The sequence below is a fragment of the Campylobacteraceae bacterium genome, assembly GCA_013215945.1.
In the GTDB taxonomy this organism is placed as follows: domain Bacteria; phylum Campylobacterota; class Campylobacteria; order Campylobacterales; family Arcobacteraceae; genus NORP36.
In genome coordinates this window covers 288,358-346,028 of the sequence record JABSOM010000001.1, presented here as the reverse complement: position 1 = coordinate 346,028, position 57,671 = coordinate 288,358, and the positions used below count along the sequence as shown (strand labels likewise).

Sequence of the window (57,671 nt, the reverse complement as noted above, 5' to 3'; positions counted from 1 at the left end):
AGAATTCCTGGTTTAGAAGAGGGAGGCGATTGGTTTTACTCTTTAGAGGGTGCAAAAAAGATTGCAAAGAAGTTCAAAGACATTAAAAAAGGACGAGTCCTAATTACAGTTAGTTTTCCCAAGAGTGACAATATTCCTCATCAGTGTGGAATTGCTCCTGTAGAGACTACCATTATGTTACATGATTACCTTACGGAGAGAGGAGTAAGAGATGATATTGAAATCATATACACTTACCCTAAAAATGCTCAAAGCATGGTAGATGGTCTTTTCCTTCAAGCTCCCACCTCAAAAGTATTGCCTAGTATTTTTGATGGTATTAATGTTAAGTATAAAAAAAGTTTTACACTTAACAAAGTAGATCCCAAGAAAAAAATTGCATATTCACAAGAAGGGGAAGAAATAGAATTTGATATTTTAATGGCTACTCCTCCTTTTATTGCAGCTAAGGTAATTAGAGATTCTGGTTTATCTATGGCAAAAGATGATGAAGGTTGGTTACCAACAGATAAACATACTTTAAAAGTAATAGGACAAGAGAATATTTATACACTGGGAGATACAGTTGATTTATCTGTTTCTAAAGCAGGAGGTACTATTCATAATCAAACAGATATTGTTGCTGATAATATTGCAGCTGAACTCAGATATGGTTATCCAACTGAATCCTATGATGGAAAAGTAATTGCCGTTGCTCAAATGGGTTTAACGTGTGGAATGCCTTTATGGTATGACTATGAGGAAGATGTACAACCAACTCCTTGTTCTAAATTGGGAAGTTTTGTAAGACTTGGCTTTAATAAAGGTTTATATTGGGCAGCAGCTCGTGGAATGATATAGGAGATAATTATGAATGAAATAAAAATAGAAAAAAGTGCAGAAATGCAAAAAATTGAAGATCAAATGACAATGTTGGTACAAACAGGCCGTTTTGAAAATTTAATTGATTTAATGGCTGTTGTTTCTGATCAGATTGAAATGACAACAACTCCTATGGTTGATAAAATGGTAAGCTCAATTGATAAAATGGCAAGTGCTTCTTTTATTACTGAAAATGCAGTAAGGTTTGCAAAAAGAGAAAATGAGAAAAATGAAGTACCTTCCTTATTTGGACTTTTAAAATTAATGAAAGATAAAGAAACACGAAAAGGTTTAGCTTTTATGTTAAATTTAACAAAAGGTATAGGGAAACAAATATAAAAAGACTCTTTTGGGTCTTTTTTACCTAAAATTTAACTCACACACTACTTGAGCATGGTCACTTTGTAAAATACTTCCATTTTGGTTTGTTTTCAAATGTGCATCATGTACTTCATAAGAAGATATACGTGCTAAATAATTTTTATTATTGGCATTAAAATGTTTTGAAACAAAAATATAATCCAATACATTTCCTTTTCCTTGATAATACGACGTAGAGCTTCTTTTAATTTCTTTTTTTTCAGGGTGTGGATTCTTAATTTGAGGTGTAAAATGATAATACGCGTCATATAAGACATAAGCATTGTGTTTTCTTTTAGAATGATAAGCTTTGTTACTTAAAGCATCGATGCTTAAAGAGTACTCTTTGTCGTTTAAATCACACATTAATACTACAGGCAAGTCCAAAGATTCTTTTACATCTTCAAAAAGGGCTGAGGCTTCTTTTAGTCTTAACTCAAAAGAAGGTGAAAATCCTTCTGCAAGAGATTTGTCTCTTTGCTCTTTTTTATATTCAAGACTTTCTTCTTTTGTATAAATATATTCAAATTCATTGTCACGATTGGATTTTAAATGGGCTACATAAACAAGAATATCTTGCGAAGGCGTGACTTGTATTTGTGCTTTAATTACTTTTCTAGAAAAAGAAAAACTTTTGTCTTTTTGTTTTATTTCATGTACTTTTTTTATTGGGTATTTTGAAGCTAAAGCAAGAGTAGTTGAGATAAATGTTTTAGAAGATGCATCTCTTGTTTTTGCTTTATCTACACAAACAAAATATTCAAAACCCAATTCTTTGCATAAATCTTTTAAAGCCTCTTGTGAGAATACTTCTTGAAAAGCAATAATATCACAGTCCATTTTTATAATTTGTTCTTTTATCCAAGTGGTTTTTTCTTCCCATTTAGCAGCAGTAAACCTATCTTTTTTTATATACCATGAATAAGGTGGTTCAACAAACTGAAATAAATTAAAAGTTGCTAGTCTTAGTTTCATTTAGGCCCTTTCTTTTAAAAAATCTTGTTTTGAATAAAACTTATAATGTGTATTTAAAAAAGTGAATTCTAAGTAAACAGCATGCAATAAAAGCCTAGGAGCTCCTGTTATTTCCAAGCGTTTTTCTTCTGACATTTTTCTGTTTAAAATATCATTACAATCATTTTCATTTATTCCATAAATAGGGTCTCCAATGATTCTGTGACCCATAGAGTCTAAATGTACTCTTATTTGATGTTGTCGTCCAGTTATTGGTATAGCTTGAACTAAAGTAGCATTGTTTTTATAGGCAAGAGGTTTAATTAAAGTAGTGGAATCTTTTCCCTCTTCTCCTGCTAACATTTTTAATTTTATAAAAGAAGAAGCATTTTTGATTTTTGCAGTGATTTCACACTCTTCTTTTATTTCTTTTTCCACCCAAGCATAATACTTTTTTTTGTATTTTTTATCTTCAAACATTTGTTTTAACATCATCTCAGAATAAGCATTTTTAGATACCAAAACCAAACCAGAAGTTTCAGCATCAATACGGTGTACTAAATTGGCTTGTGCACCAAAATGGTATTGTATTTCATCTAAGAGGGTATACTGCGAACTTATCGAAGAAGGGTGAACTTTTACTCCACTTGGTTTATCAAAAATGGCAAAATGAAAAGAATCAAAAAGTGGTTTAAGACCTTTTGTAATGGCTTTAAAAATATAGACTTTAATATAACCATCTTTTATCACTTGTTTTTTACGCAAACGATTATTATTTTGGTCGAGTATTTTACCTTTTGCTAATAAAGATGTAGCAAAAGAAGAAGAGAAATTAAGTTCTTTGATTAAATAGTCTTCAATTAAACATTTTTCTTTGATTTCATATTGTTCTTGTATATAAGGCAAAGTTACTCTTTTGTTTTTTGCAATTATACCCTATATAAATAAACGATTAACTTTTATTGAGTAAACTTAAGTACAAAAGGAATGTTATGAAAAAGATTGGAATGATAGGTGGAATGTCTTGGGAATCTACGGCTTTATATTATAAAGAAATCAATGAAGCTGTTAAAAAAGAATTGGGTTCTTTGCATTCAGCAAGGATTATTTTAAGCTCACTTGATTTTAAAGTTATTGAAGAACTGCAACATCAAAACAAATGGAGGGAAATGGCAGATATTTTAAGTGAAGAAGCCTTGTGTTTACAAAATGCAAAAGCAGATTTTATTATTATTTGTACCAATACTATGCATAAACTAGTTCCACAAATACAAAAAAACATAAATATTCCTATTTTACATATAGCAGATGCCACCGCACAAAACTTACAAAAAAACAATATAAAAAAAGTACTTCTTTTAGGCACTAAGTTTACTATGAGTGAAGACTTTTATAAAAACATACTTATTCATGATTATAATATAGAAGTAGTTGTACCAAAGGCAGAGGAACAAGATATTATTCACCGTATTATTTATGAAGAATTATGCCAAGGAATAATAAAAGAAGATTCAAGAAAACAATACTTAAGTATAATGAAGCAAATTAAAGATGAGCATGAAATAAATGATGTCATTTTAGGCTGTACAGAAATCACTATGTTAATTCAAGAAAATGACACTGAAATGGCATTATACGATACCACGAAAATTCATGCATTAAAAGCAGTGCAGGAGAGCTTAAAGTAAAATCTTTATGTTATAATTGCGCATATAAAGAAATGAAAGTTTAAAAAATAAAGACTTTCAAAAGGATAGACCATCATATTATTTAAACAATCAATACAAGAACAATTCAAAAACTTCTGTACAAGAAACAAAGCCAGTGATATGGAAAAAGCAATAGAGTATTTTGCTATTTTTGGAGGTTTGGATACAGATATTAATCTGGACAGACCTATTCTTGAATTGATACAAAAACACATCTTAAAAGAATATAGGTTTTTAAGAAATGATGTAAGTGTACTTACAAATGGGGATAATATATACCATACTATTCTAACGGGACTTGCTTTAGGGGACAGACGAACAAATTCAGCATTTAAGAGAGCTAAAATATCTTTTGATAATGGAATTGATGATATTGATGCTTTATGTGATTTAAATGTAGTAACCCTAGAGCGTTCACAAAAACATCTAACAAATCAATACAGAAGCGAAACAGTATCTGAAAAACTTCTTTTTAATGCACCTTTTTTACGTTTCTGGTTCGCATTTGTTTCTCCTATTTTTAAAGGAATTAAAGAAAGGAACTATGATGAGTTTTTCAAACGATATGAAAGCAGAAAAGATGAATATACCGCTTTAGTATTTGAACAACTTTCTCATGTGTTTTTACAAACCATGATTGAAGATGACCCTATTAAACAAATAGGGCGGTATTGGGATGATAACAATGATTTAGATATTATTGCCAAAACAAAATCAGGAAAAATCATTGCTGGTTCTTGTAAATTCTCATCTTCAAAAGTGAAAAAAACTCTGCTTACAAAACTAAAAGAAACATGTAAAAATATAGAAGTAGAAGCAGATATTTATGTATTGTTCTCAAACAAAGGATATACCACTGAGCTTAAAAATATGAAAGGCCCTGAGCTTAAGTTATATACATCAAAGAGTTTAAAAGCCCTTATTCTTTAATGGATTTAATCTCCACTTCATATGAAAATCTAAAAGATAAAGCTTTAGTGAAAAGTTTTATCGAAGATACAAATATCAAAAAATACATCTTAGGTATTAATAAACTGGGAAAATCAGTACAAAAGTTTGTAGAAGTAGATGGAATAATTGATGATTTTTCAAGAGTTCAAAAATCAAGAAAAAAAACCATCTTTCAAATTGAAGACATAGAAATAGGCTCATTAATATTATGTGCTGTTAATGGCTCACCCTTGGAAGTAATAAACAAACTAGATGAACTGGGACACACTCACTTTAATTATCTCTCTTTTGTAAAATACAGCGATTTTGACTTAGCAGAACCTCCTTTTATAATGGATTTTAAAGAAGATTATACAAACAATAAAAAAAAGTACGAAAACACTTATTCCCTTTTAGCAGATAAAAAATCAAAAGAAATATTTGAAAAAGTAATAAACTTTAAAATATCTTTTGATTATGATTTCATGAAAGGTTTTACTAACAATCATGAAGAACAATATTTTGACAAAGAACTTATTCCTAAAATTCCTAATATTAGCTTTGTAGATGGGGGTTCTTATGTAGGAGATACCCTTCCTCAAATTATAAAGAACTTTCCTACTTATAAAAAAATCTATTGTATTGAGCCTAATACTTTGCATATTAATATTGCTAAAAGAGATTTTGGAACTTTGAAGAATATAGAGTTCATCAATTGTGGTTTAGGAAAAGAAAAGAGTGAAAACCTTGATGATAATGCTGATCAGAATAACTGTGCTCATGATTATCAAGCTCTAAATATTAATTCTTTGGATAATTTATTAAGCGCTGAGGTAGATTTTATCAAACTTGATATTGAAGGTGCAGAACTTGATACTATAGAAGGTGCCAAAAATACTATAGTAAAAAATCATCCGATTTTAGCTATTTGTATTTATCATAAAGCCAGTGATTGGTATAAAATACCATCTTTAGTCTTGGAGATTGAACCTAAGTATGATGTGTATCTAAGACATTATATGGAAGGTATATACGAAACTGTCCTCTACTTCATCCCAAAAAAAGTCATCTTTTAGAAAATCTCTGCGTTAAAGATAAAAATTCAATCAATCACAGACTAGAGTCTGCTCAATCGTGAATTTGCATCTTCGCCTTGATCTTTCCTAAAATATGACTTTTTTAATCTCTGTGTTAAAGATAAAAAACATTTCTATCTTCCAATTATAAATTAATTGGTTCTTGTTGCGTGGCACAATGAATACTACCGCCACCAGAAGCAATTCCATCAATTCTAATTTGTTCAATTTTTTTATTGGGAAAAGCATTTTCTAGTGTTTTTTTTGCTTTTCTATCAGCATTTTCATCTCCAAAGCTTTGCATGATAACGGCACCATTACAAACATAATATCCAATATATCCAGCAGCAAAATCTTTATAGCCAAATTCTTCATTAATTTTAATGGGAGCTTCTAAAATATTTAATTTAAACGCTTTATCATTTAAATCTCTTGCTTCTTTTAAAATATTTATATTCTCTTTTGTAACTTGATGGTCATAAGATGTTTCATCTGGATCAAAAGCAACTACGATTTCACCAGGACTAGTAAATCTAGCATAAAAATCTACATGTCCATCTGTTATGTCTTTTCCTTTGATGCCTTTTAACCAGATAATTTTTTCTAAACCTAACAAATACTTCAACTCTTCTTCCACTTCTGTTTTAGTCCAATTTGGATTTCTATTATCGTTTAAAACAGAACTCTCTGTTAATATTGCGATTCCTTCTCCATCTATTTCAAAACTACCACCTTCTAATATCAGTGCTGTATTTAAAATAGGTATGTTATTTTTTTTACATATAAAAGAAGTCACTTTGGAATCAAGTTCATGTTCTTGATCTTCTCCCCAGCCATTGAAATTAAAATCAATACCAAATTTTTTATGATCTTGATTATATACGAAAGTAGGGGCTGTATCTCTAAGCCACAAATCATCAATCTCTGTTTCAAACAGTGTAATAGGATATTTAGGTGTAGGCAGTTCAGCTAATAATTCAATAGCTTCATTTTTATCATTTTTACTTACAAGAATGGATACGGGTTCATATTTTGCAATTGTTTGTGCAATTAACGCTAAATTTCTTTTTACTTCAGGAATTTGTTTTTCTTCCCATATGTAATCATTGGCAACAAAAGACATCCACGTTCTTTCATGTTTTTCTGCTTCTTCAGGCATGAAAAATGTCAAAAAATCTGTATTTTTAGTTTTTATAAAGTTGCTATTCGCATTTAATGCCACTGAAATTGATAAGATTGATGTTGCGTAAATAAACTTTCTTCTATTAATCATGCTTTACTCTTTTTTTCTTTGATTAACATGATTATATCTAATAACCAGTAAATACAAAAAGATAGGATACTTTGAATTTGAGTGAGTATTATTTGAGTTTTTCAAAATTATCAACAGAATGAATTTAGCCTGCCTCTCTTGTGTTTGAAATTAATCTGCCTTTAGTATATTGTATTCAAAAGAAGTGTTTAATAAAAGAGTATGAAAATATCACTGATATTAATCAAGGTACTTAATTGTTGCAGTCCGCAAAATTCCTTTTATTTAAAAAATTATAATAAACTCTACACCTTCATTTTCTGTACTCGTACATGAAATACTTCCATTTAATTTTGATGTAATAAGAGTATAAATGATATTTAAACCCAAACCCGAACCTCCATTCTCTCTGTTTGTTGTAAAAAATGGGTCAAATATTTTATGTTGATTTTCTTCTTTTATACCTTTACCATTGTCTTTATACAAGAGTTTAATTTTATTTTCTTCTTTTGAAATTCTAATAGAAATATTTCCTTGTTCATTTTTTTCAAAACCATGAATAAGTGAGTTGGTAATCAAATTGGTAATAATTTGTGAAAAAGCCCCAGGATAAGAATTTATTTTAATATTTTCATCACAAAAAATATTTATCTTTATCTTTGTTTTTTTTGTAATAGAATGAATACTTTCTAAAATTTCATGAAGATACTTATTTAAATTAAACGTTCTTTTTTCTTCACTGCTTTGATCAACGGCAACTTGTTTAAACGATCTGACTAAAGAAGCAGCTTTGTTTAAATTCTTACGAATTAATGAATTTAACTCTTTTGATGTAGATAAATATTCTTCAAACTCTGATTGTGTCATTTCTTCTTTTTGATATTTTTTAAAAATATCAAAATTTAAATCTTCTAGGTGTGTTATTCCAGTTAAAGCAATACCTACAGGAGTATTAATTTCATGTGCAACTCCAGCAACAAGGCCACCTAACGAAGCCATTTTTTCTGATTCAATTAATTTATCTTGTGTTTCTTTTAAGTAACTTATTGTTGTTTGTAACTCTTCATTTGAATCCTCTAATTCTTCATTACTTAGTTCTAAGGCTTTTGTTCTTTGATTTACTTTATTTTGCAAATTATGGTTTAAGTTTTCAATTTTTTCTTTTGCTTTATTGAGTTCTGTAATATCAACAATTGTTCCAATAAGACTAAGAATATTCTTATCTGAATTTATAAAAATATTTTTGTGAGAAATAATATCTCTTAGTTCTTTTTTCCCATTAAAGGCTTTTGTATAATAATTTTTTGAAATCTTTTTATCAAAAATTTCTTTATCGGTTTTTTCATAAACTTCGATAAAATCATTGTTTTGCAACTCTTTCATAGTTTTATTTAGAATGTCTTTTTTATCAATACCTATAAAATCTGCAAAAGACTGATTACACGTTAAAAACTTAAAATTATTGTCTTTTACGTAAATAGGAATATTGATTGAATCTATTAAAGATTGCTGAAAAGATACTTGTTCTTGTATTTCATCAATTTTATCTCTTAAATAATTCTTCATTATTTTTATTTTTTTAGCCAATTGTCCTATTTCATCACTTGTATTGATTTTTATTTCATAGTCTAAATTTCCAGAAATGATTTCATTGGCAGCAGTTTCAAGTTCTTTAATCTCTTTTGTAAACATATGAACAAAATATGAAAGTATTAAAATTAAAAGAAATATTAGTGCTAAAGAGAATTGTATTGTTTCTTTTTTGTATTCTTGAATTTGTTTATGAATTATTTCCTGAGTATAAAAAATATGAAGTTTTCCAATTTCTTCATTATTTATAACAAGGGCTATTTCACTTGTTATTGCATTAATATCTTTTGTATTTTTATTATCTAATGTGATATTAATTGTATTCGTGTGATCTTTAAAAATTATTTTCACTATATCTTTATCTGTATACAAAGAGTTTAGGGTTGATTCTATAATTTCTTTATTAAAATCATAAAGTAGTTGTGACATATTAACTTTATATATTTTGGAATTATAAGAAATTTTATTCTTTAAAGAATTGATTGAATTTTTTTCATTAGATTCTAGAATATGATTAAGAAAAAATGAAAATAATAATGAAAATGTTATTAAAATAGTTAAAAATAGTTTTACAAAAACACTCATTCTCTCTCCTAATATTGACCTATTTAAACTAAACATATAATTATATAATTATCATTAGTTTAACGTTATAAACTAAGTATAATTATATAAGTTATATACTTTTAATAAAGGTGATTCATGAGAATACTTATAATAGTTTGTATTTTACTTCAATATTACATTTTTGCCAATAATATTAATATAGAAGCTCCCAAATCAAAATATGATACCAATCATAAATACTATTATAATTTAATTCAGAAAATATTAAATATAACAGAAAAAGAGTACGGAAAATCATATCTACAATATAATCGTGTATATGAACAACGAAGAATGTTTATCAACTTAAAAAAAGATATAAATATAAATCTTGTTTGGGCAGGGGTTTCTTTAGAAAGAGACAGAGACTTTCTTAGTGTTAAAATACCACTTACTAAAGGTTTACTTGGTTATAGATTATTTATAATTAATAAAAAAAACAGTAAACTTTTTGATGCTATTGAAAACATAAAGGATTTGAAAAAATTAAAAGCCTGTCAAGCTGCTCATTGGCCGGATACTGATATTTTAGAATTTGCTGGTTTAAATGTCCTTAAAAATACTAATTATGAACGAATGTTTTTACAAGTACTTAAAGGAAGATGTGATTATTTCCCAAGAGGTGTAGGCGAAGCGTATAGAGAAGTAGAAGTGCGAAAACAAATTTATAATGATTTAATAGTATACAAAAAAATAATATTATATTATCCTTTCCCAATGTATTTCTTTTTTAATAAAAATAACCATGAGTTAAAAGATAGAATAGAAAAAGGTTTAAGAATAATGATAGAAAATGGTTCTTTTGACACATATCTTAAAACATCAAAAAATACAAAAAACCTTTTTCCTTTGGATAAGTGGATGAATGTAAAAATTTTCAAATTAAAAAATCCCTATTTACCCAAAGACAGTGATATTAATAATGAAAAGTTATGGATTCTTCCTAAGGACTAAAAAGACAGTTTTTATTTCTCTTTCTTTTTTAGAATAAAAGTAGAACCCTTGTTTTCTATACTTTTAACAGTAATTTCATAGTTAAATCTGTCACATATTTTTTTAACTATTGATAATCCTAAACCAAGACCATTCATTGATGAAGTCCTTACTTTCTCAACCCTGAAAAAGCGTTCAAAGATTTTGTTGATGTCATCTTTTTTTATTCCTTGACCACTGTCTTCAATCATAAAAACAATCTCATTATTCATTTTTTTTGCCAAGAGTTTGATATACCCACTTTGGGTATATTTTATTGCATTGCTTAATAAGTTTGAGAGTACTATAAAAAGATATTTTTCATCAAATTTAATTTCTAGGTTTTCTTCAATATCAAGTTTTAATTCCAGATTCTTTTTTTCTAAATGACTTAAATTTTGCTCAATGACATCAAAAACTACCTTATCTAAAAAGGCTTTTTTATTGTGAAATACTTCTTTATCTAATTTTGCTAATAATAAAAAGTTTTCAATTATGTCTTGTAAGTTTTTTTGTTCTTTATCAATTATTTGTAGTGTTTTTTCTAATTCTTTTTTTGAAATATCCTCTTTTTTTGCTAAGTCAATTTCACCTTGAATAATAGTAAGTGGTGTTTTTAATTCATGAGAAGCATCTGCTGTAAATTGTTTAATATTCTCTACACTGTGTTGTATATTTTCAAGTAATACATTAAATGACCTGCTTAAATCATCAAATTCATCTTTTCCTCCATGTAATTTTAAACGCAAAGTTAGGTCCGCTTTTTTTTGTAATACTTTTAATTCTTCTAAGATTAATTTTAGAGGAAAAAGTGTTTTAGAAATTAGAAAATAAGCAAAAAAACCAAGTATGAGATACAAAACAATATTTAATACAATAAGTAAAGTAAAAAAATCCTCAAAACTCTCTTCAATGTTATTTGAATTTAAAGCTAAAAATACAAGATACTCTTTATTATTTTTAGAAATCAATGACATAGTTAAAATATAATTATCTATTTCAATATGTGTATGATCTTGATATTCCTCATATAACTCAACTACACGTTCTTGTGATATTTTACTTAGAATTTCATCTTCATCTGCTTCATAATCGTCTTCTTCTTCTAATTCATAAAATATTCTTTGTGTTTTATACGCGGATGTATTCGTAAAAACAAGGCTATTATTTTCAAAGATAAGTAGAATGTTAGACTTTAAATCTATGTTTTTATCAATATTATCAAAATTTTGATTTTTTGATTTTTTTATATTTTCTATTACTTTTAAAGTATTAGTTTCTAAGTTTTGAAGACTTTTTCTTTCTTGATTTTCTTTAAATACACTGACTGTTAGAAAAGATAAAACACTTAATGCAATAAATAGAATTAATAAATACGAAAAAAAGAGTTTGTTTTTGATAGATTTCATTTTAAAATATATCCTATGTTTTTAATATTGTGAATATAGTTTTCATCATACATTTTATCAATTTTATTTCTAAGTCTATAAATATATACTTTTACTAAATTACTTGCATTGTTATAATTCATATCCCAAACATAATCAATAATCATACTTTCACTAAGCGTTTGATTTTGATTTTTCATTAAACACTCAAGTATGGCAAATTCTTTTGCCGTTAAATCAATGACTTTATCTTTTCTTTTTACTACTTTCTTTAAACTGTCTAAGCTTAGTTCCTTAAAAGTAAGAACAGAAGTATTTGATGTACCTCTTCTGCTTAAAGCACGAATTCTAGCTAAGAGTTCGTGTAGTGAGAAAGGTTTTTTTATATAATCATCCGCACCTGCATCAAGACCTGCAATAACATCTTCTTCTTCACTTTTAGCTGTTAAGATAATAATAGGGCTGTTGATTTTATGTTTTCTAACTTCTTTACATAATTCAATACCATTTATAAAAGGAATCATAATATCAAAAATCATTAAATCATAGGTATTATTGGTCGCTAAATAAAAGCCTTCTTTTCCATCACTTGCAATATCAACTGCATGGGCTTCTTCTTGTAAACCTTTTTTTAAAAAAGCGACAATGCTGGGATTATCTTCGACTAATAGTATTTTCATATTCTCTCATTTTTAGGCTATTTGTGATTTTAGTGTAGCTAAGTTTAGCAAACAAAGTAAAAATTAGAAAAATTTACTTTGTTCTTTTGTATATGTGTTCGCGCACATTATTAGGAGTTTTTTCTTTTAAAGGGATGTTTCTGCTTTATTTTTTAATCTTGTTCCAGTTGAATTACAAATATTTTTCCCTTGTCTCTTTTTGCTAAGACTTCTATTTCATCTCCTACTTTAAATTTATTATCTTGTATGATAAAAGTATCATCATTTACGATTACTTCTTTCCCATCTATAATCCATGTTCCATTTATTTTGCCAAGTGGTTTTTTTTCTAAGTTACCTTCAAAACTATAGTTAATACCTTTTTGCATAAAGACTCTGTTTTCATCTGAAAAATCTTCGAAATATGTTTTATGTTTTTCTCCTGCAAATAATGCAAAGGGTAATAATACCGCCAGTGTTCCTAGAGTGATTTTTGTTGTTTTCTTCATTTTCTATCCTTTTTTGTTTTGCTAAGAGTATTTTATAGGACAAGAGTAAATTCAAAGTGTATACAAAATGAATTTTTATTCATTTTAGAAAAGACCTTTAATATATAATAATATACTTTGTATTACAAAGTAAAATGTGATACAATATCTTTATTAGAAAATAAGGAGAGTAAAATGTTAATAAAAATGATTCTACTTCAAAGTCTTTTGTGTGTGAGTCTGTTTGCTACTACTGCTTTTGAAAAAGAGATTTATACTTTTGGGAACAGAGTATTAAAAACTGCTATTTGGTATCCTACTTTTGAGACAAAAAAAGAAGTATTTGCTTCCAATGCTGTTTTTAAAGGTTTTGAAGCAAGTAGTAACTCTGCAATAAAAGATGAAAAGTTTCCTCTTATTATTTTTGCACATGGTACAAGTGGCAATTGGAGAAACTTATCTTGGTTAGCCAATGATTTATCAAAAAACAATATCGTAATGGCTGCTAATCATCCAGGTTATACTTCAAGAGATTCAAATCCTAAAAGTGTTTTAAGAGTTTGGAAACAAGCAAAAGATGTGAGTTCTTTAATCACACAAGCACTAAATTCCAAATTTAAAAACAATATTGATAAAGATAAAATATATGTTTTAGGCTTTTCTTTAGGGGGATATACCTCCCTTGCTTTAAGTGGTGCAAAATTAGATATGAGTACTTACAAAGATTTTTGTGCAAAATTCAATGATAAAGCCTGTGAATATTTTAAAGAGGCGACTTCTATTATAAATAAAGAGTATCTAAAAGAATCAAGTCAAGATTTAAGGGATAAAAGAATCAAAAAAATAATTGCTTTTGCCCCTGGACTAATGCAATCCCTTACTAATGAATCTTTAAAAAATATCAGCATTCCTACTTTAATCATAGGCGCACAATATGATCATAATGTTCCTGTAGAAACAGTAATAAAAACAAAATTTACGTCCTTTTCTAAGACAATGATATACAAAGAACTAAAAGATGCCACGCACTTTTCTTTTATGCAAGAATGTACAGTAAATGCTCTTCCTATTTTGAAAGAGGAGAATGCGGAGTTTGTTTGTATTGATGGGAAAGATAGAAAGAGGGTGGATATTCATGAAGAAATAAAAATATTGGTTAAAGATTTTTTGAAGTAAAAAATCTTGATATAAAATAAGTTCTTTTTTAAGAGCTCTTGAAAGCTAGCGCATTCGTTCTTTTTCTTTCTTGATTGCAAGAAAGAAACAAAGAAGCAAAGCTGTGTTGTTGAAGGCTTACAGCTTCCCTCACTTATTATTTTGTATTTCTGCCCTGCAAAACTCGTTAAAATATGCTAAAGAGCATATTTCTTCACACTCAGACAGTTTCGGGCTGTTTCGAAACAAAAAATAAACGCTCGGCTTCAACAAAGGCAGAACCACGCTCCACGTTTTCCAAATAAATGATTTCTCTTTTTAAAGTAAGAATACAAGAAATAAATAAATCAAAGAAAAAAAATACATTCCCAACGGCTCTTTCCCTGACTTTGAGAAAGCTAAATCTTTTTATTTTTTAGCGAAAAAAGGTGAAAACTGATTGAACGTAAAGAAATGTGCTCTTTAGCACGTTTTAGTGCTAGCTAACAAATAAAAATATTTAGGAACCCGAAGGGCTTTATCAACTCGTCAGTTGCTTCTTTTTGTTTCTTTTTCTGACAATTAAGAAAAAGAAAAAAGCGCAAAGGTCACTTTGTATGAGCTCTTGAATAATATTTAGTATTCGATCCTGAAATGTAAAAGAGGAGATTGATTCTCAGGGTGTAAATTTTAAAAGAAGAGAATGCTCAGTTTGTTTGTATTGATGGGAAAGATAGAAATAGGGCGAATGATTTTTTGAGATAATAGAAATTTAGAGTAGGGACATGAAATCAGTGATTTTTACTGTCCGTAATGCGTCCACATTCTTGATATTCTAATAACTTTATCACTTTCTCTTACTTCATAAACAATTCTATGTTTAATATTAATTCTTCGAGAATATGAGCCACTAAGATTTCCTACTAGTTTTTCATAAGGAGGTGGATTTTGAAATGGATTTTTTTTAATAATTCCAATGAGTTTTTTGGCTTTATTTGCCAAATTAGCAGCTGACAATTTTTTAGCATCTTTTAGTGCAAACTTACTATATAGTATTTTGTATTCTACCATTCAATATCTTCACTAAACTCACTATCTTCTGCATTCATTGAATCTTGTATAGAAGATGCCATATTAGGTACAGCGTTTAAATATAAAGTTTCTTCTATTGCTTTCCAGTCTTCTTCACAAAGCATCACAACATTATTTCTTTTTCCAGTAATAAGTACGGGTTCATGTGTTTTTGCCGTTTCATCCATAACATTATAAATATCTGCTCTAACTTGACTTACTGACATAGTTTTTGTCATAAAAACCCTTTTGTTTGCTCTTTTCTATATTGTACTGAATATCGTACGTTATGTCAATAAGTACTGTCCAATGATTTTTTGTGTAAAAAATATTGTTAAAATAATCTTTTCTTTTAAGAGCTTGTGAAAGCTAGCACATTCGTTTTGTTTCTTCTTTTCTTGAAAAGAAGAAACAAAAGCGCAAAGGCCGCTTTGAAAGAGCTCTTAAATAATATTTATTATTCAATCTTAAAATATGAAAGTGGAGATTCCTTCTCATGGGTATAAACTAAATTATCTTTTTGTCGTTCTTTTAATTGCAACAAAAAAATGATATATAAACGCTGTCATTAAAAGCTTATGGACAATCCATGCCCAATAAAAAGCCCCATAATATATTGTTGATGTTTTGCTAAAAGGATTGGAGAACTTTAAAATATCATTCATCATTCAGGTAATTTGATTTACTCTAAAACCATCCATTGAGAGTAGTTCAAAATTAGCAAATCTATAAAATAATAAAGTAAACCCTATCATCCACAAAATAGGTAAAACCCAATTTTGACCAAAGTTTGAGAGTATTATAAAAAAATATTTTCATCAAATTGTATTTCTAGATTTTCTTCAATATTATTTGAATTTAAAGCTAAAAATACAAGATACTCTTTATTGTTTTTTGAAATCAATGAGATGCTTAGTGTAGGGATAAGCTACCTTCATTCTAAAACTTTAAATATTAGCATGAATTACTGTTATTTTAAACAGCTCTGAACTAAGTGCACCCAAAAATCCGCACCATCATTTAGAATTTTGTCATTAAAATCATATTTTGGATTATGTAAAGATATTCCTTCTGTTTCACCTTTCCCATTTCCAAGTAAGATATAAGCACCTTTTTTTTCTTTTAACATCCAGCCAAAATCTTCCGAGGTCATAACTTCTTTACTATTTGTAATTACTTTATGCTCACCTACAATTTCACCAGCTATTTTAGCCGCAATGTTAGCTTCTATTCTTGTATTTATTGTAGGGCAGAAGTTCTTGATGTAGGAAAATTCATAACTTACTTCATGTGATAAGCAAATTCCTTTTACAACACGATGCATCGATTCTTCAATTTGTTTTTGAACTTCTAAGCTTAGTGAGCGTGTATCTCCTTTTAGAATAACTTGACCAGGCACGACATTTACTGTTCCATTTGTAATAAATTCAGTAAAAGAAATAACAGCATTTTGCATAGGGTCTATATTTCTTGAAACAATATTTTGAATGGCACCTACTATTTGAGAGGCTATAACAATAGCATCTTTTCCAAGATGTGGCATAGCTGCATGATGACCTATGGCATTAATTGTTATTTCAAAATTATCTTCTGCTGCCATGACAGCACCTTCTTTTATTGCAAAATGTCCTGTTTGAAGGGAGGGAAAATTATGAATAGCATATATGCTATTTATATTAAACTTATCAAATAATCCATCATTTATCATAGCTTTGGCACCAAGTCCGTGTTCTTCTGCTGGTTGAAAAATGAAATAAACACTACCATTAAAAGTGCCATGTAAAGCTAGATATTTAGCAGCTCCTAACAACATAGCAGTATGTCCATCATGACCACAGGCATGCATTTTCCCTTTTTCTTTTGAACAGTGAGCAAAGGTATTTTCTTCTTGTATTTTTAAAGCATCCATATCTGCCCGAAGGCCAATACTATCTGTTCCTTTTCCTTTTTTTAAAATAGCAACAATTCCACTTTTCCCAATTCTCTCATGTACTTCTAATCCAAATTCTTTTAACAAACTAGCTACCATGGAAGAGGTATTATCAAGATTAAAATCTAATTCAGGTTTTTGATGTATTGCATGTCTCCACTCTTGCATTTGTTTTTGTAAATCTTTGGTAAAGTTTGTTTCAATTTTCATGGCTAGCCTTTATTTTATATTTTTTAACGTTACATCTAATAATACTTGTGCACCTTTTATCAAGTGCTCATCACTTGTATATTCTAGTGGATTATGGCTAATACCATCACGGCTTGGAACAAATATCATGGCAGAAGGTGCAATTCTTGAAACCATTTGTGCATCATGTCCTGCTCCTGAGGTTATTGTTTGATTAGAAAATCCAAGTTTATAAGCTGATTCTTCAATCTCTTGTGCTAATTGTTTATCAAATTGCACGGGTTCAAAACGAGCAAGAATAGAAGTTGATATTTTTACGTTTTCTTGTTTTTCTAGTTTTTTTAGATAATTTGTTAATTTCTCTTCTGCTTCTAAAAGTTCTTTTTCATTTGGATTTCTTAAATCAACGCTAATAACAGCTTTTCTAGGAATTACATTAATAACATTTGGTTGCATCTCTATTGAGCCAATGGTTGCTAATGTTGCTTTGTTTTCTAAAGCTAAGGTTCTTAAAAATACATTTATTAAAGAGGATACTAAACCTGCATCATGTCTTAAGTTCGTTGGTGTAGTTCCTGCATGATTTGCTTTTCCTTCAATTGTTATTTTCTGCCATGATATTCCTTGTAAGTTAATAACAACACCAATATCTTTTTTATGTGTATCTAAAATAGGACCTTGTTCTATGTGTACTTCAAGATATTTATAAGGTACTAGTTTTGAGGAATCAAAGTCTCCATAATAATTAATCTTTTTTAATTCATCTTTTAGTATTGTTCCATCTATTCCTTTTGTATTTAGAGCAACTTGTAAATCTAGTCCTTTTGCAAAAACTAAAGATCCCATCATATCTGGCTGGTATCTTACTCCTTCTTCATTTGTAAAAGCGGCAACTGTAATTGGACGCAAAGGAGTTATTTTAGCATTTCTAAAAGATCTTATAACTGCAAGACCTGCCAATACTCCATAACAACCATCTAATGCGCCTGCATTTTTAACAGTATCTATATGAGAACCAATCATTAAAGGTTTTTCATTTGTATTTGATGCAAGAGTAGCAAAAATATTTCCAATTTTATCAATTTTTATATCTAGCTCAAGTTCTTTCATCCACGTAACTACTTGGTCACGTCCTAGTTTTTCATCAGGGCTTAGAGCAATTCTTGTTCTTCCTTTGTTCTTTTCTTCTTTTCCTATATTTCCTAATACTTCAATTTGTTTAAGCAGTGTTTTTTCATCTATTGTTATTTCATTAGAACTTGGGTTTATTATTTCAGAAGCTTTTTTCCCAACTAACTTTTCATACATTTCTTCATCTGTATCTCCTTCTGTTCCAAAGAATAATATTTTAGAAGTTTCAGTAATGTTTAATTCTTTTCTTAGTTTTTCATCGCTTTGACTTATTAAAAATCCAGCTAAACCAGCAACAGCTGATTCTCCTGCAATTATTGGTCTAGAGTTATTAGCTAAAAGTTTCATGGTTTCAGGTATTGTTTCATCACTAATACTAATAAAAGAAGAAACAGTATTTTTTAATATTTCCCAAGCAACAGTTGAAATTTCGCCACAAGAAAGTCCTGCCATTATTGTTTCAAGCTCACCTTGAATTGTAATTGCTTTTCCATTTTTTGCACTTTCTAATAAACAAGCAGCATTTTTAGGCTCAACAATTACGAAAATTGGTGATTTTTTCCCATAGGTTTCATGAAAAAACGAAACAACAGCAGCAGCCATTCCTCCAACTCCTCCTTGTAAAAATACATGTGTAATTTCATTATTGATTTGTTTTATTGCTTCATCAACCATAATGGTATAACCTTGCATAACATCTTTTGGAACTTCTGTATAGCCCACATAAGAAGTATCTGATATTGTAAAATATCCTTTTTCTTTTGCTACTTTTGAAGCTAATATTACAGAGTCATCATAATTACCTTTTATTCTATTAACAACAGCTCCATATTTTGCAATTGCATCTTCTCTGTTTTTACTTACATGTGAGTGAATGAAAATTTCACACTTACAAGAAAACATTTGTGCAGCCCAAGCAACAGATCTTCCATGATTACCATCTGTTGCACAAGAAACAGTAATTTCACTTGTTATATCTTTATATGTTTGAGCAAGAAGGTCTTTTGAGTTTGCATTAATACCTTGTAGTTTTAGTTGCGCAAGTAATAAATTAGCAACAGCATAAGCACCCCCTAGTGCCTTAAAGCTTTTTAAACCAAATCTAGTACTTTCATCTTTGTAATAAATTTTAGCTACATTTGTTTCTTTAGCAATATGTTCTAAGTTAATTAAAGAAGTTTTTTTATATCCATGCCAAGAAGATATCTCTTTTTGCGCTTTTTCAAAGTTTTTTAAACTAAGAAGATCATGATTTTTATATTCTTCTATTTTTAAGTTTTTAACATTGTTGTATATGTTTGTAGTAGATGTATGTTGATTAAAGTTATACATGGTAATGTCCTATTTTTAAAATTAAGTATTATTCTATTACAATTAGTTATGACATGTCAAATAATCGATAATTATGGATTATCTTAAAGGAAGTTATATGGATGCACATCTTTTACGAATATTTGTTGTTGTAGCACGCAATAAAAGTTTTACAAAGGCTTCAAAAAAACTGCAAGTAAGTCAAACGAATGTTACTCTTCGTATAAAACAATTAGAGAAAAATATTGAGTTTAAATTATTTCACCGTATTCCTAAAGGTGTAGTTTTAACTAAAGAAGGAGAGAACCTTCTTCCAAAAGCAATAGAAATTATTAATAAACTAGATGAATTAAGTATTCAGATGCAGAATATAAAAGTGCAAAATTCACTTATTATTGCTTCTACTTTTTCAAATGCTTCTATGCGCTTATTTCCTTTTTTAAAAAGTATTAACAAGGATTACCCAGAACTAAAACTAGAATTAATAACAGATAATACTAATCCAATAACAAAAATGCTTTTAGAATATAAAGTTGATATTGGCTTTATTAATCATGAACCAATCAATAATGATTTAATGGTTTTACAGAAGTTCGAAAATGAACTTTTATTTGTAGAACCTAAAATTAAATGTAATAAGAATGCAATTTTAGCTCATGAAAAAAACTGTGCTTTTTACCTAGGAATGAAAAAATATTGTGATTATATTGAAAATTTTGATTATGAAACTATAGAAATAGCAGACTTTGGTGTAATTCTGTCTTGCGTAGAATTAGGTATGGGAAAAACACTGTTGCCCAAATCTATAGTTGAAAAGTTTGGATTTTTAGGTAAACTAAAACTCACTGCTATTGATAGCAAAGTTGTCTCAATCCCTACTTGTTTAGTTTGTAGAAAGGATTATAATCCAAAACAAAGCTTATACTTAAAGCAAATGAATATAGATTAAAATAAAAGATGCCACATGTGTTTCGTTTATGCAAGAATGCGCAGTTTGTTTGTATTGATGGAAAGGATAGGAAGAGGGTGGATATTCATGGAGAAATAAAAATTATAGTGAATGATTTTTTGAGATAAAATATACTAATAAAATAACTTCTTCTATTAAGAGCTCGTAAAAGCTAGCGCATTCGTTTTTTTTCTTCTTTTCTTGAAAAGAAGAAACAAGAAAGCAACTGCCAAGTTGTTGAAGGCTTGCAGCTTCCCTCACTTATTATTTTGTGTTTCTGCCCTGCAAAACTCGTTAAAATATGCTAAAGAGCATATTTCTTTACACTCAGACAGTTTCAGGCTGTTTCGAAACAAAAAATAAACGCTCGGCTTCAACAAAGGCAGAACCCCGCTCCACGTTTCTCTTATAATGTTTTTCTTTTGAAAAGTAAAAATATAAGAAATAAATAAATCCAATTAAAGCTCCATTCCCTACGGCTCTTTTCCTGACTTTGATAAAGCTAAATTTTTTTATTTTTTAGCGGAAAAAGGTGAAAACTGTCTGAACGTAAGAAATGTGCTCTTTAGCACGTTTTAGTGAGTTTTTGAGCCTAGCTAACAAATAAAAATATTTAGGCACCCGAAGGGCTTTATCATTTCGTCAGTTGCTTCTTTTTGTTTCTTTTTCTGACAATTAAGAAAAAGAAAAAAGCGCAAAGGTACTTTGTATGAGCTCTTTGAAATTATGATTCAACGCTATTTATAAAAAGTAGAGATTAACCTCTTGAGTATAAGAAAAGTTTTTTAAGTTGGAATCTATCCCCTTAATTCGGAGAATAAAGACTGAATAACGAGATAAAATATTAAAGTAATTTTAATAGTTTTTGTATAATTTAGATAACATTATTAAATAATTTATATTAGGATTAATTAATGTTGGACTCTTTCGAAAAGAAAATCATTTCTCAATATCAAATACATTATTATTTTAATGATAGTAGTCATACTATGGATGCTGTAATTCAAAACAAGGCTGAAAAAAGTTTTTTAGAAGTAATTAAAAAAATCGGAAAACTTTCACATATTGATATTCAAATAGAAATAGTACCATTAGATGATGGAGGATTAATACAAAAGTTTGTATTTTCAACTATTGCTACAACTATTGCTACTACTGCCTTATATTTTGCTCCTTCTATTAATGACATAGTAACTTTCCATTTTACGAAAAATGAAACTTCCATTCTACTTAAAAATAAAATATTAGAAGAAACATTAAAAGGTGCTAAATTAGATAATGAAATGAAAGAAAGAATATTAGATAATTTAGAGTTTAATAATAAAGTACAATATGAAATTGAATCTCAATTATCTAATATATTGGATAGTAAAGAAATATCAAAAAATGTTTCAAATTATTATAAACAAATTAGCAATATTAGTAAAATGACAAAGGTTAGTTTTCAGGAAATCAATAATTTAAGTGAAGAATATTACGTTGAAAAAAAAGACTTTAGTTCATATATCATGGAAGATACTAAAATTGAGGAAGATAAAATATATGTAAAAATTGAGTTAATCTCAGCAGTTTTAACAAATGATACTTACGATTGGGTTGGAAAATACAATAATGATATTATAAAATTTAGTATGGCGGATACTAAATTTAAAAATGATGTAAACGATGGTAAATACAAATTTGTAAATGGTAGTTATATAATTTGTGATTTACATATTAGCTCAAGATTTGATGAAGATGGTGAAAAAACTGGAAATAGTAAATATTCAGTAAGCAATATTTCTGTAGTTAAAGATTCAATTGCAAAAAGAACTACACTTTTTGGAAGAAAACGATTTATTGAAAAATTTGACAATATGGAAAAAGATTTGTTCAGCAATTAAAACAATAAATTAAGATAACGACACTTTAGATAAAAATTCAAAGTAACTCCATCTTCAAAGTATTTCTAGTAGTTGATAGATGAATCTTTATTCGCATTCTTACATTAAAAACACCCTTAAACGCTTTTTGTGGTTCCTTCTTCTAATTTCTGGATAGTATACTTATTCAAATATTTCGCTAATGAAACAAATTACCCTAAAATTTTGGTGCAATTGAAATCAATTGTAAACTACTCTTCTTTCCTCTGTGCTTTATACAACCACTTTTTTTTATAATTTAAACGAGTATCCACATTTCCTGAAATAAAGTTCCAAACAATAAGTCCCTTGTTATCAACTTCAACTATTTCATCTCTACTAGTTATGAGTGTATTTCCATTCCTTAATCTTTGAATACCTCGAATAGTTTTGAAATCATTTTTTTCAAATTGCCAAACAATCTTTTTTGTTTCAAAATTATATTCTATTGCTTTATGAGGTTGTCTTACTGCAAATAATAAATTTCCATTTGGTAAAAACGTAGGTTCATGTGGGTTTTTACCAAAGGCTTTTAAATCAAATTTCCTTATAATATCTCCCTTAGGTGAAACAATTACCACTAAAGAAAAGTTACGTAAACTTATAAGAGTATTCCCATTCTCAAGTCTTTTTGCTGAGTTCACATGGGTCCATCCACCTTTGTTTATATCTGTATAGGGGGAATGATTCAATACCTTTTTAGCTTTCCATTGCCATACGAGTTCACCTTTTTTATTAATTTCTTTAACTTGAGAATCATCTTTTTTATCCCAGCTAATAACAAAAAGAGTATTTCCATTTTTTAAGCGATTGGCATCATGGGTAACTTTTCCCTGATAGGACCAAACAATTTTTTTATCTCGATTAACTTCATAAATTCCTGCATGAGGTAATACAAATAATATATTATCATTATCCAAATATTTCACATCAAAACCGCTTCCTGCACGTCCTTTTGATACAATATTTGAAGGAACAAAATATTCCCATGTAATCTCGCCATTATGGTTTATTTCAACAATTTTGGGTTTATCAAGTAAATCAGCAAAAATTGTATTTCCTTTTTGTACCAAGTCCTTTTTATAAATACTGACTTTATATCCATCTTGTGCAAATGCCATACTTGAAAATACACACATTGACAAAAAATACATAAAAGTAAATATACTTTTCACGCTTTCTCCTTTTTAAATTTAAGATTATCACAAATATTATTAAGTAAGAATAAAAAATAAAGAGGACAAGGAAAGGGAACATTCGTCTTTAAAACTATACTAATACGAGTGAATTCTTATTTTAATAAATAAATATAAACCATAATAAATTTGAATTATTTCCTTAAAATAGAAAAACATTAACTTGATATGGCTATCATATCCCCTAAATGAATATCCATCCCCAAGGACATATATGACACATCAAAATAAAATGACAATTATTAAAGAACTGCAATCTTCTTTTCTTAAAATCGCATCTGAAAAAAAGAAATTATGGTGGGAAAAATACATGAGAAATGTTATTAACTTTAGAGGAGTTGGAATTCCTGATATTAGAAAGATGCAAACAGAGTGGTATAAAAAACATTTAGAACACTTAAGTTATAAAGAACAAATTGAGATAACACTTGAATTCTTTAGACAAGATTTAGCAGAAGATAAACTAGCGGGAACTTTATTATTGCAAAACTACTTATTTGATAAAGTGTCTCTTTCTTATATGATAGAACAATATGATGTGATTTTTAAAGAAGAGCTAATTTATGATTGGAATATCTGCGATTGGTTTTGTGTAAGAGTATTAAGCGCTACAATCAAAAAATATGAAAGAGATGCTGCTAATATTATTTCATCTTGGAGTAATGATCCTTATTTATGGAAAGCAAGAGCTTCTGTTGTTGCTTTCATTGGTTTAACTAAAGAGGATAAGTATTATTCTCATATCTTTGAAAATTGTTCTGTGTTAATACAAAGAGAAGAGAGGTTTGCTAAAACTTGCGTGGGTTGGATATTACATGATATATATAAAGCAGATGAAAAAGTTGTTTTTGATTTTGTGAATAAATATTTAAAATACTTTGACAAAGAGAGTTTAAAGAATGCTTTAAAATATGTAGATAAAGAAGTGCAAAAAAAGTATTTATTAAAGCTATCTTAGAATAAATGAATATATGCAGACGAGCACTTCTAAATTAAAAAAACATTAGAATCTTTTTTGATTGTACTGTCTATTGTGTTTTACATATACAATCTTTATTATTATAAGAATAATCAACAATCTCATGTCTTGAATTTTCTTGAAACTTACAACATTCATTAAAAATCTTTTTTAGTTTTTCTTTGGCTCTTTTCGAAGTGGATTTTACGCTTGATAAATTCAAGTTTTTTTCTTTGGCATATTCAACCAAAGACTTCTCTTTTAAATACACTTCATTTAATAGCTCTTGCTGTTTTAAAGGTAAGTCTTTAAGCAAAGTAGACAAACAACAAGACAATTCACTTAACACTGATTCTTCTTGTTCTTCTTCAAAATACAGCTCATAGTTTTGCGTTGTTTTCATCTGGTTTTTTCTGTAATAATCTATTATTGTATTTCTTGCTATTTTATACAACCACGCTTGTATATTCTCATCTTCTTTAATATCTTCTATATTGCTATAGGCTTTTATAAATACTTCATGCAATAAATCTTCTGCTGTGCTTTTATTTGAAACATGTTTTAAAATGAAATATAAAAGTGCTTTTGAAAATTTAATATAAGCTTCTTCAATTTTTTCTTTCATAATAACTCCTTCTATAGTATAAGACGAAAAAGTAAATAAAAAGTTGCATTATTACAAGAAAAATATGAAATTTCTAAAATGCAACCTTTTTTCTTCTTTTACGTCTTAGTAGTGAAGACAAAAATAAAGGATAAAAGATGAAAAATAATTGTTGTGAAAATATAAAAAACTGTGAGTGTGAAAACTGTGAGTGTGAATGTACTTGTTCAAGTGAAAACACTTGTGTGTGTGAATGTAAAGATTGTTGTAAAGATAATACTTGTTGCAAGCAGGATGCTTGTTGTAGTTAAAGAAAAGGAAGGTATTTATACTTTCCTCTTTTTCAAAATTAATATTATTAAATATTTATTTACAATAAATCTAGCTAAATATGTGGGTTTATTGTAAATAAATTTTATTACTTATTTAAAGAAAGTAAAAGATTATAATGTTATGATGTTCTGATATTATTATCTACTGTGAATATAAAGGATTTCTATTGTTAAAAAATTTAAGTATTAAATTAAAACTAATTGCTGCATTTTCTCTTATTGCTTTACTTGTATTGTCTTTAAGTACGTATAATATCTTTGCTTTGTCTAAATCCAATGATGGTTTTACAAAATATAAAGAACTCTCAGGGCATAGTTTAGAGGCGGATAATATTCAAAGCAATATGCTAATGTTACGAATGAATGTAAAAGATTATTTAACAAATCCTGTTCAAGAAAAAATTGATCACTTTGATCACTATTATAATAAAACAAAACAAGCCATAATCAAAGCAAAGAAAAATACTAAAAATATCAAGAGAAAAAAACTGGTAAAACTGCTTGAAGAAAATTTAAACATTTATAAAGAAAGTTTTTATGAAGTAGTAAATTTAATGAATAAAAGAACAAGTATTTTTAATGATAATTTAGAAGTCAATGCCAACAAAATAGAAAAACATTTAAAAGATGCTTTGAACGATGCAAGTGCTTTAAGTGATTTAAAACCTGCCCTAGGTGTTGCTAATACAATAGAGATATTATTAGAAGCACGTCTTTATACTTCTAAATTTTTACAATCAAGTTCGAATGAAGACTCTGTTCAAATACGTAAAAGATTGTATGCTTTACAGCAAAAAATTGAAAATGTTGAAGATGAACTGGATGATGATGATATTATTGATAAATTAGAAGAAGCCATTGCTTTTGCTATAAAATATGCAAAAGGAGCCAATGATATTGTAAGTATTGTAGAAAGCAGAAACGATGTTATAAATAATAAATTAAATGTTTTAGGGCCCAAAATTGGAGAATTAACACAAGATATAAAAGTTTCTATTAAAAAAGAGCAAGATAAAGCAGGTTTAAGTGTTCAAGCATTAAATGCTGACATTCATTCCAAAACACTTATTGTATCAGCTATTGTTTTACTCCTGGTACTTATTTGTGCTATTACTATTCCTGCTTTAATATCAAGAGGCTTAAATGCTCTTAATAATGGAATAATGAATTTATTAAATTCTAATGATGTAACATCACGAGTAGAAGTTTTATCCAAAGATGAGATTTCTAAGATTGCACTTAACTTTAATAAATATCTTGACTCTATTGAAGAGAGTTTAAAAGAAGATGCTAAAGTTATTGATGATGTTAAAAGGGTGGTTTCTTTAGTTAAAATTGGGCAGTTAAATCATGAGGTAAAAATCAAGTCTAAAAATGAGAACTTAAATGATTTAAGTCTTTTATTTAACGATATGATGAAAGAGTTAAGTTCTAATATCTCAGATGATATAAATAAAATTACTACTGCGCTTAATAAATATTCTAAACTCGATTTTAGACACAGAATTACTAATGCTAAAGCCAATGTAGAACTGGGCTTAAATTCATTAGCCGATACGATTAATAAAATGTTACTAGAGAATAAAACAAATGGTCTTACTATTAATCAAAGCTCACAAGGTTTATTATCTAATGTTGAAAAACTAAGTGTTTCTTCTAATGAATCAGCTGCTTCTTTAGAAGAAACATCAGCAGCCTTAGAAGAAATCACTTCTATTATTGTAAGCAATACACAAAATGTTGTTAAGATGTCAGATTTTGCTAATAAATTGTCTCACTCTTTAAGTGATGGTAAAAAACTAGCGCTTGAAACAACTTCTTCTATGGAAGAAATTAATGAAGAAGTCATTGCTATTAAAGATGCTATTTCTGTTATTGATCAAATTGCTTTTCAAACGAATATTTTATCCTTAAATGCAGCCGTAGAAGCCGCAACAGCAGGCGAAGCTGGAAAAGGTTTTGCAGTAGTTGCTCAAGAAGTAAGAAACTTGGCTTCACGAAGTGCAGAAGCTGCAAGTGAAATTAAAAACCTTGTTGAAAGTGCAAGTATAAAAGCTGATGCAGGTAAACGTATTGCAAATAAAATGATTGTGGGTTATGAAGATTTAAATAAAAATACAGATAAAACAATTGAATTAATTAATGAAATAAAAACAGCCTCAACAGAACAACAACATGGAATTGAACAAATTAATAATGCCGTAACACTCTTAGATAACCAAAGTCAGCAAAATGCTAATGTAGCCAGCCAAACAAAAGAAATTGCTATTAAAAGCCAAGAAGTAGCAAAAATGATTATAAACAGTGCGAATGAAAAAGAGTTTATTGGTAAAGAAGATTTAGCATAAGTAGTATTCCTATATTTTTTGTATATGTTAAGTTTTTATTAATTCTAAATTATATAAAATAGCGTATACATAAGGAAAAAATATGAACGAAAAAAAGATTTTATTAATTATTGTTTTTAATGTAATTATTATTATTTGTGAAGTGGTCTTTGGTTTTATCTCTAACTCTTTTGCTTTAATCGCTGATGCTTTGCATAATACAGGGGATGTTTTAGCTGTTATTATTACGTATATTGCTTTAAAACTAGGATCTAAGAAGTTTTCTTATAAATTTACTTTTGGTTATATACGAGCAGAAATGATGGCTGCTTTTGTAAATACCTTGTTTTTATATATCACTATGTTTGTAATGATATATGTAGCAATTGAGCGTTTTTTTAATCCTTTGGTAATAGAGCCTTTATATATGATTACTGTTGGCTTTATTGCTTTTATTGCTAATGGAATCTCTGCTTATATCTTAAATGGAATGGGTGTATCTTCTTGTTCTTCACATGATCATTCAGATGAAGCAACACAAGCAGAAACACATGGACATAAACATGAGCATCACCATGAAGATGCGAATATTAAATCAGCTTATTTGCATATGTTAAGTGATGCTTTAATCTCTTTAGGTGTTGTTATTGCTGGGATTTTTATTTATTTTTATGAGATTTATTATATTGATTCTGTTTTAACCATTGTTTTTTCTGTTTATATTCTTTTTCATTCTTATTCTTTATTGAAAAAAAGTTTTTTATCTTTAATGGATGTGAATACTACTAATATAAAAGAAGAAGATTTAGATAAGTTGATTTTATGCCATGAAAACATAGAAGAGTATCATGATTTGCATATAATAAAACCAAGCTCAAAATATTCTTTTATTTCTTTTCATTTGGTTTTAAAAAACAAAGAACTATCTCTGGAAGAAGTTGAAAAAATAAACAATAAAATTAGAGCCAAACTAAAAGATTTGGGTTTTAATCATATACTTATTCAAAGCGATACCTTAAGTTGTAAAGACAATGAAAAAAATTGTTATTTAAATACTTAGAATTTAATTTAAAAATGAAGCTTGATATGATAAAATTCCTTTAAAACTTACTTAGGAAAATACATGAGTGCATATCAAAAATTAGTTTCTAAATATGAACGAATTCATCATTTATCCCATATGGCTTCTATTGTAGGCTGGGATCAACAAGCTATGATGCCAAGTGGCTCAAATGAAGCACGTGCTAAAGCTATGGCTGAGTTTGGAGTACTTTTGCATGATATTAGTACAGATAGGGACATTGGGCTTTTATTAAACGATGCACAAGGTGAAAACTTAAGTACTTTGGAAAAAGCATCTTTACGTGAAATGAAGCGAAGTTATACACTGGAAACAACGCTACCAAGTGATTTACAAAAAGCACAAAGTCTGGCCCATTCTAAATGTGGACATGCCTGGAGAGAACAAAGAATTAATAATGATTGGAAAGGTTTTTTACCTAACTTAGAAGAAGTTATTAAACTCTCACGTGAAGAAGCCAATATTAGGAGTGAAGCTACAGGTTTAAGTCCTTATGATTCTTTAATGGATTTATTTGAACCAGGAATGAGAAGTGAAACCTTAGATGGTATTTTTTCTGAAGTTAAAACGTGGTTACCAAGTTTGATTGAAAATATTGTCGAAAAACAAAAATCACAAAACTATATAAAACCCGAAGGACTTTATGTCATTGAAGCTCAAAAAGAGCTGGGTATTAAAGTTATGAAACACTTGGGCTTTGATTTTAATAAAGGAAGAATAGATATTTCAACTCATCCTTTTTGTGGGGGAGTTCCAGAAGATGTAAGAATGACTACAAGGTATAGTGAAGATGATTTTATTCAAAGTTTGATGGGGACTATTCATGAAACAGGACATGCTTCTTATGAACAAGCTTTACCAAAAGAACTCTTAGGCCTTCCCATCGCCCATGCAAGGTCAATGGGAATACATGAAAGCCAAAGTTTATTTTTTGAAATGCAAATGGGACGAAGCTCTGCTTTTTTAAAATCTATTCAGCCTTTTATTATAGAAGCTTTTGGAAATAACAAAGCCCTAGAGTTAGATAATTTATGTAAAATATATTCTCGCGTTAAACCTGCTTATATTAGAGTAGATGCAGATGAGGTTACTTATGCTTCTCATGTAATTCTTCGTTATGAAATTGAGAGAGCGTTGATGAATAATGAAGCGCAAGCAAGTGATATTCCTGATATGTGGAATGAAAAAATGCAAGCTTCTTTGGGATTAAGCACAAAAGATAATTTTAAAAATGGTTGTATGCAAGATGTTCATTGGACAGAAGGTTTAATTGGATACTTTCCTTCTTATACGCTAGGAGCTATGTATGCCGCACAAGAATTTGCAAGTGTTAAAAAAATACATCCTAATATCAATGAAGAAATAGCAAAAGGGGATTTTTCACAAGTACAGGCTTGGTTAAGACAAAACATTTGGCAAAAAGCAAGTTCTTTAGAAACAAATGATTTAATCAAAGAAGCAACAGGGGAAGTGTTAAATCCAAAATATTTTAAAAAACACTTAGAAAACAGATATTTATATAACAATCAATAAAAAGGAATAATATGAGCCAAGTAGTAGTTGTAGCAAAAGTAAAAATTAAAGAAGAGTTTTATTTAGATGTGTATGAGGAACTTTTAAAAGTATATAAATATACCCAGGCAAATGATGAGGGGTGTATTCAATATGATTTACACAGTGATGAAGACGATAAATATTCTTTTGTATTTGTAGAAACATGGGAAAGTCAAGAAGCCTTGGATGCACATATGCAAACAGAGCATTTTTTAGACTTTGTTAGAAAAGCGGCTGAAAAACTTGAATTATTAGAAGTAAAAAGACTGGTTAAAATAAACATTTAATAGGTCTTTCATTTTGTAGAAAAAAAACTTCTTTTTTTTTTCGACAAAATACTTTGTTTCTCAAGATATTTTCTTATATGTTTTTGTTGTTGAAGGTATTTTATTGAACGCAACAATACAATCTCTTTAAGAATCTCTTTTTTATAGTTATTCAATAAACGTCCATCAATTTTTAAATCTATACATTGTACTAAATCATCCGGTGTAAATGTTTCTGCACATATAAAAATCAATAAATCAGGATAAGATTTCCTAAGTTTTATTAACTCTTCATAAAGATTAGGACTTTGATCTTTATTAAATAATACTATGTCAATATGACTAAACTTTATAAAATCCTTTAAAGCACTTTTTTGTGAATAAGTTATGATACTGTTAAATTCCTCATCAAATATTTCTTTTAATGTAGAAGGTATTATCTTTGACCCAAAACATATATTTAACTGTTTTTTATTCTTCTCTTGGTACATGAAAATCTCTCTTTTTAAGACAAATACATTAAAAAATAATATTTATATTTTATATATATGTTAATAAATAAAATATGCAATTAATATTATTTATTTTAATATTATAATTTTAACTACGATTATATCATAGTTTTTTAGAAAAATTAATATTATTTTTAATTTTATCTCATAAAAAAAGTAAAAATAATTTAAAATGTTTGCTTCTTTATTGCTTTTAATTCTAATAAAATAATATTTATTTTTTTCTAAAAATAAGAATGAAAAATGTTGCATCTCTTTACAAGTAAGAATAAAAAATACTATTGTTTTAGTATATGCTCTTGCTTTTATTGAAAAGCTTGAAATAGGGGGACTTATTACAAATTAGATTATCTTTTATACGTTTTTTGTTGTATACTATATAAACAAAAAGGACAACTATGATTTCTGCGATATCTTCAAGTGCTTCTCTGATTCAAAGTGCATCTACTGTACAACCGAAACAAGAATTAAAAGAAGATCAATTAGCGTATGTATCATCTGTTCTAGAAGACTATGATTCATCTGCTTTAAGTGATGCTGATGCACTTGAAATAGTAGCAAACTTTTCACAAGCAGGAATCACTCCTTCACGGGATTTAGCCAATGCAATATCTGATGCGGGTTTTTCTGCTTCCCAAATTGGGGAACTAGCAGCAGTTACTGGAATATCTGCTAATTCTTTTGATTCAAGAGGTGCAGGTGCTCCACCACCTCCTCCTCCTGCTGATACAGTAGAAGAGGAAGAAGAACTTACTCAAATTTTATTGGATTTATTAGATGCAAATGAAAAAGAAAATAAAGAGGAAGAAGAACCTCTATCTTCAAGATCCGAAAATACGTCTTTTGAAGAAATCTTAGACCTAAGCAGCAAAATTGTAGCCTTAAATGAAAATTCTAAAGACAAAGTTTTAGAACTTTTTGAAAAATACAATGAAAATGAAAATGATTTATCAAAAGAAAATGTACAAAAAGTAGTACAAAATTCTTTAAGTCAGATTTTAAACGATACTAACAACTATACTCCAACTTCGTTTTACGTATAAATCCATTGATTTTTTACTTAAGTAAGGATTATAATGAACGATAATCCCACTGCAAAACTAGCCTTTAATATGCTGCAAGAGAGCATGAACAGTTATTTTCCTCTTTCCCCTGAAACATGGAAAAGCCTTTTAGATATTTCTTTTTTTGAAGAAATTAAAAAAGGAGATGTTATTTGTTCTATTAATGATGTACCTAAGTATTTTTCTTTTGTATATAAGGGTTTGTTGCGCTCTTATATAATTGATGATAAAGGAAAAGAATACAATAAAAACTTTTTTGATGAGGGTACGTATCCTGGTTCTATGGTTGCTTTACTTACAAATTCTTTTTCCTTATTTGAAATCCAAGCTTTAGAAAACTCTTTAATTATACATATTGATTTTAAAGCGTACAGACAATTATTAATACAGGCAAATGATTTAAAATTATTTCAAATATATTATCTTGAAAAAAACTGGTTGATACATAAAGATGCAAGAGAAGTATCTATTGTACAAGACGATGCCCAGGAAAGATATGAGGATTTTTTAATGAATTATTCTTCTTTGGGAGCAAGACTTTCTCAATTTCATATTGCATCTCACTTAGGTATTACGCCTACTCAATTAAGTAGAATTAGAAAAAAACAACAATAAATCAACATATGTACATGATATAAAAAACTAAAAATTATATACTTCTTTTAAGAAAGGATAAATATGATTTTAATGGTTTTTGCATTTTTAGCAGGTATTGCTTTAGCAATACAAGCAACACTTAATTCGTCCTTGGGGCAATTGTTACAAAACTCTTTATTAGCTACGCTGATAGCTTTTGGGGGTAGTTTTGTTTTTACTACTTTGGCTTTTTATGTATATGTAAAAGAGTATCCAAGTATTGCCCTTATAAAAGAGGTCCCTTGGTACTTGTGGTTTTCAGGTTCTTTTTTATCTGCTTGTGCTTTGGCTTTATTTTATTATTTAATTCCTAAAATTGGTATTTTGCCTTTGGTTTCTTTCTCACTTGCGGGACAACTGTTTTTTTCAGTTGTTTGTGGCCATTTTGGATGGTTTGACTTACCTGTTACTACACTTGGAACAAGTAAAATATTAGGAGTTGTTTTAATGTTAATGGCAATTTTTTTAATTAATAAAGGTTAATAATGAATACCGTAAATATCAATGAAAAAAACATCAATAATCTGCTTGCATTATTTTCATTAATGGGCATAGATAAAAGAAAAAATAATTTGAAATTCTCTAAATCATGGCCTAATAAATTGTGGTTTGAATATGATTATTCACAAAATGATTTATTAAATGCAATACATGAAGCTAAAAATAATGAGAGAACATTAGCTATTCCTTTATGGAATAAAGATCCTTTCTACGACGATTACATAGCGTTATTTGAAAAAAACAAGATGAAAATTTCTTTTGAACAAATTGGAATGTCTTTAGATTTAAAAGCACAAAAGTCTTTTGAAAGCAGTGAAGAAGATGTTCAAGTTATAAATAAAAGTGAAGATATATCTGCTTGGGTAAATATTGCATCTTCTTCTTTTTCATATGTAATCAATGATGAAATTATTAAAGAGGTAGCCAAAAATCCCAAAGCTACACTTTTATTAGCTTACAAAAATAAATTTCCTGTTGGTACTGCTTTATTATATGAACACGATAATGTTTTAGGTGTTCATTTAGTGGGTGTTCCTAAAGAGCATAGAGGTAATGGTCTAGCATATAATATAATGTTAGAAGCAATTAATATAGCAAAAAGAAAAGATATTAATTATATGACCTTGCAAGCTTCTGTTTTGGGTTTAGGTATTTATAAACGCTTGGGATTCAAGGAAGATTTTATTATGAAAAATTATATTAAAGAATAAATCTTTTTTTGCATCTATTTGTTTTTTTTTACGTCTACTAAGTAGAGAGTTATAAATTAAATGTAATTGATTTGTTTCTTCTTGTATACTAGTATTAAGGAAGTGTAAATGTCACTTATTTTTGCAATGATGGTTTTCTCATTTGTTATGTCTATTAGTCCAGGGCCAGTTAATATAATAATTGTTTCTTCTTCTATCAACAATGGTTTTAAAGCAAGTTTTCCTTTTCTTTCAGGTGCTACGATTGGTTTTACGTGTTTGCTTGCTTTTATTGCTTTTGGTTTTATTAATATGATTGAAGAATTCCCGAGTATTTTTTCTTACCTTAGTGTTTTAGGTTCTGTTTTTATTGCTTATATGGGTTTTAAAATACTCTCTTCAAAAGCAGCTGTGCAAATAGATAATAACAAGAATCAACCTAAATTTTATGAAGGTTTTATTTTACAATGGTTAAATCCTAAAGCATGGATGGCTTGTGTATCTGGGGTATCTATGTTTTCAAGTTCAAGTTACAATTTAATGATTTTTATATTAATCTATTTTATTATTTGTTATATGTCTTTGAGTTTTTGGGGATTTCTTGGGCAAAAGATTACGATTTTATTTAACAGTGAATTTAAATTAAAAGTATTAAATACTATAATGGGTTTATCATTGATTATAATTGCTGTGTATTTATTAGTAGTTAATCTCAAATAAGGAATAAGATGGAAGATACGCAAGAAATATGGAAAATCTACCACAAACAACTCTTGGGTTTTATTAGCTCAAAAATATCTAATAAAGAAACAGCACAAGATGTTTTACATGAGGTATTTATAAAAATACACTCTAAAATGCACACCTTAAATGATATAACAAAAATGCGTGCATGGATATATCAAATTACAAGAAATACTATTATTGATTATTACAGAAAAAATAAGAGCAAAGAAGAAATTCCTTTATGGGTGGATGAAGAATTTCAAAACAGCGATGAAGTACTCAAAGAAGAGCTCTCTTTTTGTTTGGGTTATTTAATTGGAAAACTACCGCAGAAATATAAAACGGCTATTCAAATATCTGAAATTGAAGGTAAAACACAACAAGAGCTCGCTGATTATGAGAATATTACCTTAGCAGGTGCAAAATCAAGAGTACAAAGAGGAAGAGATATTTTAAAACATATGATATTTGATTGTTGTGAACTTGAAATTAATAAAGTTACAAAAAATATGGAACTCAATGTAAAAGATGAAGAAAATTGTATTTTGGTTCAAGAAAAAAAGATTTCTAATAGTTAAATATTTACCACGTTTAACACAAAGTTTGCACAGTAAAACGCTATAGTTTTCTGTATTTATTTAAAAGGAAATTATATGATAAAAAAATTACTCTTGACATTGCTTTTAACGTTTAATATTGCTTATGCAAAAATGCAAACTATGAATGAAACCCAGTTACATGAAGATATCTCTAAGGGTGTAGTTGTAATTGATATTAGACGTGCAGATGAATGGAAAAAATATGGAATTATTAAAGGCAGTAAGTTAATAACTTTTTTTGATGAAAAAGGAAATTATGATATTAATGCATGGCTTAATGAATTTAAAAAACTCGTAAAAACAAAAGATCAAAAGTTTGTTTTAATATGTGCTCATGCAAATAGAAGTAAAGTTGTTGGTAATATGTTGGCTGATCAATTAAAGTATACGAAGGTATATGATTTAAAAGGTGGAATTAATTACGGTTGGTTGGACAAGGGCTTAAAAAGTGTTCAAATAAATTCAAAATAAATAAATATTCTGAATTATTCTTTTACAAATTTTTCGATTTGTGTTGCAAAATAAACAGGGCATTCTAACATAACGTAGTGTCCTGCTTCTTGGCATTCAACAAGAGAAATATTTTCATATATTTCTTCAAATAAACGTTTCACTGTTTTAAGTGAAAAAATGACAAAATCATATTTTCCTACAATAATAAAAATAGGAAGACTTAGTTTTTTTGCTTCTTCTTTAAAATCTGTTTCTAAATACATCTTCATATAACCCACTCTTGCTTCTATCCTAGAAGCACTTGTAGCCATTTGTATTCTATTTTTAACCCATGTTTCATTATGTCGAATGCTAGCGCTTCTAACTATGTTTTCTATGTTATTTGGATCATTTTGCATATCATTCAATAATTTATCTTGAGATTTTTTACTCACTTTAATACCCGCAGGTGAAATAGGTGAAATTAAGATTAATGTAACAATATTATTGGAAAGTAGGGCTATATTTTGTGCAATCATAGTAGACATCGAGTGGGCTAATAAATGTACGTTTGTAAGCTCTAGTGCCTCAAGTAAGTTTGTTATATCTTTTGAGGCTTCTTGGCAGGTATATTCACCTTTTGAATCATAGGATAAACCATAGCCTCTTAAATCTACTAAATACAAAGTGTGTTTTTTTAAATCAAAGTAGGGCAAAGAGTTTGTATAGTTTTCATGATTTCCCATAAGCTCATGTAAACAAACTATATTTATTTTTCCATTGCCTACTTTTTTATATCCCAGTTCAATCATTAAAGCTCTTTTTGTGTCAATTTTATTGAAACTTGTCTTAATCTAAGATATTTATTAGGCATTTATTTTATTTTAAAAAAAAGTGTAGATTATTATGAAATTTGTATTTAAAGAATTGGAATTATTAAGTATTATTTAAAATTTAAGATAACTTTATACAGAAGTTCACTTTTTGCTAATTCGCCAAAGTCTCGGCTATCAATACTAAAAGCATTTTCACCTTTTACGTAATAACCCTTGTCATTTATAGCAGTTACTCTTTTAATCATCATACCTACATTAGGTCTTTTAAAGAGAACAAAGTCATTGATTTTGATGGGATTTAAAAAAAAAGGTTTCATGCAAAAAACCACTTGTCCCTCTTTTAAAAGAGGAAAAAGTGATGAACCTTCAATCTTGAAGAGTTTAAACATTACGCAGGAACGATAATTTCTTCGTTTGGTAAATAATTTGCTTTCATTTTTTTAGTAGTTACACCTTTGATTTCCCAGAAAATTTCTGCAAATCTGTTTACTGCATCTAATAATTCTAAGGCTTTAGCTTTAGAAACATGTTGTTTATTAGCTGAACCTAACATCATGATGTTATGAACTAATCCATGAATTTCTGGATATGCTTCAACTTGTGGACCTTTAATAAAATCTCCCCAAATAATTCTAACTTCATGTTTAACTTTTTCAGCTTCTTGTTCTTTTGTTGCAATATGTCTTGAAATACTGTTAACATAGTTTAAAGAATCACTTTTTTCTAAACCTTCCATTAAATCTACCATTCTAATTACACTTAGTGCTGCAATTTGAGCCACTAATGGATCATAGATTCCACAAGGTACATCACAATGAGCTTTTGCTGTTTGTATTTTAAACATTTTTTATCCTTTGAGTTTGTTTATCATAGTTTTTATTTTAAGATCGTATGCTAAAGATAAGGCAGTATTGCCTAAATAATCTTCTTGCATTTTATCTGCCCCACATTCTAGTAAATAATCGATTAAATGTATCTTATTGTATAAAACTGCATAAATCAAGGGACTTGAATTTAAGTCGTCCTTTTTGTTAATATCTTCGCCATTTTCTACTAATAGTTCCAATAATTCAAGATTATTTTTGTATACTGCGTAATGAAGTATGTGTAAGTTTTCTATGGTTTTAACTGTTTTGTTGATACCTAAAGACAATAATATTTTAGCTGCTTGTGTATTATTAGAATAAACAGCCCAAAAAAGTGCATTTCTGCCTTTATGGTCTCTTATATCTATATTGGCTCCACGTTTAATGAACTCTTCTATCTTTTCATTTAAGTTAGATGTAACTGCTTCAAATAAAACGCACCAACCACTTGCATTTTGGATATTTATGTCAGCACTGTTTAATAGAAGTTGATTAAATGTTAAATCATTGTCAATATTAGTAATAAGTAAATCAGAAAAATCAAATGAATTATTGATGATGTTATTGTTACTCATTTTGTCACCTTTTTATAAATTTATAAAATACTAACATAAAATACTTAAAGTATATTGATAATTAATATTAATTTACTTATAATGCTTTTTTAAAAGGAATATTATGGAATATATGGGATTATTACTAATTTTTTGGTACGGAGTACTACATGCTTTTGGACCAGATCATTTAACTGCAATTGCTGATTTTTCAATTGGTAAAAATAAATCAAAAACGATGTTGATTACAACACTATTTGCTGTTGGGCATGGGCTTTCATTATTACTGTTTGCTAAAATTTTGGAAATCTATAATATATCTGAAGAACTAATGGGTTATGGAGATTTGATTTCAGCTGCTGTAATTCTTGGAATTGGAGTCTATTTATTATTTATGGTTTTTACTAACAGAATTAATGTTAATAAACATATGCATGAAGGAGAAGAACATATACATATTTATTTTGGAAAAGAACATAATCACTCTGATTCTAATAAAGAAGTTGTATCTGCTTTTACGATTGGAATGTTAATGGGTATTGGTGGAGTTAGAGGTATGTTAATTACACTTAGTTTAGTAGAAGCTTCCAGTGTTAATGTATATATGGTTCTTGCATTTACACTGGGTGTTATGTTAATCTTTGTTGCTTTTGGTGCTTGTATTTTATTTATTAATAAAAACTTATTGCATTCAACAAGAAATGTAAAAAGGGCTTTTTCTTTGGCTGGTTTAATATCCATTATTGTTGGTTCTAATATGTTATTGTCTTAGTTCAAAGCTGATTTTATCAGCTTTGAACTTCTTTTTTTGTATCGTTTAGGGGAATAGAAATAACAAATCTTGCGCCTTTATCTTCATTGTTTACCTGAAGACTTCCTTCCATATTTTGCTCAATAATTATTTTACACATATATAAACCTAAACCTGTAGCATTTTTTTCACCCTTAGTAGAAAAATAAGGTTCAAAAATTCTTGCTAATAGTTTAGATGGAATTCCTCCTGCATTATCTTGTACAGTGATTTCAATATGCTGTTTAATTTCTTTTATATCAATAGATATTTGTGCATAAGAGATATCTTTTTTTTCAGCAAAAGCATCCTTTGCATTGACTAATAAATTAACAATTACTTGTGAAAGTTCATTTTTAAAACCCAGAATTTTGTTTTCATTTTTTAAAAAGTCTTTTTTAATATGTATTTCATTATAAATAAGGGTATCGTTTAATAAATTAATGGATTCGTTAATAACTTCAGAAACTAAAAACTCTTTTTTTTCTTTATTAAGTTTAAAAAAGTTTCTAAAATCATCTATTGTTGAGGACATACTTTGGGCAATTTGATTGCTTCTTTTTATTTGTGAATCAATAAATTCTTTATTGAGTTTACCCATATGATAGGCCAAGTGAATATTTTGTGTAATAGTATTCATAGCACTTAATGGCTGTCTCCATTGATGTGCAATCATAGCAATCATATTCCCCATATCTGCATGTCGTGATTTCTGTATTAAAAATTGTTCTTGTTCTTTTCTTCTATTCACTTCTGTTTGTACTTTTTTCTCTAAATTAATTTTATTTTCTTCCAATAAAAAAAGTTGTTTGGAAATTTTATTTCCCATTGTATTTAAAACTTTAATTAAAGGTTCAAATTCTTTGACACCAATATTTAAGTTTGTATTGTAATTTCCTTTTCCAAATTCAACGGTAGCATTTATTAATGCATTTAGAGGTGTTTTAAGAAGTATTTTTGAAACAACAAGGGTTACTAAACTTATTGTAATTAGAGTAACTAATAACAAAAATATATTGGTAAATAAAATGGAATACAAGTGTTTATTTAATTCATCTTTTGAAAAAGATATTTCAATTCTTCCAATCGTTTCATTGTCAAAATAGCCCGCTTCATTGTAGATTATTTGTTTTTTATATAAACTTATATCTTGGGCATCATTTTTTTTATAAGAGTACAAGGGTATGTTTTTTTCATTGTATATATTCAAAGAACTAACCGTTGAATCAATAGCGAAAGCTTTAGCAATTGAAGCAATAGAATATTCATCTAAATTCCAAATGGGGTAAGCAAGGGTCGCTGAAAGCTGTTTCATGGAAAGACGGTTTTTTTCATCAAATTGAACAAGTGCTGTATTTTTATTAAAAGAATAAAGGGTTAAGGTAGAAAAGGAAAAAACTATTGAAACTCCAATGATTAAAATAAAAGACAAACGTTTTGATAAAGATTTATTAACATTTGTTATTTTGTTTTTTTTCATATATTTTCCTAAGATTCCTAAGATTACAAATAATTTATTTAATTAGTATTATATAAAAATCAATATTATATAAAAGACAGTATATTAAAATAGTTATTAAAGTTAAAATAATTTGTTATTTAAGTATTTTTAGCTACTATTACACATATAAGTAGTATCAAAGTAGTGTTTGTTTCTTGTGTGGAAATTAATAGAAATATATCACTTCGATATTTTGTAATAAATGTAAAACTAAATAAGTATAATAAGTAAAATAAGCCAAAAATAGGCTTTTATCTCTGACTTCAATAATAAAAAGAAAGTGTAATTTTAATGATAAAATTTTCTAAGATAAACCTAAAGTTTTTAAAAATATCTTTTTTAAATACCTTTAGCAAGATAATTGTTACTGTAAAAAAATCCTCTTTAATTCTTAATGTTTAACAAAATGTACAAAACACTCCTTGAGAATCAACCTTACGCTATGGCACTTTTTGATAACAAAGGAAAGTGCCTATTTTTCAATAAAAAAGAATTGGAATTTAGAAATATAAAAGAAAAAGAAATAATACATCTTTTTGATAATTTTGATCAAAATGAAGTTTTTATATTAAAGCGTTGCCTTGCATTTGCCCAAAATAAGAAAAAAGAAGTTTTTTTTGAATATGAAAGAAATGAGATGCATTATCAGCTAAGAATGATGGAAGATGATAAACAAAATTTAGTAACCACGAGTCGAAATATATCAAAAGAAAAAATACTTGAAAAAGAAGTTAAAGAAGAAAAAGAAAATATTAAACGTTTTACGGATGCAATTAAAGGGGCAAATATAGGTTTTTGGGATTTTTTTCCACAAGAGAATAAAATTTTTGTTAATGAAACCTGGTTAACACAAAAAAAATACGATAGTGCCACTTTTAGAAAAGATGACGATATTTTTTCTGAACTGTTAAATGGTTTCGATTTTATAATGGGATTAATACATCCCGAAGATATTGAAAAAACAAAAACACTAATTTCTAAGCACTTAAAAGGTGAGAGTACTCTTTATGAAGCTGAATTTAGAATTAAATGTGCTGATGGTACATGGAAATGGATTTATGATTTGGGAAAAGTATTTCAAGTTGATGATGAAGGCTCTTCTTTAAGAATGAATGGTGTTCATATTGATATTACAAATATAAAAGAATTACAGCTCACTTTGGAAGATAGAAGTAAAGAATTAATTCTAGCCAATGAAAAACTAAAAATTTCAATTGAAGAAGTTCAAAACTTAAAAGAAAAATATGAAATTAAAAGTAAATTGGATTCACTTACTGAAATTTATAATAAAGATTATTTCATGCAACTTGCATTGAAACAAATGGATATTGCAAATCGATACAAACAGACATTTTCTATCCTTTTTCTTGATTTAGATAATTTTAAAAAGATTAATGACAATTATGGACATTTAATGGGAGACGTTGTTTTAAAAGAAGTGGTAAAAAGAGTTAAAGCATGTATACGAAACTCAGATATATTTGCACGTTTTGGAGGAGAAGAGTTTATACTTTTACTGCCTTATACAGGAAAAGATGATGCCTTTTTATTGGCAGAGAGAATAAGAATTTATATTTGCAGTCAAGCTATAATAATCAATGATCTTGAAATTTCTGTTAGTACAAGTATTGGTCTTTCTTCTAATACTAACAAATGTAAATTAGAAGAGCTTATTAAAAAAGCAGATCACGCTTTATACAATGCTAAAAATAATGGGCGTAATACCACGAAAATTTGCAGCATATAAAATATTCGTCTTTTATCTTGATTTCGCTCATTGTTTTTATTAGAAATTTATTTTATTCTAGGATGAATAATTATAAAGAGAGAATAATGTTAGAAAATGAAATTACAAAAGATAATACCAGCTTATTAGTTATGCGTTTTTACACAAAAGTATTAAAAGATGAAGCTATTTCTTCCTTTTTTATTGAAAAACTAGGGGCGGATATGAAGAATACTCTATGGCAAAAACATATCCTTTTACTGAGTGATTTTTGGTATACTATTTCTTTAGGAAAAGGTGATTACAGGGGGAATCCTTTTGGCCCGCATCTTCAAATTGAAGGTTTAAAAAGAGAGTCTTTTGAATCATGGCTTAAACTATTTTTTTTAACAGTTGATAATATATATACGCAAGAGATAGCTTTAAAGTTTAAAGAAAAAAGTACAATAATAGCTGGGAATTTTATGAGAAATTTACGCTTATAAATAAGGAAATAATCTTACTTTTATGTGCATTTTATATTTATATAACTTATAATTTAATATAATAAAAAATAAAAGTGAGGATATACATGAAAACACATAGAATTAAAAGATTAATCTTATCAGGCCTTAGTACTGTTACTAATAATAGCCATGAATTTGAAAACTCTCCTGGAAAAATCGAGACGCTTTGGGCTGATTATGTTGAAACAAAAACGTATTCAAAAACATTTAATACCACTAAAGAACATCATATGTATGGAGTATATTCTGAATATACGAATGGAAAAGATGGGGATTATAAAGTTACGGTTGCAGTTGAAGTTAGTAAAAACAAAAATGCTATTTTAATTGAGAATCAAAAATACTTGGTTTTTAAAAATCAAGGAGAATTGCCTCAAATTGTTATTGATACGTGGGCACAGGTTTGGGAATATTTTGCAGATGATAATTCAGAGTTTAAAAGATCATTTTCAATTGATTTTGAAAAATATTTAGAAAATGATGAGATTGAACTGTATATATCAATAGAAGGATAAGTCTTAAATAAAATGTCATCGCTGGGTGGCATTTTTGCTTATTTTCACAATCTCATCAAATAAATAATTTTCTACTCTTTAATTTTATCAAAATATCTTAAAATAATTTACAATAATATTAATTTGGTAAACTATCTTTTACCTGCCTATTTATAGTATTTAAAAGAAAGGTAAAATCCTTTTTAAGTCATTTCTATTTGTTATTATAAGAAAAAATAAAGCAAATCAATATGAGAAATATAGAAATAGGTGTATTAAATAATAAACGTATTTTTGTGTTCACTTTTTAAGTGCATGTGTTAAATATTACTTGTTTTAGAAAAAGGTAAGACATGTTAATAGCTAGAAAATCCAATATTCTTTTAATTTCTTTTGTCTGTATTTTGCTTTTTAATCTTATTGCTTCAAGAATGAATACTTCAAATATTGAAGCTTCAAATGCTCAATTAGTAGAGAAACAAAATGCTAGTATTTCTTTTTTGGATTTGAAATATTCCTTAAAATCACTGCAAGAAATTGCACTTAATATTGCATTATTTGGTGAAGAAAAAGTTCTTAAGGATTTAAGAAAAGAAAAGAATATTTACGTAAATATTGTAAAAAGAATAGAAAAAACTTCTTTAAATACACAAGAACAACGTGAACTAAAACAAATCAAAAAACGCTTTGTAACATACTTTGAAGCCTTGAAAACTATGTCTCAAGCAGGTATTATAAAAGCGCAGTCGCTTGTTTTAGAAAATAAATACTCAGAAATATACAATATGGCAATACAAAATTTAAAAGATGAACTGTCTTTGTTAGATGTTTTGAACCCAAGTGAAGTCAATAAAATCAACAACAGTATTATACAAACTCAAGAAGTCATAAGTGAAGCGATTGATTTATCAGATAGTGATGGTATTGAAATTATAAAAATCAGGTTTTTAAAGAAAATTAGAAAAATAAAAAAGAATGTATTGTTTGGAAAAGAAAAAATACAAACAATTGAAGATTTTTATATTGAGTTTTTTGATGCTGGCCTTAAGATGGCAAATGCCTCAATTTTAGTGAGTAAAAACAATCAAAAAGTTAAAGAGAGTTTTTTAACAGTAAAAAACATTTCTTTAGAATATGAAAAAAACATTTCAAATATTGCGTCAAATTTGCTAAAAGAACTAAAATATCTATCAAAACAAAATAAACAAAGCATAAAGTCTATGGAATATATAAGCATGATATCTGTTTTATTAATTGCTCTGGGAGTTGTTTTTTTGTATATAAGCTTAAAATCTATTGTACGTTCTTTAGAGAAATTTCAAGGTGGGCTTATGGGCTTTTTCAAATATTTAAACAAAGAAGAAGAACAGGCACCTTTATTAGAGGATAAAGGGAAAGATGAAATTGCTTTAATGTCTGTTCTTGTGAATGAGAATATTCTAAAAACACAAAATATAATACGCAGTGATGCTGCGTTCATTGAAGATGTAAAACGTGTAGTTAAATCAGTTCAAGGTGGATTATTAGTAGAAAAAATAGAAAAAACTAGCCAAAATGAAGCATTAGAAGAGCTAAAAGTTATTTTTAATGAGATGTTAGAAGAAATAAAAAATAAAGTGACTGATGATATTAATCAATTAGATCTAGCCTTTAATAAGTTTAATGCCTTGGATTTTACGTATAGAATAAAAGACGCTAAAGGGAATACTTCTTTGGGCCTAAACAATTTAGCAAATACTATTAATACCATGTTATACTCAAATAAAAAAATAGGTATGACCTTACAAAAAAGTTCACAAATACTTTTAGGAAATGTAGACAGTTTAAATAATGCCTCTATTACGACGGCTGCATCTCTAGAAGAAACCGCGGCTGCCTTAGAGGAAATAACAGCAGCTATGATTAATAATTCAACGAATATCAATAAAATGTCTTCTTATTCTCAAAAATTATTACTTTCTTCTACTGAAGGAAAAAACCTTGCTTATGAAACTTCAAATGCAATGAATGACATCAATACACAAGTAAGTGATATTAATGAAGCCATTGGTATTATTGATCAAATCGCATTTCAAACAAATATTTTGTCCTTAAATGCTGCTGTGGAAGCAGCAACAGCAGGGGAAGCTGGAAAGGGTTTTGCAGTAGTAGCACAAGAAGTAAGAAACCTTGCTACTAGATCAGCAGAAGCAGCCAATGAAATCAAAGCTTTAGTAGAAAAAGCAACTAAAAAAGCACAAGAAGGTAAAAAAATATCAGGAAAAATGATTGATGGATATGATTCTTTGAGTAAAAATGTTTCTTTAAATGCAGATATTATTGAAGAAATTGTTTTAACAACCAAAGAACAACAAGGTGGTATTGAACAAATAAATGATGCCATTAGTAAACTAGATTTACAAACACAAAACAATGCCACCGTAGCTTCAAAAACCAAAAGTATTGCAAATGATACGTATGAGGTAGCAGTTTCTATTGTAAAAGATGCCAATGGTAAAAACTTTATAGGCAAAGATGAATTAAATTAAGTGCATAAAATAATATTCACTTAAATAATATGTGATACTATTGCTTTATGAATAATAATTTACAAACAGTACATATGTACCACCAAGAAACAAAACATTTTGCGCATAAATATGCACGATCTTTAGGTTATATGGATTGGGAAACTCAACCCAATCCTTACCGCTCGTATGAGGGTACAAAAAAAACACCCTTACCTTTGGCTTTTAACAAAGTAACTCCTTCTTATATTGATATATTTACTAACAATAAAAAGAAAGAAAACATCAAAGAATTAAGTCTTGAGAATATTTCACAGTTTTTCCAATTCTCGCTTGGTCTTGCAGCCATAAAAGAATACGGTTCCCAATCCTGGGCACTTAGATGTAATGCTTCAAGCGGAAATTTACAACCCAGTGAAGCTTATATTATTTCACAAGATATAGAAGGAATTGATGATGGTTTACATCATTATGCTCCTAAAGAGCACCACTTAGAGCGAATAAGTTTGGCCAAAAGTGATTTATCTTTGCCTTCGAATACATTTGTAGTACTTTTGTCATCTATTGTTTGGAGAGAAGCTTGGAAATATGGGGAAAGGGCTTGGAGATATACTCAATTAGATTGTGGACATGCTCTAAAAGCTTTAGAAATTTCTGCTTTGATGTTGGGCTGGGAAATAGAGTTTATACCAAGCTGCGACAAGGATTTGAATAGTTTACTTGGTTTTGATCAAAAAGAACGTTTTATTAAAGAAGAAAGAGAAGTAGCTGATATGTTATTATTAGTACGCTTATCTGATAAATCAAAGAATAATACACTTGATATAAAAAATTTACAAAATGCCTTAACTATGGATTATGAAGGGCAAGTAAATTGTTTGTCTGCTTCTTGGCATGAATGGGATATTTTAGAAAAAATTGAAGATGCTTCTGTAAATAATGAACTTCATAATAAAGAAAACGTTCTTTTTAAATATGAAAACACACTTTTGCGAGAAAAGACTTATGAGTCAAAAGACATTGTTTTATTAAGACGTTCAGCACAAGTAATGGATGAACACGATAGTAATATTTCAAAATCTGATTTTGAAACTATTTTAGCTTCTGTAAAAGCGAAGAATGCTTCTGTTCATTTAGCTATATTCGTACATGATGTACAAGGTTATGAGAGTGGTTTATATTTGCTTTTACGAAATACTTCGCATAAAGATAAACTACAAATGTTATGTAAGAGTGAGTTTTTATGGCAAGAAATCAAAACGGAAGCAGGAAATTTGTATTTATTGCAAAAAGGAGATTTTAAAGCCAAAGCTAAATTAATTTCTTGTAATCAAGATATTGCAGCCCATAGTGCTTTTTCTTTAGGTATGTTAGTAGAATTTTCTTCACAACTTCTTGAGCATGGAGAATCAAGGTATAAACAATTGTATTGGGAATGTGGAGCTCTTGGACAACAACTTTATTTAGAAACAACATCTTTGAATTTAAGCGCGACAGGAATTGGTTGTTTCTTGGATGATTTAATGCATGAAACGCTGGGACTTAAAGGCGATAGTTTTCAAAGTCTGTATCATTTCACCATTGGAAAAGGTTTAATTGATGAGCGTTTATCTACTTTGAAACCCTATCAAAATCAAATAAATTAAGATAAATAATATTTTTAAAGCAAAAAAACTTGCTTTAAAAATATCCATATAAAAGTGTTTATTAGAAACACTAATGATTCTTAATCTTATACTAAATCGCTTCTAATAATACTTTTAAGCTTATTTTTTGATTTCCTTTGTATACTCACGGAATATTTTATCATTGTTGTTGGGGGTGCCGTAAAAAGCTGAGATAATACCCTAAGAAGTCCTTAATCTGGCTTCATTGAACCTGATCCCGGTAATGCGGGCGTAGGAAAAGGAGATTACAAATGAGTGTAGTACTGCAAATTCTAGAAAAAATCGATTCTTCGTATATAGAAAATTTACCAAATTCAAAAAAGTTTTATGTTGAGGGCTCACGTCCTGATATTCAAGTACCTATGAGAGAAATAACGCTTCATGATACTGAACATTCAGATAAAAGTATTGAAAAAAACCCACCTTTATATGTTTATGATACTACTGGACCTTATACTGATCCTGATGTAAAGATTGACTTACATAAAGGATTAAAACCTTTAAGAGAAAAATGGATTAATGAAAGAAATGATTCCTGTCAATTAGAAGACTTTACTTCTGATTATTTTCATAAACGTAGAGATAAAAGTGATTTAGATACGCTTAGATTTCCAAATTTGCGAAAACCAAGACGTGCGTTAAAAGGTAAAAACGTATCTCAAATGCATTATGCAAGACAGGGTATTATTACTCCTGAAATGGAATATGTAGCCATTAGAGAAAACTGTAAATCAGAATTTTATAAAAATGATAAACTACTTTCTTCACAGCATAAAGGGGAAAGTTTTGGTGCAAATATGCCTACTTATTATACTCCTGAGTTTGTACGATCTGAAATAGCTGCTGGACGTGCTATTATTCCTGCTAATATTAATCATCCTGAAGTTGAGCCTATGATTATTGGGCGTAACTTTATGGTTAAAATTAATGCAAATATTGGAAATTCTGCAACTACTTCTGGAATTGAAGAAGAAGTTGGAAAAATGATTTGGGCTACTAGATGGGGTGGCGATAATGTTATGGATTTATCAACTGGAAAAAACATTCATGAAACAAGAGAGTGGATTGTAAGAAACTCGAGCGTTCCTATTGGAACGGTTCCTATTTATCAAGCTTTAGAAAAAGTAAAAGGTGTGGCTGAAGATTTAACATGGGAAGTTTATAGAGATACATTAATTGAACAAGCTGAGCAGGGTGTGGATTATTTTACTATTCATGCAGGAGTAAGATTAGCTTATGTTCCTATGACTGCTAATAGATTAACAGGAATTGTTTCAAGAGGTGGGGCAATTATGGCTAAGTGGTGTTTACATCACCATGAAGAGAGTTTTTTATACACACATTTTATAGAAATTTGTGAAATTATGAAAGCTTATGATGTTTCTTTCTCTCTTGGAGATGGTTTACGTCCTGGTTCATTATACGATGCAAATGATGAAGCACAATTTGCAGAACTAGAAACGCTGGGTGAGCTTACAAAAATTGCTTGGGAGCACGATGTTCAAGTGATGATTGAAGGGCCAGGTCATGTTCCTATGAATAAAATCAAAGAAAATATGGAAAAAGAATTGGACGAGTGTTTTGAAGCTCCTTTTTATACACTTGGCCCCCTAACTACAGATATTGCTCCTGGTTATGATCATATTACTTCAGCAATTGGTGCTGCTCAAATTGGTTGGTATGGTACAGCAATGCTTTGTTATGTAACTCCTAAAGAACATTTAGGCTTACCTAATAAAGAAGATGTAAAAGAAGGTATAATTACGTATAAAATTGCAGCACATGCAGCAGATTTAGCAAAAGGTTTTGCAGGAGCTCAAATTAGAGACAATGCTATGAGTAAAGCAAGATTTGAATTTAGATGGTATGATCAATTTAATATTGGTTTTGATCCTACACGAGCACGTGAATATCATGATGAAACTTTGCCGGTTGAATCTGCAAAAGTTGCTCATTTTTGTTCTATGTGTGGACCTAAGTTTTGTTCAATGAAAATTTCACAAGATGTAAAAGATTATGCAAAAAAAATTGGTGAAAAAAATATGAATAAAGCGATTGAAGTTGGTATGAAAGAACAGTCAAATAACTTTATATCTTCTGGTAGTCAACTTTACAAATAATATTAAATAGGAAGAACAATGCAAGATACACTAATATTAGGTGGAATAGAATTTACAAACAGATTATTCACGGGAACTGGAAAGTTCCCTGATAAAAATGTGATACCTAAGATTTTAAAATCTTCTTCTTCGCAGATGATAACAGTAGCATTAAGAAGAGTAGATACACAAGCACAAGAAGAAAATATTTTGAATTATATTTCAAAAGATATTGTTATTTTACCCAATACTTCAGGGGCAAGAAATGCAGATGAAGCCGTGCTTTTAGCGCGACTTGCAAGGGAAGCAGGGTGTGGGGATTTTATTAAAATTGAAGTAATTAATGACAATAAATATCTTTTTCCTGATAATGAAGAAACAATAAAAGCTACTAAAATACTTGCAGCGGAAGGTTTTATTGTTTTACCTTATATGATGCCTGATTTAATAGCTGCACGAAAACTTAAAGAGGCTGGGGCTGCTGCTATCATGCCTTTAGGATCGCCAATTGGCTCAAATTTAGGAATGCAAACTATTGATATGATTAAAATTTTAATTGAGAATATTGACTTGCCTATTATTGTTGATGCGGGTATTGGAAAACCTTCTCAAGCTGCACAAGCTATGGAAATAGGAGCAGATGCTGTCTTGGTTAATTCTGCTATTTCAAATGCAGGTAATCCTGAAATGATGGCAGAAGCTTTTGATATGGCTGTAAAAGCAGGGCGAATGGCATATTTAAGTAAAATGGCCCAAGAAAATGAACATGCCCAAGCAAGTTCTCCTTTAACAGGATTTTTAAATGCTTAATGTTCAAGCCTATGATAATTTCTCTGATATATTATTGGCTTATGAAAATTTTGATTATGAAAAATATTTAAGCAAGGTTAGTACCAAAGACATTGAACTTTCTTTAAAAAAAGAACACTTAAATCAATATGACTTTTTAAATTTATTGAGTCCTAAGGCTTTTTCTTATATTGAAGAAATGGCAGAAATTTCTAAAAAACATAAATTAAGACATTTTGGAAAAGTAATACAATTGTATTTGCCTATTTATATTTCAAATTATTGTTCAAGTGATTGTTCGTATTGTGGTTTTTCAAAAAAGAACAGAATAGTTAGAAAACATTTAAGCGAAGAAGACCTAGAAAAAGAAGCCATAGAAATAGCAAAAAGTGGAATAAAACATATCTTAGTTCTAACAGGAGAAGCTTCCAAAAAAGCAGATATGAAGTATTTAAAGATGGCAGTAAGTGTACTTAAAAAATATTTCACATCTATTTCTATTGAAGTTTATCCTTTAGAAACACATGAATATAAAGAATTAAAAGACTTAGGCGTTGATGGTTTAACTATTTATCAAGAAGTTTATGACAAAGAGATATACAAAGAAGTACATACAAGCGGTGAAAAAACAAACTATACCTACAGATTAGATGCACCACAAAGAGGTGCTGATGCAGGTATTAGAGCACTTAATGTTGGCTGTTTATTTGGTCTTGGAAATATTTACTCTGAAGCTTTTTTATCTGCTTTGCATGCTAAGTATTTAATGGAAAAATATTTTGATGCTGAAATTTCTATTTCTATGCCTAGAATTAATAATGCAGCAGGAGATTTTACTCCCAAATTTAATATAAGCGACAAAACCTATGTACAGTTTATGTTAGCGTATAGATTGTATATGCCCAATATTGGAATGAATGTATCTACAAGAGAAGAAGCAAAATTTAGAGATAATTTAATTGATATTGCTGCTACTAAATTCTCCGCTGGATCTAAAACAGATGTTGGTGGATATACTGATGTTGATAAATCAACAGCACAGTTTGAAATTTCAGATGAACGTTCTGTAGAAGAAATATCTTCTATGATACGTGCAAGAGGTTATCAACCTATTTTTAAAGATTGGGAAATTATACGTTAAAACGTTTTAAAAGATAAATTTTTGAATGAACTAAAGAATAGAATAAACTATTCTTTAGTCTTACCTAAGAAGATAGATACATTTTGTTTACTTCAACAGCTTTGCTTAACCAACTTTCGTACTTTCTAAATACATCTTTTGTATATGTTTGCTCATAATGCAACATTAAAGCATGCTCATTAATCCATTCCTCATATAAATATAAGTACTGTTTATCATCATGTAAATGAAACTGTAAACAACCTTCTTCTTTTCTGGTTTTTTCTATTATATTTAAAAGTGCTTTTTTTGCATCTTGAAAATTTTCTGCTTTTGGTAAAACTTTAGCAAATAAAAATAGGTTTTTATTAATCATTATATATTCCTTGTATGAAGAATAATAATAGAAAGAAGAAGATAATAGTACAAGAAAAGTATCTATTTTTATAAGTTTTCTTGCCTAAATAAATAAGGTGTACTTTTGTAATATTTTTTAAACTGCCCAATAAACCAAGAAACGCTCGAATATCCGCAACTTGTAGCAATATCAGAAATAGAGGCATTGCTTGTTTTTAATAAGGTTTTTGCTTTTAGCAGGCGGTTCATATCTAACCATTCTTTTGGGTTTTTTAAATAAAGTTTTTGCATCTCTTTTCGTAAAGCAGTTTTACTTAATCCCGTAAGTTGGCACATTTGTGAGATATCATTTAAAATATCTACATTTGATTCCAGAATATACTGTACTCTTGAACTTTTTGTATTAACGATATTGTTCAAAAAAGCTAAAAAAGCATCTTTATTGTTTGATAAGGTATATAAAAAAAGTTCATGCGTTTTTAATTTTAGTAAAGCAACTTTATTTTGGAGTTTTTTTGTAAAATATTCATTAATAGTTTTAACGCAAGTGTCAAGAAAAATATCTTTTTTGATACAAATAACAGTTTCTTGTTTTGTTGTATTTATATTTAACTTATATTTTTTAATAAAATTTAAAACAAAATCGTCGTCAAAACATATTAAAATTGATTCATAGGTATTATTTGAACTAATGATTTCACTTATGAAATAATTATTTTGAGACAAAAAAAGAATTTGACTGTTATTTATATGTACATCATCCTCTAAATGAAGTACTTTTTCTCCTTTTATTAATAATATCATCATATGGCTAGTATTTCTTAAATAGAGTTTGTTTTTTTTGTGAAGTTTAGATTTGGATGCTATAAAAGTTCCCTCATTTATGAGCGTATAGGCATGTTTATTTTCAAGAAGATAAGAAGGTAATATTACATTTTGTATCAAATAATCTCCTAAATATTTTAATATTTTTATAATAGCAGTAAATACATTATTATGCACAATGTCTTTTTTTATTAGAAGTTTTGAAAAGTGTAAAAATCATTTTTTAATTCTTTAAAAATTTTTCTTTCTGCTGGTTTTACATAAAATAAAGTACTTTATTTGTATAATTATTCTCATTATTTATGATTTTTATAAAAAGGTACAAAAAAATGTCACTCATTAAAATTATTGTGATAAGTTTATTTTCTCTTGTGTTTATAACAGGCTGTGCTAATAAAAAAGAAAACATTACTTTAAAGAATACAAAAACAAAGAGCGAAAAAATTATTGTGGAGAAAAAAGTAGATAAAAATTGCAAAAACTATATTTTTTCTATGAAACATGCATCTTCTTATATTAAGAATGAATTTAATCAAGCATATTTTAAAAAAAATGATTTTTTGGGTGCGAAAGCCCAGTTGTTTTTAGTGAAAAATAATTCTTCTGGTATTTTTGCTAAGAATATTAATAAAGCAAATACTTCTTATGAAAAATATTTCACTTTGGCCGTAAAAAATAAATGTGATCTTGGATCTTTTAAGTTTTTGCCTCTTATTGTAATAGAAAATAAAATCAGTTTAGGTAAGTAGTATGAAAATAATTGTTTTTTCGCTCTTTTTTATAAGTGCAATATTTGCTATGAATCTTGATATTGATTCTTTAGCAGAGAAAGTAGTACAAGAAAAAAATACAAATAAAAAAGAACAATTCCTTGAGCAATTAAAAATAAAATTAGCAAAAGCCAATAAAGAAGCAAAAGAACTTGCTGCTGCTGTAATCAGAGAAAAAAGAAAACTCCCCTTATATATATTCAAAGAAAAAAGAAGTGAATAAAATGAAAATATTGCTTTTAGAAGATGATGCAATTCTTAGTGCAACTATTGTTCAAATTTTAGAAGAAGAAAATTATGATGTTACCTTAGCAAATGATGGGCAAGAAGTGCTGGAATTCACTTTTTTACATAAGTATGATTTGTATTTATTTGATATTAATGTACCTTTACTTAACGGTATGGATACACTTAAATTATTAAGGCAAGCCAATGATAATACCCCTACTTTTTTCCTTACGGCGCTAATTGATATGAAAGCAGTTTTGCAGGGTTTTAATTGTGGTTGTGATGATTATATAAAAAAGCCTTTTGATATGGATGAGTTTCTTATGCGCATAAAAGCGGTATTAAAACGTAAAAATCCTTTTCTTGTATATAAAGAGATATCTTTTGATTTATTAGAAAACAGAGTGTTTAAAAACAATGTTGAAGTGACCTTAGGGCAAGTTGAGAAGGATATTTTTGCTTTACTTCTTAAAAACAAGAATTTAACAATAGCTAAGAGTGATTTTTTTGATTATATGAATAAACCAAGTGATGCAGGCTTAAGAGTACTTATTAGTAAATTAAAAAAAGTGTTGAATTTAGATATCACTAATACAAAAGGAATAGGGTACAGACTTGAAGAAATATGAACGTAAATCTTTTTTAACCACTACCTTACTTTTTTTTATTCCCCTAAGTTTATTTGCATCTCTTGTTCTTTATATGTATTATGAAGACAAAATCAAAGATATGGAAGAGAATATTTTATATCAAATGAAGGATTATACCTTTGATTTTAAATCAAAACACTTTATATTGGATGTTATTGAAAACAAAGAAGATAAAAAACTGTTTAAAATTTATCATTGTAAAGAAGGACTTTGTGCTTATTTTAAAATGTCAACAGCTGCACCTTATTTATTAAAAGTGATTTATGAACAGAAAAATCTTGAAAAAAAACATTCTGTTTTTTTTATAAAAATGATTAAGTTTTCTTTGCTTTTATTTTCTTCTTTATTGTTTTTTTCAATGGCTTTTGCTTATTATTCAATGAAACCAATGAAAGAAGCCTTGTCTTTTTTGGAAGAATTTTTAAAAGACTTGATTCATGATTTAAATACACCTGCAACATCTATTTTATTAAATGCAAAACTATTAAAAAGGCGGGGTGATTTTGAGGAAATAGAGCGTATTGAATTGGCTGCTAAAACAATAGCTTCTTTATATAAAAACCTAGAGTTTATAAGTCCCCATAGTATTGATAAAAATGAGCAGGTTAACTTGGACGATATTATAAAAGAAAAAGTCAGCCTTTTTGAAAAACTTTATCCTAAAATAAAGATACAAATTAAATACAATACAAGTGAGTTAATTATACAAAGTAACAAAATAGCAATGCAGAGGATATTTGATAATATTATAAGTAATGCCTGCAAGTATAATGTTAAAAATGGAGAAGTGCACATTTTAATAGAAGAAAATAAAATATCAATACAAGACAGTGGTATTGGAATTAAAAATGTAAAAAAAGTTTTTGAACGTTATTATAAAGAGAATGAAACAGGACTTGGAATTGGAATGAGCATTGTAAAACAGTTATGTGCTATCTTAAAGATACGTATTTTGATAAGTAGTGAAATAAACAGTGGCACAAAAGTAGAACTTTTATTTTAAAAAGAATTACTTGCATAAATACAAGTGATTCTTTTTTCAGTTGATTGATTTTACGATTGAGCTGGAATTTGAATTAAAATTAATTTTTCTTTTATGACTTTTTGAGCTTCTTTTCTTTTACTTACACTCATATTCACTAATTTATTTTGAAGATCTTGTAACAAGATACTTTTTTCTTGTTTATTTTTTGTATTATTAATACTTTCAACTAACTCATTTATACTCTTTTTTGTACCTGCTGCATATAATCCAATGGCTGCTAATAACATTACTACTGCTAAACTTTTTCCTAATTTCATTTTAAATCCTTATTTTTATTATGTGACAGTATAAATTAAAAGCGTAAGTTAAGTATAAGTTCTAAGTAAAAAGAATAAGAAGTAAAGATAAAATACTTAAGTAAAATACAAATAATAATTGTTATTACAGTAAAGGAAGTGCTATGAAAACAATTTGCGCCTTTTTAATATTGGTACTTTTTCAATCCTTATTGTTTTCAGCTATTTTAGAAAAAAAACGAATTCTGTATATTGATTCCTATCACCTAAACTATGGTGCTAGTAACGATATAATTACGACCTTTATAAATACATTAAACAAAGCTAAGATAAATTTTGATTTAAAAATTATTAGAATGGATACCAAAAGAAATAAAAGTGAAGATTTTAAACAAAATGCAGCGATTAAAGCAAAAAGAGTTATTGAAAAGTATCAACCAGACCTTGTAATCGCAGCGGAAGACAATGCATCAAAATATTTAATTGTGCCTTATTATAAAAATTCGAAGCTGCCTTTTTTATTTATTGGAGTAAATGAAAGTGCAAAAGAGTATGGGTTTCCTTATGAAAATGTTACTGGACAAGTTGAAGTTACTTTAATAAAACCTTTGATCTCTTTATTAAAACAATATTCAAAAGGAAGCAGAATTGCTTATTTAAATGACAATACCTTAACCTCCCAAAAAACATCTTTATCTTTTGAAAAAAAACTGGGAGTAAAAATACAGAAATACTTTATTAATTCTAAAGAAGAATGGAAAGATGCTTTCCTTAAGATTCAAGAGACTTCTGATATTTTATTATTGGGATTAAATACTTTCAGTAATACAAAAAAAAATAAGGATATTGCTGCTTTTGTACTTAAAAATACAAAAATTATTACTGCATCTTGGGATAAGGGTAATACACAAATTTCTCTTATTGTTTATTCAAAAAATCCAAAAGAGTATGGAGAGTGGGCAGCTATTCAAGCTATTGAAATTTTAAATGGCAAAAAACTTTCTTTAATAAAAATAAGTGAAAATAAAAAAGGGAAAGTGTATATAAATGCACGCATAATGAAAAAACTTAAAATTCTTTTTCCTTTTGAACTCTTGGATAATTCTACAATAATAAAATGAATTGATATTAAGACTATAAATAAAGAGATTTTACTATACGTTCAGGATAACTTAAGATATAAATAAAAGATTAAGTTTTCCTTGGGTATAATCCATTTACTTTTTTAGAAAACACTACGTTTCTCTAGAATGGTAGTATCGTTTTGATTATACATGGGTATATGTCAAAGTCAACGAGAAGCTTGAACATTGCTTGAATTGTTCAAACCAAGAATAGAATAGAGAACATTACATATATAATATATTACTGTCATCTGTCCTATTAATTAAAAGGGAAAATATGCCTACTATTAATCAATTGATTAGAAAAGAGCGAAAAAAGATTGTTAAAAAATCTAAATCGCCAGCTTTAGAAAGTTGTCCACAAAGAAGAGGGGTTTGTACTAGAGTTTATACTACTACACCAAAAAAACCTAACTCGGCTTTAAGAAAAGTTGCAAAAGTTAGATTGACTTCAGGTTTTGAAGTTATTTCATATATCGGTGGAGAAGGTCATAACCTTCAAGAGCATTCAATTGTTTTAGTTCGTGGAGGTAGAGTTAAAGATTTACCTGGTGTTAAATATCACATTGTTCGTGGTGCTTTAGATACTGCTGGTGTTGCCGGAAGAACTGTTGCAAGATCAAAATACGGTACTAAAAAACCGAAAAAAAAGTAGAAGGATTATAAAATGAGAAGAAGAAAAGCTCCCGTTAGAGAAGTAATGGCTGATCCTATCTACAATAGTAAAGTGATCACTAAGTTTATTAATACAGTTATGTTAGATGGTAAAAAATCAACAGCACAAAAAATCATGTATGGTGCTATTGCCAATCTTGATACTAGAGGTGAAGAATCTGGTATTGAAGTATTTGAAAAAGCAATTGAAAATGTTAAACCACTTTTAGAAGTTAAATCTAGAAGAGTTGGTGGAGCTACTTATCAAGTGCCTGTTGAAGTTAGACCAGTACGAAGACAAACTTTATCTTTAAGATGGTTAGTTGACGCTGCTAGAAAAAGAAATGAAAGAACTATGGTTGAAAGACTTGCTAACGAATTATTCGAAG

58 protein-coding genes, 1 pseudogene and 1 riboswitch (2 of these 60 only partly in view) are annotated in these 57,671 nt (G+C 28.3%); of the genes and pseudogenes, 37 read left to right on the top strand and 22 right to left on the bottom strand.

What is annotated here, in order from left to right:
- Together HRT41_01635 and HRT41_01630 are read left to right on the top strand one after the other, a co-directional pair.
- On the top strand, positions 1–840 hold the 3' portion of the coding sequence (locus HRT41_01635; protein NQY22712.1) for an NAD(P)/FAD-dependent oxidoreductase. 351 nt of this gene lie to the left of the window's left edge; 840 of the gene's 1,191 nt are visible here — the last part of the coding sequence; its start codon lies beyond the left edge, outside the window; its stop codon occupies positions 838–840.
- Positions 841–849: 9 nt separating this feature from the next.
- Positions 850–1,200 carry a DUF1641 domain-containing protein gene (locus HRT41_01630; GenBank protein NQY22711.1) on the top strand — a complete coding sequence of 117 codons (351 nt, stop codon included), beginning with the start codon at positions 850–852 and terminating at the stop codon, positions 1,198–1,200.
- Between the two features lie 21 nt (positions 1,201–1,221).
- Here HRT41_01630 and HRT41_01625 read toward each other — a convergent pair whose 3' ends face one another.
- Positions 1,222–2,196, bottom strand: coding sequence for an endonuclease (locus HRT41_01625; protein NQY22710.1), 975 nt, complete (start codon positions 2,194–2,196; stop codon positions 1,222–1,224).
- Entirely contained in the window at positions 2,197–3,081 is an 885-nt protein-coding gene (locus tag HRT41_01620) for an RluA family pseudouridine synthase (protein NQY22709.1), read from the bottom strand. It lies immediately after the preceding gene.
- An 86-nt stretch (positions 3,082–3,167) separates the two neighbouring features.
- On the opposite strand from HRT41_01620, the gene HRT41_01615 reads away from it, so the two are divergent.
- The 3 genes from HRT41_01615 to HRT41_01605 all read left to right on the top strand — a co-directional run bounded on the left by HRT41_01615 (position 3,168) and on the right by HRT41_01605 (position 5,890).
- Complete coding sequence (locus tag HRT41_01615) at positions 3,168–3,863, top strand: aspartate/glutamate racemase family protein (protein NQY22708.1); 696 nt, start codon at positions 3,168–3,170, stop codon at positions 3,861–3,863.
- Between the two features lie 141 nt (positions 3,864–4,004).
- Positions 4,005–4,814, top strand: coding sequence for a hypothetical protein (locus tag HRT41_01610; GenBank protein NQY22707.1), 810 nt, complete (start codon positions 4,005–4,007; stop codon positions 4,812–4,814).
- A complete protein-coding gene (locus HRT41_01605; protein NQY22706.1) occupies positions 4,814–5,890 on the top strand; it encodes an FkbM family methyltransferase in 1,077 nt (358 codons plus the stop codon). The genes HRT41_01610 and HRT41_01605 overlap by 1 nt, the downstream gene beginning before the upstream one ends.
- A gap of 145 nt (positions 5,891–6,035) precedes the next feature.
- On the opposite strand, the gene HRT41_01600 is transcribed toward HRT41_01605, so the two are convergent.
- Positions 6,036–7,163 (bottom strand): agmatine deiminase family protein, encoded by a 1,128-nt coding sequence (locus tag HRT41_01600; GenBank protein NQY22705.1) that lies wholly within the window; start codon positions 7,161–7,163, stop codon positions 6,036–6,038.
- A 264-nt stretch (positions 7,164–7,427) separates the two neighbouring features.
- Positions 7,428–9,317 carry a PAS domain S-box protein gene (locus HRT41_01595; GenBank protein NQY22704.1) on the bottom strand — a complete coding sequence of 630 codons (1,890 nt, stop codon included), beginning with the start codon at positions 9,315–9,317 and terminating at the stop codon, positions 7,428–7,430.
- A gap of 117 nt (positions 9,318–9,434) precedes the next feature.
- Between HRT41_01595 and HRT41_01590 the strand changes: the two genes are divergently transcribed.
- Entirely contained in the window at positions 9,435–10,292 is an 858-nt protein-coding gene (locus HRT41_01590; GenBank protein NQY22703.1) for a transporter substrate-binding domain-containing protein, read from the top strand.
- A gap of 11 nt (positions 10,293–10,303) precedes the next feature.
- Here HRT41_01590 and HRT41_01585 read toward each other — a convergent pair whose 3' ends face one another.
- The 3 genes from HRT41_01585 to HRT41_01575 form a co-directional block, all read right to left on the bottom strand.
- Complete coding sequence (locus HRT41_01585; GenBank protein NQY22702.1) at positions 10,304–11,719, bottom strand: HAMP domain-containing histidine kinase; 1,416 nt, start codon at positions 11,717–11,719, stop codon at positions 10,304–10,306.
- The gene (locus tag HRT41_01580; protein ID NQY22701.1) at positions 11,716–12,378 is read right to left on the bottom strand and encodes a response regulator transcription factor; all 663 of its coding nucleotides are present in this window, start codon (positions 12,376–12,378) and stop codon (positions 11,716–11,718) included. Before HRT41_01580 ends, HRT41_01585 begins: the two co-directional genes overlap by 4 nt.
- 152 nt (positions 12,379–12,530) lie before the next feature.
- Positions 12,531–12,866, bottom strand: a complete 336-nt coding sequence (locus tag HRT41_01575) for a hypothetical protein (protein ID NQY22700.1) — start codon at positions 12,864–12,866, stop codon at positions 12,531–12,533.
- A 174-nt stretch (positions 12,867–13,040) separates the two neighbouring features.
- Here HRT41_01575 and HRT41_01570 point away from each other — a divergent pair, with 174 nt between their 5' ends.
- Positions 13,041–14,021 carry a hypothetical protein gene (locus HRT41_01570; protein ID NQY22699.1) on the top strand — a complete coding sequence of 327 codons (981 nt, stop codon included), beginning with the start codon at positions 13,041–13,043 and terminating at the stop codon, positions 14,019–14,021.
- 759 nt (positions 14,022–14,780) lie between these two features.
- Here the strand turns inward: HRT41_01570 and HRT41_01565 are convergent.
- The 4 genes and pseudogenes from HRT41_01565 to HRT41_01550 all read right to left on the bottom strand — a co-directional run bounded on the left by HRT41_01565 (position 14,781) and on the right by HRT41_01550 (position 19,632).
- Positions 14,781–15,050, bottom strand: coding sequence for a Txe/YoeB family addiction module toxin (locus tag HRT41_01565; GenBank protein NQY22698.1), 270 nt, complete (start codon positions 15,048–15,050; stop codon positions 14,781–14,783).
- Entirely contained in the window at positions 15,044–15,289 is a 246-nt protein-coding gene (locus HRT41_01560; GenBank protein ID NQY22697.1) for a type II toxin-antitoxin system Phd/YefM family antitoxin, read from the bottom strand. The genes HRT41_01565 and HRT41_01560 overlap by 7 nt, the downstream gene beginning before the upstream one ends.
- A 731-nt stretch (positions 15,290–16,020) precedes the next feature.
- A complete protein-coding gene (locus HRT41_01555; GenBank protein ID NQY22696.1) occupies positions 16,021–17,190 on the bottom strand; it encodes an amidohydrolase in 1,170 nt (389 codons plus the stop codon).
- 1,242 nt (positions 17,191–18,432) lie between these two features.
- A pseudogene (locus HRT41_01550) lies at positions 18,433–19,632 on the bottom strand (diaminopropionate ammonia-lyase).
- A gap of 97 nt (positions 19,633–19,729) precedes the next feature.
- On the opposite strand from HRT41_01550, the gene HRT41_01545 reads away from it, so the two are divergent.
- Both HRT41_01545 and HRT41_01540 read left to right on the top strand, forming a co-directional pair.
- Positions 19,730–20,560 (top strand): LysR family transcriptional regulator, encoded by an 831-nt coding sequence (locus tag HRT41_01545; protein NQY22695.1) that lies wholly within the window; start codon positions 19,730–19,732, stop codon positions 20,558–20,560.
- A gap of 914 nt (positions 20,561–21,474) precedes the next feature.
- Positions 21,475–22,443 (top strand): hypothetical protein, encoded by a 969-nt coding sequence (locus HRT41_01540; protein ID NQY22694.1) that lies wholly within the window; start codon positions 21,475–21,477, stop codon positions 22,441–22,443.
- A gap of 230 nt (positions 22,444–22,673) precedes the next feature.
- Here HRT41_01540 and HRT41_01535 read toward each other — a convergent pair whose 3' ends face one another.
- Entirely contained in the window at positions 22,674–23,636 is a 963-nt protein-coding gene (locus HRT41_01535) for an aryl-sulfate sulfotransferase (GenBank protein ID NQY22693.1), read from the bottom strand.
- Between the two features lie 235 nt (positions 23,637–23,871).
- Here HRT41_01535 and HRT41_01530 point away from each other — a divergent pair, with 235 nt between their 5' ends.
- The gene (locus tag HRT41_01530; protein ID NQY22692.1) at positions 23,872–24,615 is read left to right on the top strand and encodes a DNA alkylation repair protein; all 744 of its coding nucleotides are present in this window, start codon (positions 23,872–23,874) and stop codon (positions 24,613–24,615) included.
- 70 nt (positions 24,616–24,685) lie between these two features.
- Here the strand turns inward: HRT41_01530 and HRT41_01525 are convergent, their stop codons facing one another.
- The gene (locus HRT41_01525; protein NQY22691.1) at positions 24,686–25,240 is read right to left on the bottom strand and encodes a sigma-70 family RNA polymerase sigma factor; all 555 of its coding nucleotides are present in this window, start codon (positions 25,238–25,240) and stop codon (positions 24,686–24,688) included.
- 478 nt (positions 25,241–25,718) lie between these two features.
- Here HRT41_01525 and HRT41_01520 point away from each other — a divergent pair, with 478 nt between their 5' ends.
- The 4 genes from HRT41_01520 to HRT41_01505 all read left to right on the top strand — a co-directional run bounded on the left by HRT41_01520 (position 25,719) and on the right by HRT41_01505 (position 30,800).
- On the top strand, positions 25,719–27,899 hold the full coding sequence (locus HRT41_01520; protein ID NQY22690.1) for a HAMP domain-containing protein: 2,181 nt from the start codon (positions 25,719–25,721) through the stop codon (positions 27,897–27,899).
- Between the two features lie 82 nt (positions 27,900–27,981).
- Positions 27,982–28,938 (top strand): cation transporter, encoded by a 957-nt coding sequence (locus HRT41_01515; GenBank protein ID NQY22689.1) that lies wholly within the window; start codon positions 27,982–27,984, stop codon positions 28,936–28,938.
- Positions 28,939–29,001: 63 nt separating this feature from the next.
- A complete protein-coding gene (locus tag HRT41_01510; GenBank protein NQY22688.1) occupies positions 29,002–30,492 on the top strand; it encodes a carboxypeptidase M32 in 1,491 nt (496 codons plus the stop codon).
- A gap of 11 nt (positions 30,493–30,503) precedes the next feature.
- On the top strand, positions 30,504–30,800 hold the full coding sequence (locus HRT41_01505) for an antibiotic biosynthesis monooxygenase (protein ID NQY22687.1): 297 nt from the start codon (positions 30,504–30,506) through the stop codon (positions 30,798–30,800).
- Between the two features lie 8 nt (positions 30,801–30,808).
- On the opposite strand, the gene HRT41_01500 is transcribed toward HRT41_01505, so the two are convergent.
- Entirely contained in the window at positions 30,809–31,270 is a 462-nt protein-coding gene (locus HRT41_01500) for a hypothetical protein (protein NQY22686.1), read from the bottom strand.
- A 419-nt stretch (positions 31,271–31,689) separates the two neighbouring features.
- Here HRT41_01500 and HRT41_01495 point away from each other — a divergent pair, with 419 nt between their 5' ends.
- From HRT41_01495 to HRT41_01465, 7 genes are all read left to right on the top strand, one after another.
- Positions 31,690–32,334: a hypothetical protein gene (locus HRT41_01495; protein NQY22685.1), complete on the top strand. Its 645-nt coding sequence runs from the start codon at positions 31,690–31,692 to the stop codon at positions 32,332–32,334.
- A 33-nt stretch (positions 32,335–32,367) separates the two neighbouring features.
- Entirely contained in the window at positions 32,368–32,970 is a 603-nt protein-coding gene (locus tag HRT41_01490) for a cyclic nucleotide-binding domain-containing protein (protein ID NQY22684.1), read from the top strand.
- Between the two features lie 57 nt (positions 32,971–33,027).
- Positions 33,028–33,474: a DMT family transporter gene (locus HRT41_01485; GenBank protein ID NQY22683.1), complete on the top strand. Its 447-nt coding sequence runs from the start codon at positions 33,028–33,030 to the stop codon at positions 33,472–33,474.
- Positions 33,475–33,476: 2 nt separating this feature from the next.
- Entirely contained in the window at positions 33,477–34,202 is a 726-nt protein-coding gene (locus HRT41_01480; GenBank protein NQY22682.1) for a GNAT family N-acetyltransferase, read from the top strand.
- A 108-nt stretch (positions 34,203–34,310) separates the two neighbouring features.
- The gene (locus HRT41_01475) at positions 34,311–34,901 is read left to right on the top strand and encodes a LysE family translocator (GenBank protein ID NQY22681.1); all 591 of its coding nucleotides are present in this window, start codon (positions 34,311–34,313) and stop codon (positions 34,899–34,901) included.
- Positions 34,902–34,909: 8 nt separating this feature from the next.
- Positions 34,910–35,485, top strand: a complete 576-nt coding sequence (gene sigZ, locus HRT41_01470) for an RNA polymerase sigma factor SigZ (protein NQY22680.1) — start codon at positions 34,910–34,912, stop codon at positions 35,483–35,485.
- Positions 35,486–35,560: 75 nt separating this feature from the next.
- The gene (locus tag HRT41_01465) at positions 35,561–35,977 is read left to right on the top strand and encodes a rhodanese-like domain-containing protein (GenBank protein NQY22679.1); all 417 of its coding nucleotides are present in this window, start codon (positions 35,561–35,563) and stop codon (positions 35,975–35,977) included.
- A 14-nt stretch (positions 35,978–35,991) separates the two neighbouring features.
- Here the strand turns inward: HRT41_01465 and HRT41_01460 are convergent, their stop codons facing one another.
- The 4 genes from HRT41_01460 to HRT41_01445 all read right to left on the bottom strand — a co-directional run bounded on the left by HRT41_01460 (position 35,992) and on the right by HRT41_01445 (position 38,215).
- A complete protein-coding gene (locus HRT41_01460; GenBank protein ID NQY22678.1) occupies positions 35,992–36,750 on the bottom strand; it encodes an alpha/beta hydrolase in 759 nt (252 codons plus the stop codon).
- A 131-nt stretch (positions 36,751–36,881) separates the two neighbouring features.
- Positions 36,882–37,091, bottom strand: coding sequence for a S24/S26 family peptidase (locus HRT41_01455; GenBank protein NQY22677.1), 210 nt, complete (start codon positions 37,089–37,091; stop codon positions 36,882–36,884).
- 71 nt (positions 37,092–37,162) lie between these two features.
- Positions 37,163–37,618 (bottom strand): superoxide dismutase, Ni, encoded by a 456-nt coding sequence (sodN, locus tag HRT41_01450; GenBank protein NQY22676.1) that lies wholly within the window; start codon positions 37,616–37,618, stop codon positions 37,163–37,165.
- A gap of 3 nt (positions 37,619–37,621) precedes the next feature.
- Entirely contained in the window at positions 37,622–38,215 is a 594-nt protein-coding gene (locus tag HRT41_01445; GenBank protein ID NQY22675.1) for an ankyrin repeat domain-containing protein, read from the bottom strand.
- 103 nt (positions 38,216–38,318) lie between these two features.
- Here HRT41_01445 and HRT41_01440 point away from each other — a divergent pair, with 103 nt between their 5' ends.
- A complete protein-coding gene (locus HRT41_01440; GenBank protein NQY22674.1) occupies positions 38,319–38,966 on the top strand; it encodes a hypothetical protein in 648 nt (215 codons plus the stop codon).
- Positions 38,967–38,982: 16 nt separating this feature from the next.
- Here HRT41_01440 and HRT41_01435 read toward each other — a convergent pair whose 3' ends face one another.
- Complete coding sequence (locus HRT41_01435) at positions 38,983–40,464, bottom strand: hypothetical protein (protein NQY22673.1); 1,482 nt, start codon at positions 40,462–40,464, stop codon at positions 38,983–38,985.
- A 427-nt stretch (positions 40,465–40,891) separates the two neighbouring features.
- Between HRT41_01435 and HRT41_01430 the strand changes: the two genes are divergently transcribed.
- The 8 genes from HRT41_01430 (at position 40,892) to thiH (ending at position 51,414) form a co-directional block, all read left to right on the top strand.
- Positions 40,892–42,232, top strand: a complete 1,341-nt coding sequence (locus HRT41_01430; GenBank protein NQY22672.1) for a sensor domain-containing diguanylate cyclase — start codon at positions 40,892–40,894, stop codon at positions 42,230–42,232.
- 86 nt (positions 42,233–42,318) lie between these two features.
- Positions 42,319–42,696 carry a group III truncated hemoglobin gene (locus HRT41_01425; protein ID NQY22671.1) on the top strand — a complete coding sequence of 126 codons (378 nt, stop codon included), beginning with the start codon at positions 42,319–42,321 and terminating at the stop codon, positions 42,694–42,696.
- Between the two features lie 86 nt (positions 42,697–42,782).
- Positions 42,783–43,232 (top strand): GyrI-like domain-containing protein, encoded by a 450-nt coding sequence (locus HRT41_01420; protein NQY22670.1) that lies wholly within the window; start codon positions 42,783–42,785, stop codon positions 43,230–43,232.
- A gap of 332 nt (positions 43,233–43,564) precedes the next feature.
- Complete coding sequence (locus HRT41_01415) at positions 43,565–45,739, top strand: hypothetical protein (protein NQY22669.1); 2,175 nt, start codon at positions 43,565–43,567, stop codon at positions 45,737–45,739.
- A 47-nt stretch (positions 45,740–45,786) separates the two neighbouring features.
- On the top strand, positions 45,787–47,364 hold the full coding sequence (locus tag HRT41_01410; GenBank protein ID NQY22668.1) for a SagB family peptide dehydrogenase: 1,578 nt from the start codon (positions 45,787–45,789) through the stop codon (positions 47,362–47,364).
- 161 nt (positions 47,365–47,525) lie between these two features.
- Positions 47,526–47,640, top strand: a riboswitch (TPP riboswitch).
- Positions 47,637–49,505, top strand: a complete 1,869-nt coding sequence (thiC, locus tag HRT41_01405) for a phosphomethylpyrimidine synthase ThiC (protein NQY22667.1) — start codon at positions 47,637–47,639, stop codon at positions 49,503–49,505. It overlaps the preceding riboswitch by 4 nt.
- An 18-nt stretch (positions 49,506–49,523) precedes the next feature.
- Positions 49,524–50,294 carry a thiazole synthase gene (locus HRT41_01400; protein ID NQY22666.1) on the top strand — a complete coding sequence of 257 codons (771 nt, stop codon included), beginning with the start codon at positions 49,524–49,526 and terminating at the stop codon, positions 50,292–50,294.
- The gene (gene thiH / locus HRT41_01395; protein NQY22665.1) at positions 50,287–51,414 is read left to right on the top strand and encodes a 2-iminoacetate synthase ThiH; all 1,128 of its coding nucleotides are present in this window, start codon (positions 50,287–50,289) and stop codon (positions 51,412–51,414) included. Before HRT41_01400 ends, thiH begins: the two co-directional genes overlap by 8 nt.
- Positions 51,415–51,478: 64 nt before the next feature.
- Here thiH and HRT41_01390 read toward each other — a convergent pair whose 3' ends face one another.
- The gene (locus tag HRT41_01390) at positions 51,479–51,769 is read right to left on the bottom strand and encodes an antibiotic biosynthesis monooxygenase (GenBank protein ID NQY22664.1); all 291 of its coding nucleotides are present in this window, start codon (positions 51,767–51,769) and stop codon (positions 51,479–51,481) included.
- A gap of 68 nt (positions 51,770–51,837) precedes the next feature.
- A complete protein-coding gene (locus tag HRT41_01385) occupies positions 51,838–52,695 on the bottom strand; it encodes a helix-turn-helix transcriptional regulator (protein ID NQY22663.1) in 858 nt (285 codons plus the stop codon).
- Between the two features lie 209 nt (positions 52,696–52,904).
- Between HRT41_01385 and HRT41_01380 the strand changes: the two genes are divergently transcribed.
- From HRT41_01380 to HRT41_01365, 4 genes are read left to right on the top strand one after another with little or no spacing between them, the layout of a single operon-like run.
- A complete protein-coding gene (locus tag HRT41_01380) occupies positions 52,905–53,324 on the top strand; it encodes a hypothetical protein (protein ID NQY22662.1) in 420 nt (139 codons plus the stop codon).
- Position 53,325: 1 nt separating this feature from the next.
- A complete protein-coding gene (locus HRT41_01375; protein NQY22661.1) occupies positions 53,326–53,568 on the top strand; it encodes a hypothetical protein in 243 nt (80 codons plus the stop codon).
- A gap of 1 nt (position 53,569) precedes the next feature.
- Positions 53,570–54,202 carry a response regulator transcription factor gene (locus tag HRT41_01370; protein NQY22660.1) on the top strand — a complete coding sequence of 211 codons (633 nt, stop codon included), beginning with the start codon at positions 53,570–53,572 and terminating at the stop codon, positions 54,200–54,202.
- A complete protein-coding gene (locus HRT41_01365) occupies positions 54,189–55,226 on the top strand; it encodes a HAMP domain-containing histidine kinase (GenBank protein ID NQY22659.1) in 1,038 nt (345 codons plus the stop codon). Before HRT41_01370 ends, HRT41_01365 begins: the two co-directional genes overlap by 14 nt.
- Positions 55,227–55,276: 50 nt before the next feature.
- On the opposite strand, the gene HRT41_01360 is transcribed toward HRT41_01365, so the two are convergent.
- Positions 55,277–55,525 (bottom strand): hypothetical protein, encoded by a 249-nt coding sequence (locus HRT41_01360; GenBank protein ID NQY22658.1) that lies wholly within the window; start codon positions 55,523–55,525, stop codon positions 55,277–55,279.
- Between the two features lie 143 nt (positions 55,526–55,668).
- Here HRT41_01360 and HRT41_01355 point away from each other — a divergent pair, with 143 nt between their 5' ends.
- The 3 genes from HRT41_01355 to rpsG form a co-directional block, all read left to right on the top strand.
- Complete coding sequence (locus tag HRT41_01355) at positions 55,669–56,625, top strand: hypothetical protein (protein NQY22657.1); 957 nt, start codon at positions 55,669–55,671, stop codon at positions 56,623–56,625.
- A 280-nt stretch (positions 56,626–56,905) separates the two neighbouring features.
- Positions 56,906–57,283: a 30S ribosomal protein S12 gene (locus HRT41_01350; protein NQY22656.1), complete on the top strand. Its 378-nt coding sequence runs from the start codon at positions 56,906–56,908 to the stop codon at positions 57,281–57,283.
- Between the two features lie 12 nt (positions 57,284–57,295).
- Positions 57,296–57,671 carry the 5' portion of a 30S ribosomal protein S7 gene (gene rpsG / locus HRT41_01345; protein NQY22655.1) on the top strand. 92 nt of this gene lie beyond the right edge of the window, so the window shows 376 of its 468 coding nt (coding positions 1–376); its start codon is at positions 57,296–57,298; the stop codon falls past the right edge of the window.

Coding starts and splice junctions, on each gene's coding strand:
- HRT41_01630 (NQY22711.1), top strand. CDS start 850: ATGAATGAAATAAAAATAGAAAAAAGTGCAGAAATGCAAAAAATTGAA.
- HRT41_01625 (NQY22710.1), bottom strand. CDS start 2,196: ATGAAACTAAGACTAGCAACTTTTAATTTATTTCAGTTTGTTGAACCA.
- HRT41_01615 (NQY22708.1), top strand. CDS start 3,168: ATGAAAAAGATTGGAATGATAGGTGGAATGTCTTGGGAATCTACGGCT.
- HRT41_01610 (NQY22707.1), top strand. CDS start 4,005: ATGGAAAAAGCAATAGAGTATTTTGCTATTTTTGGAGGTTTGGATACA.
- HRT41_01605 (NQY22706.1), top strand. CDS start 4,814: ATGGATTTAATCTCCACTTCATATGAAAATCTAAAAGATAAAGCTTTA.
- HRT41_01600 (NQY22705.1), bottom strand. CDS start 7,163: ATGATTAATAGAAGAAAGTTTATTTACGCAACATCAATCTTATCAATT.
- HRT41_01595 (NQY22704.1), bottom strand. CDS start 9,317: ATGAGTGTTTTTGTAAAACTATTTTTAACTATTTTAATAACATTTTCA.
- HRT41_01590 (NQY22703.1), top strand. CDS start 9,435: ATGAGAATACTTATAATAGTTTGTATTTTACTTCAATATTACATTTTT.
- HRT41_01585 (NQY22702.1), bottom strand. CDS start 11,719: ATGAAATCTATCAAAAACAAACTCTTTTTTTCGTATTTATTAATTCTA.
- HRT41_01580 (NQY22701.1), bottom strand. CDS start 12,378: ATGAAAATACTATTAGTCGAAGATAATCCCAGCATTGTCGCTTTTTTA.
- HRT41_01575 (NQY22700.1), bottom strand. CDS start 12,866: ATGAAGAAAACAACAAAAATCACTCTAGGAACACTGGCGGTATTATTA.
- HRT41_01570 (NQY22699.1), top strand. CDS start 13,041: ATGTTAATAAAAATGATTCTACTTCAAAGTCTTTTGTGTGTGAGTCTG.
- HRT41_01565 (NQY22698.1), bottom strand. CDS start 15,050: ATGGTAGAATACAAAATACTATATAGTAAGTTTGCACTAAAAGATGCT.
- HRT41_01560 (NQY22697.1), bottom strand. CDS start 15,289: ATGACAAAAACTATGTCAGTAAGTCAAGTTAGAGCAGATATTTATAAT.
- HRT41_01555 (NQY22696.1), bottom strand. CDS start 17,190: ATGAAAATTGAAACAAACTTTACCAAAGATTTACAAAAACAAATGCAA.
- HRT41_01545 (NQY22695.1), top strand. CDS start 19,730: ATGGATGCACATCTTTTACGAATATTTGTTGTTGTAGCACGCAATAAA.
- HRT41_01540 (NQY22694.1), top strand. CDS start 21,475: ATGTTGGACTCTTTCGAAAAGAAAATCATTTCTCAATATCAAATACAT.
- HRT41_01530 (NQY22692.1), top strand. CDS start 23,872: ATGACACATCAAAATAAAATGACAATTATTAAAGAACTGCAATCTTCT.
- HRT41_01525 (NQY22691.1), bottom strand. CDS start 25,240: ATGAAAGAAAAAATTGAAGAAGCTTATATTAAATTTTCAAAAGCACTT.
- HRT41_01515 (NQY22689.1), top strand. CDS start 27,982: ATGAACGAAAAAAAGATTTTATTAATTATTGTTTTTAATGTAATTATT.
- HRT41_01510 (NQY22688.1), top strand. CDS start 29,002: ATGAGTGCATATCAAAAATTAGTTTCTAAATATGAACGAATTCATCAT.
- HRT41_01505 (NQY22687.1), top strand. CDS start 30,504: ATGAGCCAAGTAGTAGTTGTAGCAAAAGTAAAAATTAAAGAAGAGTTT.
- HRT41_01500 (NQY22686.1), bottom strand. CDS start 31,270: ATGTACCAAGAGAAGAATAAAAAACAGTTAAATATATGTTTTGGGTCA.
- HRT41_01495 (NQY22685.1), top strand. CDS start 31,690: ATGATTTCTGCGATATCTTCAAGTGCTTCTCTGATTCAAAGTGCATCT.
- HRT41_01490 (NQY22684.1), top strand. CDS start 32,368: ATGAACGATAATCCCACTGCAAAACTAGCCTTTAATATGCTGCAAGAG.
- HRT41_01480 (NQY22682.1), top strand. CDS start 33,477: ATGAATACCGTAAATATCAATGAAAAAAACATCAATAATCTGCTTGCA.
- HRT41_01475 (NQY22681.1), top strand. CDS start 34,311: ATGTCACTTATTTTTGCAATGATGGTTTTCTCATTTGTTATGTCTATT.
- sigZ (NQY22680.1), top strand. CDS start 34,910: ATGGAAGATACGCAAGAAATATGGAAAATCTACCACAAACAACTCTTG.
- HRT41_01465 (NQY22679.1), top strand. CDS start 35,561: ATGATAAAAAAATTACTCTTGACATTGCTTTTAACGTTTAATATTGCT.
- HRT41_01460 (NQY22678.1), bottom strand. CDS start 36,750: ATGATTGAACTGGGATATAAAAAAGTAGGCAATGGAAAAATAAATATA.
- HRT41_01455 (NQY22677.1), bottom strand. CDS start 37,091: ATGAAACCTTTTTTTTTAAATCCCATCAAAATCAATGACTTTGTTCTC.
- sodN (NQY22676.1), bottom strand. CDS start 37,618: ATGTTTAAAATACAAACAGCAAAAGCTCATTGTGATGTACCTTGTGGA.
- HRT41_01445 (NQY22675.1), bottom strand. CDS start 38,215: ATGAGTAACAATAACATCATCAATAATTCATTTGATTTTTCTGATTTA.
- HRT41_01440 (NQY22674.1), top strand. CDS start 38,319: ATGGAATATATGGGATTATTACTAATTTTTTGGTACGGAGTACTACAT.
- HRT41_01435 (NQY22673.1), bottom strand. CDS start 40,464: ATGAAAAAAAACAAAATAACAAATGTTAATAAATCTTTATCAAAACGT.
- HRT41_01430 (NQY22672.1), top strand. CDS start 40,892: ATGTACAAAACACTCCTTGAGAATCAACCTTACGCTATGGCACTTTTT.
- HRT41_01425 (NQY22671.1), top strand. CDS start 42,319: ATGTTAGAAAATGAAATTACAAAAGATAATACCAGCTTATTAGTTATG.
- HRT41_01420 (NQY22670.1), top strand. CDS start 42,783: ATGAAAACACATAGAATTAAAAGATTAATCTTATCAGGCCTTAGTACT.
- HRT41_01415 (NQY22669.1), top strand. CDS start 43,565: ATGTTAATAGCTAGAAAATCCAATATTCTTTTAATTTCTTTTGTCTGT.
- HRT41_01410 (NQY22668.1), top strand. CDS start 45,787: ATGAATAATAATTTACAAACAGTACATATGTACCACCAAGAAACAAAA.
- thiC (NQY22667.1), top strand. CDS start 47,637: ATGAGTGTAGTACTGCAAATTCTAGAAAAAATCGATTCTTCGTATATA.
- HRT41_01400 (NQY22666.1), top strand. CDS start 49,524: ATGCAAGATACACTAATATTAGGTGGAATAGAATTTACAAACAGATTA.
- thiH (NQY22665.1), top strand. CDS start 50,287: ATGCTTAATGTTCAAGCCTATGATAATTTCTCTGATATATTATTGGCT.
- HRT41_01390 (NQY22664.1), bottom strand. CDS start 51,769: ATGATTAATAAAAACCTATTTTTATTTGCTAAAGTTTTACCAAAAGCA.
- HRT41_01380 (NQY22662.1), top strand. CDS start 52,905: ATGTCACTCATTAAAATTATTGTGATAAGTTTATTTTCTCTTGTGTTT.
- HRT41_01375 (NQY22661.1), top strand. CDS start 53,326: ATGAAAATAATTGTTTTTTCGCTCTTTTTTATAAGTGCAATATTTGCT.
- HRT41_01370 (NQY22660.1), top strand. CDS start 53,570: ATGAAAATATTGCTTTTAGAAGATGATGCAATTCTTAGTGCAACTATT.
- HRT41_01360 (NQY22658.1), bottom strand. CDS start 55,525: ATGAAATTAGGAAAAAGTTTAGCAGTAGTAATGTTATTAGCAGCCATT.
- HRT41_01355 (NQY22657.1), top strand. CDS start 55,669: ATGAAAACAATTTGCGCCTTTTTAATATTGGTACTTTTTCAATCCTTA.
- HRT41_01350 (NQY22656.1), top strand. CDS start 56,906: ATGCCTACTATTAATCAATTGATTAGAAAAGAGCGAAAAAAGATTGTT.